The sequence below is a fragment of the Pseudomonas rhizophila genome (assembly GCF_003033885.1).
Lineage (GTDB): Bacteria > Pseudomonadota > Gammaproteobacteria > Pseudomonadales > Pseudomonadaceae > Aquipseudomonas > Aquipseudomonas rhizophila.
Map to the genome: position 1 here is coordinate 4,815,719 of NZ_CP024081.1, position 57,671 is coordinate 4,873,389.

Below are 57,671 nucleotides of genomic sequence, written 5' to 3' on the forward strand. Positions count from 1 at the left end.
TTTGGCTTCGGGTGTCGGATAGACCTGCTTCTGCGCAGCAGACAACTGCTGTTGCTGTTCTCTGAGCTGCTGTTGCAGCTCTTGCATGCGTTTGAGCAACACCTGCACGGCAATGCTCTGGGTGCTCCCGCTCTTTTCGGTCTTGCCTTCGGACGCAGGGCTCATGCTCGTACGAACCTGGCCTGGCGCCTGCGTCTGGCCAAGGGTCTCATCGGCTGCCTCGGCGCTCGCTTGGCTCAAGGCCTTGAGCGTGGCCGGGGACTGGCCGCCGATGGTGACGGCAGCTGCATTTGGAAAGCCGACGGAAAACGACATAACAAAACTCCATGGATAAGATTCCTACGAAGGCCATCGACTGCTTGAGCGGCTTCTTTAGCTTAATTTTTCCTACACCAAAACGGAAAAAGCGTTGTCAGAGGATTTTCTTGAATTTTAAGCAGTTGCGTAAATGCCTACGGTTAAATACTGTACGCACGTACAGCTCAATAAGGATAATCCTGTGGCAACGCCGTCCGCTGCAACTACCCCCTTAGATTCCTATACCCGCCTCGGCCTGCGGGTCTCGAAAATCATCAACTCCCCCACCGCACAAAAAGCCAAGGCGGCCCTGATCTTCCGGCTTCCCGAGGAGCCGGTGGATGAGTGGGAGCGCCTGCTGGAAGAAATCGACGAGAACGACAATGTGACCCTCGCCTATCGCGACGATGGCGGTGTGCAGGTGTTCTGGGTTGTGCCGAAGGAAGATTGAGCCTGATGAGTGTTCGTTGTTTTGCTTTATTGCTTGCGATTGTCGCCATGGGCGCGCAGGCCGATGCGCCCCGCACGTTCAGCGAGGCCAAGAAAGTCGCCTGGAAACTCTATGCCCCCCAATCCACCGAGTTCTACTGTGGCTGCAAATACTCAGGCAATCGCGTGAACCTGGCAGCCTGCGGTTATGTGCCGCGCAAAAACGCCAATCGCGCCGCGCGTATCGAGTGGGAGCATATCGTCCCGGCGTGGCAGATCGGGCATCAGCGTCAATGCTGGCAACAAGGCGGGCGGAAGAATTGCACCCGCCACGACCCGGTCTATCAACGGGCCGAGGCCGATCTTCATAACCTGGTGCCCAGCATCGGGGAAGTGAACGGCGACCGCAGCAACTTCAGCTTTGGCTGGCTGCCGGCGCAGACGGGCCAGTACGGCTCATGCCTGACCCAGGTGGATTTCAAGGCCAAGAAAGTCATGCCCCGCCCTTCCATTCGTGGAATGATCGCCCGGACGTATTTCTACATGAGCAAACAATACGGCCTGCGCCTTTCGAAACAGGACCGGCGCCTGTATGAAGCCTGGGACAAGACATACCCGGTACAGAGCTGGGAGCGCCAGCGCAACCAGAGCGTGGCGTGCGTGATGGGGCGTGGCAACGAGTTCGTGGGCCCGGTGAATTTGAAGGCCTGCGGTTGATCTCGCATGGGTAAACAGCGCCAATCAACCGTGGGAGCTTGTTTGCTCGCGATAGGGGCATGCCCGTCAACGTCAACGTTGGCTGAGCCACTGCTATCGCGAGCAGGCTCGCTCCCACAGGTGTTGTGGCTTACCTGACTGTTCTGCTCTGCGGGGTTTATTGAGCGCTTGGGTAATCCACCACCAGCGACTCGATGTTGCGCTTTTTCGCTCGAACCAGGGCGGCGTTCAATTGCTCCTGCTTCGCCTCGGCTTCAGCCTTTGAATTGAAAGGCCCGACCAGAACCCGGTCCTTGCCATTGTCTTTCACCACACTCGATACAAAACTGTGCTCGATGAGCCAGGCGGTCAGGTCGCTGACCGCTTGCGGGATTTCGCCCCGGACCTCGACGCCCCATTGCGGCGCAGCGGCGGCGCTCGGTGCAGTGGTTGCCGCCACCTTTGGCTTCGGTGTGTCGACGTCACGCCCTTCACCGCATCCTGCCAGCGCCAATACCGCGATTACCCAAGCCAATTTGCGCACAACGTTTTACCCCGGAAGACATGGAGCGGGGATTTTAACACTCAAGCCCGTCAATAACGCCGTAAACAGCGCTCAAAACACGAGAAACCTGCACGGCGTCTCTGTATAGTCGCACCCTGGGAATTAATGCTGCGTCTGCGCGTCAGAAAGAGGCACCCACATTGTGACACTTGGCACTAATCTATAAGCAGTACCGACATCTGCACTGCCTGAATCAGGTGCCCTATAAAGCAATCAAGGAGAACACCATGCTGATACTCACCCGCAAAGTCGGTGAAAGCATAAACATTGGTGACGACATCACGATCACCATTCTGGGCGTTAGCGGCCAACAAGTCCGTATCGGCATCAACGCTCCGAAAAACGTTGCGGTGCATCGCGAAGAGATTTATCAGCGCATTCAGGCGGGCCTTACCGCCCCTGACAAGCCGCAAACGCCCTGAGCCCTGCAGCAGTCCGTAGCCAGCCCTTCTGCATCGTCGCAAGGCTGGCTAAAGATTCATGCCGACTGTCCCTCATCATCCCCGCTCCATCTCGCCTTTGATTTTTTCGTTCATCCCGTCAAACCGATACTAATGACATGGCTCATAGCATGGCTGTCAGACGTTTCGTTTTAATGGCGATGAAGCAGGTATTCGTGACGGCTCAACCCAGCCCCACGCCGCGAGCCATTCCTGTGGCAGCGACCACCATCAGCACCAGTAACAAAGCTTCAATGTGACTGATCCGCGCAAACCGGCCGGCTTTCGAAGGATCGATCGCACGCCCTTTGCCCAGTGCCATCCGCCATTTGATCAGCGCGATCATCGGCGCGATTTCAAGCAACAGGATCAGCACGAACAACGTCATCTTCAGGTGAAACAGCGGTTGGTGCAGGTAATAGTCCGTGCCTTTTTCAAACCCACCAAAAGCACGCATCCCGCCGGTCACCAGCAGGACCACCGCCGATAGCCCCCATAGGTTGTCCGCCATCAAGACATTTCGAACCGCGTCCGTACCGCCCGCCAGACGTCGCAACGCCGTGCCACGGGTAAGTACCGCCCAGAACCCCAGGGCGAAAGCCAGAAGATGAATTGCCGCAAGAGACCAATGAGCCAACATGGAAGATTCCTGTCAGAGGATGTCGAATCGACCTGACAGTACTAGCTCATAACAGGATGATTGCCAGGATAGGCATACAAAAAACTGTGGGAGCGAGCCTGCTCGCGATGACGGAGTGTCAGACAACATTGTTGTTGGCTGATACACCGCTATCGCGAGCAGGCTCGCTCCCACAGGGGTATTGCGTAAGGACTCAGTCAGCCAAACGCCAGGTCGTCCCGCCCTTGCCGTCTTCCAGCACCACGCCCATGGCGGTGAGCTGGTCGCGGATGCGGTCGGATTCTGCCCAGTCCTTGTTGGCCCGCGCAGTCAGGCGCGCCTGGATCAACGCTTCGACCTCGGCGGCGTCCACGCGACCTTCGGCACCGGCCTGAAGGAAATCATCCGCCTCGAGCTGCAACACACCCAGGACGCCGGCCAGTTCTTTCAGACGCGCCGCCAGACCCGCCGCCGCGTTGAGATCACTCTCCCGCAGACGATTGATCTCGCGCACCATCTCGAACAGCACCGCGCAGGCTTCCGGCGTGCCGAAGTCGTCGTTCATCACTTCAGTGAAGCGCGCGACGAAGGCTTCGCCACCGGCGGCCGGGACCTTCGGCAGGCCCTTCAACGCATGGTAGAACCGCTCCAGGGCGCCCTTGGCGTCCTTGAGGTTGTCTTCCGAATAGTTGATGGCGCTGCGATAGTGACTGGACACCAGCAGGTAACGCACGACTTCGGGGTGGTACTTGTCGAGCACGTCGCGGATGGTGAAGAAGTTGTTCAAGGACTTGGACATCTTCTCGCCGTTGATCCGGATCATGCCGCAATGCATCCACGCATTGGCGTAGGTCTTGCCGGTGGCCGCTTCGCTCTGGGCGATTTCGTTTTCGTGGTGCGGGAATTCCAGGTCGCTGCCGCCGCCATGAATGTCGAAGGTCTCGCCCAGGCAGCAGGTCGACATCACCGAGCATTCGATGTGCCACCCCGGACGCCCGGCGCCCCACGGCGACTCCCAGCTCGGCTCACCCGGCTTGGCGGCTTTCCACAGCACGAAGTCCAGCGGGTCCTGTTTCGACTCGTCGACTTCGATGCGCGCGCCGATGCGCAGGTCTTCGATTTTCTTGCGCGACAGCTTGCCGTAGCCCATGAACTTGGCGACGCGGTAATACACGTCGCCATTGCCCGGTGCGTAGGCATAACCCTTGTCGATCAAGGTCTGGATCATCGCCAGCATGCCTGGGATGTGGTCCGTGGCACGGGGCTCCAGGTCGGGCTTGAGGATATTGAGGCGCGCCTCGTCCTCGTGCATGGCCTTGATCATGCGCTCGGTCAGCGCATCGTAAGGCTCGCCGTTTTCCCGGGCACGGTTGATGATCTTGTCTTCGATGTCGGTGATGTTGCGCACGTAGGTCAGGTCATAACCGCTGAAACGCAACCAGCGGGTCACCAGGTCGAACGCAACCATGCTGCGACCATGGCCGATGTGGCAATAGTCGTACACGGTCATCCCGCAGACGTACATGCGGACCTTGTTACCGTCCAGCGGCTTGAAGACTTCTTTGCTCTTGGTGAGCGTGTTGTAGATCGTAAGCACAGGGTTTCCCTTAAGACTTGATCACTGACCCCAGGAATCGCGCAAGGTCACGGTACGGTTGAACACCGGAGCACCGGGTTTCGAGTCCTTGATATCCGCGCAGAAGTAACCTTCGCGCTCGAACTGGAAACGGTCTTCCGGCTGTGCGTTGCCCAGCGAAGGCTCGGCACGACAACCAGTGAGTACTTGCAGGGAGTCAGGGTTGATGTTGTCCAGGAAGCTGGCGCTGTCCTCGGCCTTTTCAGGGTTCGGCGAACGGAACAGGCGATCGTACAAGCGCACTTCGCACTCGACGCTGGCAGCGGCCGGCACCCAGTGGATCACGCCCTTGACCTTGCGACCTTCCGGGTTCTTGCCCAGGGTCTCGGGATCGTACGAGCAATGCAGTTCGACGATGTTGCCGTCGGCGTCCTTGATCGCTTCGTCGGCGCGGATCACGTAGCTGCCGCGCAGGCGCACTTCACCGGCAGGCTCCAGGCGCTTATAGCCTTTTGGCGGCTCTTCCATGAAGTCTTCACGGTCGATGTAGATTTCCCGGGCGAACGGCAGGACGCGCACGCCCATGTCTTCTTTCGGGTGGCAAGGCAGTTCGAGGTTCTCGACTTTGTCTTGCGGGTAGTTGGTGATCACCACTTTCAACGGACGCAGCACGCACATGGCGCGTGGGGCGCTGTGGTCCAGGTCGTCGCGGATACTGAATTCCAGCATGCCGAAGTCCACCACGCCGTCGGAACGGTTGGTGCCGACCATCTCGCAGAAGTTGCGGATCGATTTTGGCGTGTAGCCACGACGACGGAAGCCCGACAGCGTCGACATGCGCGGGTCATCCCAGCCGTTGACGTGCTTTTCGTCCACCAGTTGCTTGAGCTTGCGCTTGCTGGTGATGGTGTAGTTCAGGTTCAGGCGGCTGAATTCGTACTGGCGCGGCTGAGCCGGCACCGGCAGGTGCTCCAGGAACCACTCGTACAAAGGACGATGGCTTTCGAACTCCAGGGTGCAGATCGAGTGGGTGATGCCTTCGATGGCGTCCGACTGGCCGTGGGTGAAGTCATAGTTGGGGTAGATGCACCATTTGTCGCCAGTCTGGTGGTGATGGGCGTGACGGATGCGGTACATGATCGGGTCGCGCAGGTTCATGTTCGGCGAGGCCATGTCGATCTTCGCACGCAGCACCCGTGCGCCGTCCGGGAACTCGCCGCCGCGCATGCGGGCGAACAGGTCCAGGTTCTCCTCGACGCTGCGATCACGGAACGGGCTGTTCTTGCCCGGCTCGGTCAGGCTGCCACGGTATTCCTTGGCCTGCTCGGGGGTCAGGTCGCACACGTAGGCCTTGCCGGCCTTGATCAGCTCCACCGCCCAGTCGTGCAACTGGTCGAAATACTGCGAGGCATAGCGCACCTCACCGGCCCATTCAAAACCCAGCCATTTAACGTCGCTTTCGATCGCGTCGATGTACTCCTGGTCTTCCTTGGCCGGGTTGGTGTCGTCGAAACGCAAGTGCGTGACGCCGCCAAACTCCTGGGCCAGACCGAAGTTCACGCAAATCGACTTGGCGTGACCGATGTGCAGGTAGCCATTGGGCTCCGGCGGAAAACGGGTGACGATCTGCGTGTGCTTACCCGAATCCAGGTCCGCCTGGATGATCGGGCGCAGGAAATTGACCGGCACGGCCGGGCCGGTCTTGGAATTCGAGGTAGGGTCGACAGTGGGCTTGCTCATAGGATCCTTGAACGTACAAGTGCGCGGCCGGGTGCGGCCTGATAAATCAAAGCCCGTATCATAGCCGATGCTGTCAAGCACCTGACAGGCCAGGTCGGTAAACGATTGAATTTAATCGACGACCCGATGAAAAACAGCCTCGAAAAACCCGCTCGGCGCGCTAAACTGCCCAGCCTGGCCGATTACAGCCAGACCGGTTGCGGGCAGCAAAGCCCCGAAACCCACGAATTCCTTGAAAGAGTAGCGATCATGACTCAAGTCAAACTGACCACCAACCACGGCGACATCGTCCTGGAACTGAACGCCGAGAAGGCACCGATCACCGTTGCCAACTTCGTTGAATACGTCAAGGCCGGCCACTACGAAAACACCGTTTTCCACCGTGTCATCGGCAACTTCATGATCCAGGGCGGCGGTTTCGAGCCAGGCATGAAAGAAAAGAAAGACAAGCGCCCAAGCATCCAGAACGAAGCCGACAACGGTCTGGCGAACGAGAAGTACAGCGTCGCCATGGCCCGCACCATGGAACCGCATTCGGCTTCCGCGCAGTTCTTCATCAACGTGGCCGACAACAGCTTCCTGAACCACAGCAGCAAGACCACCCAGGGCTGGGGTTACGCGGTGTTCGGCAAAGTGGTTGAAGGCACCGACGTGGTCGACAAGATCAAAGGCGTTTCCACCACGTCCAAGGCCGGCCACCAGGACGTGCCAGCAGAAGACGTGATCATCGAGAAAGCCGAGATCATTGAGTGATACTGCTGATTTCAGATTTGCATCTGGAAGAGGAGCGCCCGGACATTACCCGGGCGTTTCTGGATTTGATCGCCACACGCGCCCGCTCGGCGCAAGCGTTGTACATCCTGGGCGACTTTTTTGAAGCCTGGATCGGCGACGACGCCATGACGCCGTTCCAGCGTTCCATCTGCCAGGCCCTGCGCGAATTGAGCGACAGCGGCACGGCCATTTTCCTGATGCACGGCAATCGTGACTTCATGCTCGGGCAAGCCTTCTGCAAAGCGGCCGGCTGCACCCTGCTCAAGGACCCTAGTGTCGTGCAGTTCAACGGCGAACCGGTGCTGCTGATGCACGGCGACAGCCTCTGCACCCGCGACGAAGGCTACATGAAGTTGCGGCGCTGGCTGCGCAACCCGGTCACGCTGTTCATCCTGCGTCACCTGCCGCTGGGCAGTCGCCAGAAACTGGCGCGCAAACTGCGCAGCGAAAGCCGCACGCAGACGCGAATGAAAGCCAATGACATCGTCGACATCACGCCCGAAGAGATCCCGCGGATCATGCAGGAATACGGCGTGAAGACCTTGATCCACGGCCACACCCACCGCCCCGCTATCCATAAGCTGCAACTGGGCGAACACGCTGCCCGGCGCATTGTGCTGGGGGATTGGGACAAGCAAGGCTGGGCGTTGCAGGTGGATGAACAGGGGTTTGCCTTGGCGCCGTTTGGTTTTGGCAATGCGCAGTTGGCGTTGCCAAGCAACTGAAGAACGCAGATATCCCTTGTGGGAGCAAAGCTTGCTCGCGATGCAGGCGACACGGTTCCACTGCAAGACCCTGTCATCGTTCATCGCGAGCAAGCTTTGCTCCCACAGGCTCGCTCCCACATTGGATTGCATTTCACTTCTGAATCAATGCCCCGCCGACGCAGGCCCCGCCTTCGCCGCAAACGGCGGTTTCGCCAGCCACACCAACACGATCAAGCCCATGAACGCCCAACCCAGCAGCGTGAAGTAATCCACGGTGGAGAGCATGTACGCCTGGCTGTTGAGGATCTGGTCGAGCTGGGCATAAGCCGGTGTGCTCGCGCCACCGAGATGGTTAAGCGCCTCGCGGGTGGCCGGCTCATAGGTGCTGATGCTTTCACTCAGGTAGGCATGGTGCTGGTCGGCCCGGCGTATCCAGATCCAGGTGGTCAGCGATGCGGCGAAGCTGCCGCCCAGGGTGCGCAGGAACGTCGCCAGTCCGGCACCATCCGCGATCTGTTGTGGCGGCAGGTCCGACATCAGGATGCTCAAGGTCGGCATGAAGAACAGCGCCACGCCGATCCCCATGAACAACTGCACCAAAGCGATGTGCTGGAAATCCACTTCGTTGGTGAACCCGGCGCGCATGAAGCAGCTCAGGCCGATGGCCAGAAACGCCAGCCCGGCCAGCAGGCGCAGGTCGAACTTGTGGGCGTATTTGCCAACGAAGGGCGACATCAATACCGGCAGGATGCCAATGGGCGCCACCGCCAGCCCGGCCCAGGTGGCGGTGTAGCCCATCTGGGTCTGCAACCACTGCGGCAGGATCAGGTTGATGCCGAAGAACCCGGCGTAGCCCCCCACCAGCACAATGGTGCCGATGCGAAAGTTGCGGTAGGCGAACAGCCGCAGATTGACCACCGGATGGCGGTCGGTCATTTCCCAGATCACAAACACGGCCAGGGCAATGACCGAGATCAGCGCACCGATAATGATGAAGTTCGACTCGAACCAATCCAGGTCGTTGCCTTTGTCGAGGATCACCTGCAGCGCACCGACACCGATGATCAGCGTGATCAACCCCACGTAATCCATTGGCTGGTGGCTGGTGACCACCGGCCGCGCCTTCAGTTGCTGGCGCACCACCATCACGGCGAAGATCCCGATGGGCACGTTGATGAAGAAGATCCACGGCCAGCTGTAGCTGTCAGTGATCCAGCCGCCGAGGATCGGCCCGGCAATCGGCGCCACCACCGTGACCATCGCCAGCAACGCCAGGGCCATGCCGCGCCTGGCCGGCGGATACACGGCAATCAGCAAGGTCTGGGTCATCGGGTACAACGGCCCGGCCACCAGCCCCTGAAGGACACGAAAGCCAATCAGCTCCGGCATCGAAGTCGAGATACCGCACAGAAACGAGGCGAGCACGAACAGCAGGGTTGCCCACAAAAACAGCTTCACCTCGCCAAACCGACGGCTGAGCCAGCCGGTCAGCGGCAGCGCGATGGCATTGCTCACCGCGAACGAGGTGATCACCCAGGTGCCCTGCTCCGAACTGACACCCAGGTTGCCGGAAATGGTCGGCAAAGCGACGTTGGCAATGGTGGTGTCGAGCACTTGCATGAACGTCGCCAACGACAGCCCGATGGTGCTGAGCAACAGGCTGGGCGGCGTGAAGGACGCGTTATTGCTCATTGCGAAATCCTATGAAGCGAAACGGACATGACAAAGTCGCGCAAAAGTCCCGGTTGAAATGGGGGACAAAACTGTGGGAGCGAGCCTGCTCGCGATGGCGGTTTGTCAGTCGCCATCAACCCTGGCTGATCCACCGCTATCGCGAGCAGGCTCGCTCCCACAGGTTCAGGTCATTACCCAAGTCGCCAGGCATGGCTACCTCAGCGCTGCGCGGTCTTGCTGGCAGCGGCACTGTTTTCGTGAATCAACCGGGTGATCATCGCGTCGGCGTCGACCAGTTGCCGGTCATAGACCTGGGTGCTGAAAGAGGCTTGTTTCGGTGGTTGCTGGGCCAGCACCGGACCACTCTGGTCGCGCAGGTTGACATCGACCTGGGTCGACAGGCCGACCCGCAGCGGATGCTTGGCCAATTCCTGGGCGTTGATATGAATACGCACCGGCACCCGCTGCACGATCTTGATCCAGTTGCCGGTGGCGTTCTGCGCTGGCAACAACGCGAACGCGCTGCCGGTGCCCGCACCGAGACTGTCGACGGTGCCGCTGTACTTCACGTCGCTGCCATAGAGGTCGGTTTCGATGTCCACCGGCTGGCCGATGCGCATGTCCCGCAGCTGGGTTTCCTTGAAGTTGGCGTCAATCCATAACTGATCCAGCGGAATCACCGCCATCAGCGCCGTGCCCGGCTGCACCCGCTGGCCCAACTGCACCGTGCGCTTGGCGACGTATCCGGTGACCGGCGCGATCAAGGTGCTGCGGGCGTTGGTCAGGTAGGCCTGACGCAATTGCGCGGCGGCCGATTGCACGTCTGGATGGGAAGCCACCACGGTGTCATCCACCAAGGCACTGGAGGTCTTGAGTTGCTGTCTGGCGTTGGCCAACGCATTCTGCGCCGAGGTCAAATCGTCACGGGCGTGGGACAGTTCCTCCCGGGAAATCGCCCCACCGGCCGCCAGGTTCTTGCGTCGGTTGTAGTTCTCCTGGGCCTTCTGGACCTCGGCCTCCTGGGCTTTGACCTGGGCGCGCATGCCATCGACGTTGCTGTACAAGCCACGCACCTGGCGCACGGTACGGGCCAGGTTGGCCTGGGCACTTTGCAGCCCGACCTCGGCGTCGTTCGGGTCGAACTGCACCAGCACCTGGCCTTCGCGCACCAGGTCACCGTCGTCGGCACCGATGCTCACCACGGTGCCGGTGACCTGCGGCGTGATTTCCACCACGTTGCCGTTCACATAGGCATCGTCGGTGCTCTCACTCCAGCGGCCATACAGTTCGTGCCAGGCCCAGACGCCCAGGCCACCCAGGACGACAATCAGTGCCAGTCCCAGCAGCATCAGCTTGCGCTTGCGCGGGTTGCTGCTGTCCTGGGCAGTTTCAGAGGGTTGGGTAGTTTCGGCAGTAGCCATGACAAGTACCTCGAATCAGTTGTGCGGCGTGGTGGAGGCTGGCGTGGCCGAAGCCAGGGTGTCGGCCTCGAAGCCACCGCCCAGGGCCTGCATCAGTTGGATCGACAGGTCGATCTGCTCGGCATTCAGGTTCGCCAGTTGGCGCTGCGCCTGGAGCAATTGCTGCTCGATGCTCAGCACGTCCAGGTAATTTCCGATGCCGGAGCCATAGCGCTGGACCACGGTGTCGTAAGAGTTCTGTGCGATATCGGTAGCGTGTTGCTGCGCGGCGATCTGCCGTGCGATGTCGCGCAACTGGTTGATGGTGTCGCTGACATCTCCAAGGGCCTTGACCAGGCTCTTGTTGTACTGCGCCACCGCCATGTCGTAATCGGCATCTCTGGCATCCAGGTCCGCCCGCAGTCGCCCACCGTCGAAGATCGGCAGCGACACCGTCGGCGCCACGTTGAAAAAGCGGCTGGCCGAACCGAACATCGCGTCTCCCAACAACGACTGCACCCCCGCCGCCGCGCTCAGGTTGAGGTTGGGGTAGAACTGAGTCTTGCCGGCTTCAATGTCCTTGCCCGCAGCCTCGACTCGCCAACGACCGGCGACCAGATCCGGACGACGGCCCAGCAATTCGGCTGGCAGGTTCGACGGCAGGGCAACGGCGCTGGCTTGCAGCACGTGAGGGCGAGCAATTTCATTGCCGCGGTCCGGCCCCTTGCCCAACAGCACCGCCAAGGCGATTTTTGCGCTTTGCAGGCGTTTTTCTGCGTCGATCCGGCTCGCATCGGCGCTGGCTTCCAGGCTTTCTGTCTGCTGGAACTGATATTCGCTGTCGATCCCGGCGCTGAGGCGGCGCTTGCCCAGATCGAGCATTTGCCGGGTGCGCTTGAGGTCCTCGGAGGCCAGGTCATAAATGATATGGGCCTGCCCCAGATCGCTGTAGGCCCTCGCCACGTCAGCGGCGAGCGTCAGGCGTGCGGCCTGCCGGTCGATCTCGGCGGCGCGGGCCTGGCCCAGGGCCGCTTCCCAGGCCGCACGCTGGCCGCCCCAGAGATCGAAGTTGTAATTGAAATCCACGCCCAGCGAACGCAGGGTGCTGTACGCCCCGCCCTGCCCTTGCGGGTCCTGGTCACGGGCCAGCCGCGAACGGCTGACACTGGCGCTGGCGTCCAGGGTCGGCATGCGCGCCGCATTGGCGGCGTAGGCAGCGGCACTGGCCTGATGCACCCGGGCGCTGGCGATCTGCATGTCCGGGCTGTCGCGCAACGCTTCGTGGATCAGACCGTCGAGTTGTGGATCGCCGAGGCTTTTCCACCAATCGCTTTTCGGCCAGGACGCGGGTGACAGCATGACGCCGTTGAGAGACTGCCCGGCCTTGAGATTTTGAGCCTCAAGGCGGACGCCTTCGGTATTCAGGCCGCTGTAACTGGCACAACCGGCCAGGCTCATGGCCAGCAACACCAGGCTGATGCGGGTACGCAAGGTTTTACGACTCATTTGTCCCCCAACCGCAACACGGTGATGGGATCACCGGCGGCAAGCAGAATTTTCTTGAGGATTTGTTCGAGGATTTGCAACTCCTCGCGGCTGATGGCGCCCGCCAACTGGTTCATGGCATCGGCGCCGATAACAGGCAGGCGATCGGCCAGGGCCTGGCCGGCTTCGGTCAGCACCAGTCGCACCTGCCGCCGGTCATCCGCCGAGCGCTGGCGGATCAGAAAACCTTTCTGCTCCAGACGATCGACCATTCGCGTCATTGAGCCGCTGTCCAGGGACAGGTACCGACACAGCTCGACCGGCGTGTCGATGCCGTGCTGGGCCATGATGATCAACACCTTGAACTGCGCGGCGGTGATGCCGACGGGTTCCATGTGGGTATCGATGATTCGGTCTTTGAGCAGCGCGGCACGACCGAGCAGCATGCCGAGGTGGCAATTGTGGAAATCGTCCGGGGTGAAATGTTTCATCTGACCACCTTTTACTGCCTAGGCAGTGAATGTATGTCGAGATGTTACTGCCTAGGCAGCAAATGTCAAACAAATAGTTAGCTTGCTATGCACAACCCGACAAACGCAGATAAAAAATGTGGGAGCGAGCCTGCTCGCGATAGCGTCGTGACAGTCAACATTGAGTCGGCTGATACATCGCTATCGCGAGCAGGCTCGCTCCCACAGGAGGTGGCGCGAAGGCTTAGAAATCGCGCTTGTAGAAGATATCCAGGGAGCTGGCGACGCCGCTGGCGGCTTCCAGGTACACCCGCTTGCTGAGTTTGTAGCGCAGGGCGATGGTGTTGGCCGGTTCGAACACGCCGACGCCGTAACGCAGGCTGAGTTTTTCCGTCAGATTGCCGCTGGCCACGACACTGGTGGCATCGCCGCTGCCCTGGGTGTCGAGCTGGAAATCCTCGATGCCCAGATTGTTGGCGAGGCTGGTGGTCACCCCCGCACTGCCCATCAGCCCCAGGCCCAGTGCCGCCTGGGCGAGCATGTTGTTGTCCTCGCCCGTGGTGCTCAGCGGCCGGCCGAGTACCAGATAAGACAACGCCTGTTCCTGGCTCATGGCCGGTTCAGAGAAGATTTGCGTGGTCGGCTGTTCGGCGCTGCCGCTCAAACGAATGCCGGCGATCACGTCGTCGGTCTGGCGAATCGCTTCGATATCCAGGTAAGGCTGGTCGATGGGCCCGGCGAACAACAGCCGCGCCCGACGCACCGTCAGCCGTTGCCCATAGGCCCGGTAGCGACCGTCGTTGAGCCAGAGCTCACCGCGAGTGTCCATGTTGTCGCCGATGTGCACCTGGCCTTTTACGTTGGCCGTCAGGCCGAAGCCCGAAAACGCGAGCTTTTCCTGGCCCACGATCACATCGATGTCCATCGCCATGGCCATCGGTGTCTTGCCCTCCTCGGTCTGGTGGCCAACGATCACCGTATCATCCGACACCTTGACGGTAGACGGCGGCAGTTCGCGCACGGTGATTTCGCCTTTGGGCACCAGGACCTTGCCGGCGATGGAAAGCCGCTCGCCCTGCAACGTGATGGTCAGGTCCGGCGCCACCTCCAGCACCGCGTAAGGTTCGACGGTGACCGGCAATTGCGAACCCTTGAGCGCCAGGTTCATGCTCAGGGCTTCGCCCCAGCCGATGTCCCCGGTCAAGCTGCCTCGGCCGACCTTGCCACTTTTCCAGTCACCGTTGAGGCGCACCGTTTCACCGGCAATCGTTGCGCGCATCTGCAAGTCTTCGAGGCTGACCGGCAGTTCCGGACCGGACACTTCGCCATCGCTGATCAACAGGTTGCCGTTGACCTGGGGCGCCAACAAACCACCCGACAGCGTGCCGCTGCCATTCAGGTGACCGGTGAGGGTTTCCACCATCGGCAGGAATGGCCGCGCCACGGACAAGTCCAGGCCGCTCAGGCGGAATGAGCCGCTCAGCGGTTTGCTGGCCGGCAACGGGTTGATCTGCGCCTGGAGCATCAGTTCGCCCAGCTTGGCCCCAACGAAATTCAGGCTGGTGTCGATCCGTTTGGGCGTCAGGCGACTGTCGAGGGTCAAGGTCTGGTAGGGGAAGTCCAGCCATTGCTCAGCGTCGCGGTCCTTGTCCCGGATCCGCAAAGTGCCGCCGCTGGCGTCCACCAGAATACGCCCGTTCGGGCCGCTGGCCGGCAGGTCCAGTTGCAGGTCGGCGTTGAGTCGGCCCTGCCAGGCAAAATCCTTGGGCATCCACTGGGCCAGGCTTTCGATGGGGAATTGCTTGAGGTGATAGCGCAGCTTCGGCTCCGGCATCAGGCGCTGATCCTCACCACACAGGCTGGCCTCGCCGGAACGCCAACAGTGGGCCCCCAGGTTGAGCGTGCCATTGGCCAGGCGCTCCAGCTTGGCCGGGGCTTGCAGCCGCCAGGCCTGGCCGCCGGCCTGCACATTGCCACTGCTGAGGCGCCCTCGCCAGTTGCCTTGGTCGTGCACGCCATCGAGCGCCAGGGCCGTTTCCAGCTGTGGCCCTTGCAGGTCGAGGGTCAGTTTTTGCTGCCTGATGTCGCCCTGCCCGCTCACCGTCAGGACACCGAGCGACGTGTCACCCGCCCGAATGCCGCTGGCCTTGAGGTCAACCTTGCCGCGCTGCGCGCTGTCGAGGGTCGCATCCAGGTTCAGGCTTTGCAGGCGGTTGTCCTGCAACGCCAGTTGCGTGCCTTGCAGGTCGAGCTTGCCTTGGGGGGCCTTGAGTGTCCCGGCCACGTTGAGGCGACCGACCAGTTGGCCGCGCAATTGCGGCCAGAGTTGGGCCAGGCGCGAGAGTTTGATATCGATCTGACCGCTGAGTTTTTCTTGCAGGCTGCCCGTGCCGTTGATGCGGTTGTCACCCAGGCGAATGTCCAGCGCGCTGAGGTTCCACTGCTCGCCAACACCGTTGGCCTTGGCCTGGAACAGCGCCGGTTGGCCGCGCAACTTGCCCTTGAGGTCCAGGTCCGCATCAAGCTCCAGGCGGTCGTTTTTCATCGAACCCTTGCTGCGCAACGGCCCGGCCAGGGTGCCGGGCAGCTCCCCCAGCCAGTACGCCGGGTTGATGGCCGACAGTTCCAGCGCCGTGTCCCAGGCGATGCCGTCGGCAAACTCAAGGTTCAGATGGCCTTCGGCCTTGCCCTGCCCGGCGGCGAGTTTGAGTTCCGGCAAATGGATTGTCGTCAGGTCGCCGCTGAATGGGCTGTCCAGGCTGAACGCTCCGGCGGGACCGTCCAGCGCCGCCTGGAAATTGCCCAGGTACTTGCCATCGGTATACGACACCTCACCGTTGAAACTGCGCAGCGTCACTTGCGGCTCGTCGATCAGCGGATAGAGGCGATGCCAAGGGAAGTCCAGCCAGGCGATTTTCGCCTCGGCGCTCAGGCCTTCGCGCCAGTCCAACTGGCCGGTGAGCTTGAGGTATTGCTGATCACTGGCGTTGAGGTCCAGGCCGGCGATCTGCGCACCGTTGGCGTCCACTTTGCCTTGCAGCAGCAAGGCCACCGGGCCTTTTTCGGCGGGCAACGTTGCCTTGCCAAGCAACTGGTAGCCGCTGTTCAGATCGCCTTCGCCCGTCAGCTCCAACTGATTGAGCATCAGGGTATCCGGCAGATCGGCGCCGGCCCTGAAGCCGTCAGCGGTAATGCGTACCTTGGCCGGCAGGTTGTCCGCCAGCGGTTGCAGCTCACCGACCAACCGGCCTTGCAGATAGCCGCTGCTGTCGGCGTTGATGTTGAGGGTTTTGAGCAGATTGCCATCGATGTTCAGGTCCAGCGTCCAAGGCGTGGCGCCTGGCGCTGGCAAGGTCAACCGGCCCAGGGCCTTCAGCGGCCAGTCGCCGCCGGGTTGCAGCAAACCGGACAGCTTCAGGCTCAGTTCGTCGCGCTGCAGCTGCACCGAGTCGATCTGCAGACCCTGGGCGGTCCAATGCGCGGCCAGTTGCAAGCCCTTGAGCTGTTCGCTGCCATTGAACAACAGGCTGCCGACTTGCACGTCGCCCAGTTCCAGGGCAAGCGGCAGGTTCAGGTCCGGCAAGGTGATCGGACCGCTGCTCGGTTCGTCAGCGGGCGGAGGAAATTGCAGGCTGACCTTATCGGCCTTGAGCTGATCGATGCACAGGGTCATGCGCGCCAGGCATAGCGGCGACCAGGCGAAAATCACCTGATCGAGTTCCACTCGGCTGCTGTCCTGCTGCCACAACAGGTGGTCGGCACTCCACTGGCCGCCCAACCGTCCCTGAAAATTATCCGAACTCAAACCCGGCACAACACCAAGCGCCCAACGGCTGCCCCATTGCGTGCCGAGCACGATGCTCAGGGTCAGCAAGACCATCAGCAGCAACGTGCCAAGCGCCAGCAGCGCTATTTTCAAACCACGATTCACAACTCGGGCCCCATGGAAAAGTGCAAGCGAATGCCGCCGTCGTCGTCCAGCGCATGGGCGAGGTCGAGGCGGATCGGCCCCACCGGCGACACCCAACGCACACCGACGCCGACACCCGTCTTGAGGCTCGGCAGCTCAAGGCTGTTAAAAGAGTTGCCTTGGTCGACGAAGGTCGCCACCCGCCATTTTTGCGCAATCGAGTACTGATACTCGAGGCTGCCGGCGACCATGTAGCGACCACCGATACGATCACCTTCGGAGTTTTCCGGTGACAGGCTCTGATAATCGTAACCGCGCACGCTCTGGTCGCCACCGGCGAAGAAGCGCAGGGATGGCGGGATGGATTTGTAGCCATTGGTGGCGCTGCCACCGACCTGGGCCCGGGCCAGCAGACGATGCTTGTCGAACACGGTGGTCAGGCCCTTGACCATGGCCGTGCCATATAAAAGGTTGTTGTCCGAGCCAAGCCCTTCCTTGGCGACCTTGGTGTCGAATTGAATGCGATAGCCGTTGCGCGGATCGATGCGGTTGTCACTGCGCAAGTAGGAATAGCTCACGCCCGGCATCAGCAAGGTGCTCAGGCCCGAATCGTCGCCGAGCCGATATTCCTCACGCTGCCACTTGAGCGACACCACCCGTTGCCAGCCACTGGGCAACTTGCTATGCCATTCCGGGCCCACGGTCAGCAGCTTGCTGAGGCTATCGGTGCCGGAAAGCTCTTCATATTGATAGCCACCGGCGTAGCGCATCTTGTCGGTCAACGGCGGGTCCAGCGGTACGTCGTACCACAGGCCAACGTTCTGCCGGGGCGCCGACACTTCCGCTTCCCAGCCATAACTGTGGCCCTGGGGATTGACCCAGTGGCGCGTCCAATTGGCCTTGGCCCGCGGGCCGACGTCGGTGGAGAACCCCAGGCCCAGGCCCATGGTGCGCGGCTTGCGGGTCTCGAGCTTGACCGCCACCGGGATCACGTTATCGGTGGCGGCGGTGGGTGCCGCGTCCACCCGAACACCTTCGAAATATCCGCTCGATTGCAGGGCCTGGTTGAGTTCTGCGATGAGTTCCGAGTCGTACGCCTCGCCCGCCTTGAACGGCACCATGCGCTGCAACAACTCTTCATCAAAGGGTGTGTCACCCTCGAAACTCACCGGGCCCAGGGCGTAGCGCGGGCCGCTGTCGTAGACCAGCTCGATGTCGGCCACGCCGGCCTGGGGGTCCACCAACAGCTTCTGGCTGACAAATCGCCCGCTGAAAAATCCGTAGCGCGAGGCCTGGTTCTGGATGATCCGTTTGGCGTCTTCATAGCGCCCATGATTAAGCACCGCGCCAGGTTTGAGCGCGGCGTTGTCCGGTACGCGAAAAGCCTTGAGGGAAGCCGCCGGGCCTTCGATGCGCACGGTGACATTGCGCAGGTGCACGGGCTCGCCAGGGTCGATGGTCAGGATCAGGCGCGGGGTCTTGCCGCCCTCGACCTCGCTGTCGATCTGCGGCTGGTAGTAACCCAACGCCTGGGCGGCTTTGCGCGCCTGTTCTTCGGCACCCCGACTGAAACGCAGCAAGGCCTCTTCGTCACGATCGCCCACGCCGCCGATATAGCCTTCTACGTTAGCCTTGAGCTGGTCGTTGGACGGCTTGACCCGTACATCCAATTCACTTTGTGCCAGTGCCGCGCAGCTGAGGGACAGCAAGAGCGCACCACTGGTCATTCGTCCTGGGAAATTCATGGCGCGGATGCTATCACGAGCTTGGAAGCCTGATAGAGCCGGACATGTCTCAAAAGTTTCCCCGGATTACGCCGTCGCGCTCTGCAATACCTGCGGGTTGGCGTGAAAGAAGACATGTTCGCGGACGGGTCCTACCGCAATCTCGCCGATTTCCTCATAACCCTGACGTTTATAGAACTCCAGGTAACGTGGGTTGCCGGTGTCTAGCACCACGCCCTGGGAGTTCTCGTCCACCGCACACCAGTTATGCACCGCCGCCAGTAACTGTTCGCCGAAGTGTTGGCCTTGGAACTGTGGATGAACTCCCAGCAGGGGCAATACATGGACAGAATCCGACGGCAGGCAGGCCGTCACTGCGGCATGGTAGTCCAGGTAGCGCCGGGTGCAGCGAAAGCCGGTGCTCAACACCATGCGCAGGCGCCAGGCCCAACTTTCAGTGATACCCAGGCGGCGCTGCGGTGGAGCAATCAAGGCAATGCCGATCAGGCGGTCGTTGACCAGCAAGCCGATGGCCGGCAGATCCTGGAGAAAATGCTGTTTGACCAACTCACGCACCGTGGCCCGTACCCGATGTTCATAACCGGGCCGCTCGGATTCGAACAGGAAGCTGAAGGTCGGCTCATGACGATAGGCCTGATACAGCAATGAACGTGCCTCGCGGGAATAACCGCTGTCGAGCATATGGATGTCGGCGATGGCGGTGGCGGTTTCTGGCATGACGGTCAATCTCCTGGGCGAGGCTCGGTGAGGCCCCGCTCTTATTGAGTACGAACCCGATTGGGCTCTGATCGTTCCTACATGCACAGGACATTAGCAGCGCATTTGTCCTACTGCCACGCTGGCCGTGCTCCTACATGTCAGCTAGCATCGCAGTTTTGCCAGGACAGCCGACCATGAAGATCGTCTCCTTCAACATCAACGGGCTGCGCGCCCGCCCCCATCAGCTGGCGGCGCTGATCGAGAAGCATCAGCCGGACGTGATCGGCCTGCAGGAAACCAAGGTCCACGACGAGCAATTCCCCCTGGCCGAGGTGCAGGCCCTGGGTTATCACGTGCATTACCATGGGCAGAAGGGTCACTACGGCGTCGCCCTGCTCTCCCGCCAGGCTCCACTGACGTTGCACAAAGGCTTCGAGAGCGACGATGAAGACGCCCAACGGCGTTTCATCTGGGGCACCTTCGCCGATGCCAACGGTGTGCCGGTGACCATCATGAACGGTTACTTCCCCCAAGGCGAAAGCCGCGATCACCCGACCAAGTTCCCGGCCAAGGAGCGTTTCTACAACGACCTGCAGCAACTTCTGGAAAGCCGTTTCAGCAACGACCAGCCCGTAGTGGTGATGGGCGACGTGAACATTTCCCCGGAAGACAGCGACATCGGCATCGGCCCGGACAACATGAAACGCTGGCTGAAAACCGGCAAATGCAGCTTCCTGCCGGAAGAGCGCGAGTGGATGGCCCGCCTGAAGAACTGGGGCCTGGTGGACAGCTTCCGGCACCTGAACCCGGACGTCACCGACCGCTTCAGCTGGTTCGACTACCGCAGCCGCGGGTTCGAAGACGAGCCCAAGCGTGGCCTGCGCATCGACCTGATCCTCACCTCCCATGGGCTGCTGCCACGGGTCAAGGATGCCGGGGTGGATTATGAACTGCGCGGCATGGAGAAACCTTCGGACCATGCGCCGATCTGGCTGCAGTTGAGCTAAATCCAGGGCATACACAAACCTTGTGGGAGCGAGCCTGCTCGCGATGACGGCGGCACATTCAAAATCAATGTGGCAGTTGCACCGCTATCGCGAGCAGGCTCGCTCCCACAAGGGATCTTCGGCGAACTGCGGCTGACAAGTCGCACGCCTGTCACTTTTCAGTAACCTGACTGACTTAATCTTCCGGCACGTTCTTAGGTTCAGAAGGTGTCGGCATGCGGCTGCGCGTTGTTTTTTTCATGGGCCTCTGGCTGCCGCTTACGGCATGGGCCAGCGGCCTGCCGATTCCCGAACACGGCCCCGCGCTGCGCCTGCAAGGCTCGAACACCATCGGCGCCACGCTGGGGCCGGCGCTGGTCAAGGCGCTGATGGTGGATCAGGGGCTGCTCAAGGTCCGCACCGAAATCACCGACCGTGAGAACGAGCAGCGTATCGTCGGCCAGGCCGCCGATGGTCGACGGGTGGAAATCGACATTGCCGCCCATGGCTCCAGCACCGGGTTTTCCGCCCTCAAGCACGCCAGCGCCGAACTGGCGGCCTCTTCGCGACCGATCAAGGACAGCGAGCTCAAGGAACTGGCACATCTGGGGGACCTGAAAAATCCCAGCGCCGAACAGGTCATCGCCATCGATGGCCTGGCGATCATTCTTCATCCACAAAACCCGCTGCGCCAGCTCGACACCCGGCAACTGGCGAAGATATTCAGCGGCGAGGTGAACACCTGGGAATCGGTGGGCGGCGCCGGCGGCCCGATTCATCTCTACGCGCGGGATGAGCAGTCCGGCACCTACGACACCTTCAAGGAACTGGTGCTCAACCGACAGGGAAAACGCCTGGCCCCTTCTGCCCGGCGCTTCGAATCCAGCGAACAGCTTTCCGACGCTGTCAGCCAGGACCGGCAAGGCATCGGTTTCATCGGTTTGCCCTACGTGCGCCAGGCCAAGGCGCTGGCGATTGTCGACGGCGACTCCCAGCCCATGATGCCGCTGACCCACCTGATCGCCACCGAAGACTACCCTTTGTCGCGCAGGCTGTTCTTTTACCTGCCACCGCAAGAAACCAACCCGTGGGCCGAGGCACTGGTTGAGTTCACCCAAAGCGAAAAGGGCCAGGCCATCGTCGCGGCCAACGGATTCATCGCGCAAACCGTCCAGGCCATGGCCGTCACCCCCAATGCGCTGATGCCTGAGGGTTATCAGGCCCTGAGCCGCCATGCCCAACGGCTGTCGGTCAACTTCCGCTTCGAAGAAGGCAGCGCCAGCCTCGACAACAAGGCCCAGCAGGACCTGGGGCGTGTGCTCGCCTATATAAAGCAGCACGACAAGCTCGACCGCCGAGTGACGCTGGTTGGGTTTGGCGACGCCAAGGACGACCCGGCACGCGCCGACCTTCTATCCCGGTTGCGGGCCATGGCAGTGCGGCGCGAATTGGTCAAACACGGTGTGGCGCTGCGCGAAGTACGCGGCTTCGGCGCCCTGATGCCGGTGGCGGCCAACAGCGAGGATGAAGGCCGGGTGAGGAATCGGCGGGTGGAGGTCTGGGTTTACTGACACCGAAAGGCCAAATGTTTATCCCGCCAGCCACGGCGTAGGACCTGACCGCCTCGCCTTGCGCCGTTGCCTACAACTACGCCAGAATCCGCCGGCTTGTGCGCCTTGGGGTCGGGCTTTATCGTTTTCCGGTCGCTGACGAATCAGCGATCGGGTTTGGTAGCCCGGTTTTCCTGGTGCACGTGCAACCTGACGCAGGGGATTTCTATGCCCTCTGTTTTATGGTGGTCATGCGCAGGGCGTCCTCGGACGCGCCGGGTTGCCAGGTAACCGGTCTACCAACCTTCGTATGGCCACCTCCCTTCGTTTGGTAGCGAAAGGGATGGCTCCAATTTCTTACCTGGAGTTTCATCTATGTTCAAACCAACACCTAATCCGCCAGACACCGATCCAACCACCCTCAACACCAAAGAATTCGACAAAGCCGCCGACCGCGCCCTCGACTTCTACCTCAAGCCCAAACCCACCAAGCCCGAGCCTGCTCCAAGCCAAGTCTTCACCGTCGTCAACGGCATCGACACCGAAGCCCTGCTCGCCAACCTCAGCGAAACCCTGGCCTCGGCCAATGCCATGGTCAGCGACCTGGCCTTCGATCTGGAAGGTTCCCGGCGCCACGTCGCCCTGGGCATTCAGCAACTGATCGAACTGAGCGGCTTGCTGGCGAACCGAGCGCTGGATAACGTCGACCCACGCTAGCCGCTACCACACTCCCACTGTGGGAGCGGGCTTGCTCGCGAAAGCGGTCTGCCAGTCAGCACTTGGTTGGCAGGCAGATCGCCTTCGTGAGCTAATCCATACAGAGAGCTCGACGCACTCCCCGGTGTTTAAGCAACCAATATCTTGTTCAACCTGCTGCTATGCTTAGGTCTTCTCGAAAAGAGTCGAAGCGACTTTCAAGTCAAAACTATTAGCGCTAAATTAACCCCATCAACACCGCTAATGCTAACTATGAATAGCCTTTCGGCTAAACCCGGCAAAGTTAATAATCATATGAGCAAGGCTCGACCAACTTAACGTACGGCCCCGCCAAGGAAAAGCGATCATGCCACTGAAGGTCAACGGGAAAAGCGTCTCTGATGGCTCCGCCAGTTCTAGTAGTTCAAGCACACCGCCTGCGGGGGAAACAATCGAACTCTCCGACCTCATTGCCGAGACGGAACCGGCGCTTGTGTCACTCGGAATAACCAGCCCCGCACAGCTAAAAACAGCGGAGTCATTACTAAAAAATCTACTAGTCACTGACAAATCTTTTGCCTCCGCTAGCGAACTGGCAAAATACTTATTCAGCATCCTCCACTCTCAGGAACCGTTACTACATCAGCAATCCGAGGACATTACCTATAAGCTCATCCTTGAAAGTATCGAGAACGAAAGCTGCCTTTCATCGTTCAAGACGGGCGGGCAAAAAACGGTGTCAATTATTCTACCCCACCCTCGATATTTACTCTCTCAGGCGAAGGATTCGTCGAAGGATAAGGTACTGATCCAACAAGTCAGTGATATGCAAGCGCTTAACAAACTCGGAATTAATGCCCTAAAAACGTCCGGAATATTTACATTCATGGACAAAAAATCATTTATCTCGGAGAAAGTAGAAGGCGCAGAAAACGCTCGAATCCTAGACAACGTTGTGGTAGACAACCTAAGCCTGACGCTCTCACGCTCAACATTGATTACTGCACTAAGGAAGGCCAAAATTTTTGACAAACTTCCTAAGTTGGAGCAGGCGACCAGCGACCTGGCGAAAATAGCAAAACATTGTGAAAACCACCCAAGATTCTTGAACGATTTGCAATGTCTAGTTCAAGCAAGTACTGGCAACCTCATCATACATGATCCATCTGCAACGCTTCCCGACCAACCACAGAACCCAATGCAAGAAAAAGTACAAGCGACCCGTCTGAAAGGTTACGAGAAGAAGCTAACTTTCTTATTGAGCACGCTCAAGTCGCAGTGCAGAATTTTAGGTGGTGAAAGCCAGTAAAATCATAGCGTTAAAGCCTTTCGCCAGCTGGCGATTCTCTTCAGCTAGCCGAATGTGTGCTCGAAGATGTTGCGCTGTTGATATTTTGGGTTGTCGAACGGCTTGATTCTCCGGCTGAAAATGAACTTTATCCAGCACCTGGGTATCACGGGCAGCATCAGGTAGCATTCGCGTGGCATTGCAACAGATGGCATTGCAACAGATGGGACTGCAACAGATGGGACAGATTTATTTAACTCTGGCCCAACCGATTGGCGCATCCCCATCCTCGCCATCCCATTCCTGTTAAACTGCGCTCCCGTCGCATTCGTCATTTCAGATCTCATGCCCTCACATACAGCATCATCCCAAGTCCTCTCCCGCCGGTTCAGCGTTGCGCCGATGATGGATCGAAGCTACTGGAACTAAAAAACCTTATTTTTCAGTAGCATAGAGACAATTTAATCCTTGCTGTAGCAAAAATTAAGCAGGGAATTGGAAATATCCCCTCAGAAGGGCCATTTTTCACGCAAGAGTCTGTCCACCGGATTATTGTCACGGCGCCGCTCTATGACCTACCAGCAAAAGCATTGTAAATTCGCTATACGTGAGCGCCCTGCCTTACAGTCCATTCGACATCTCGACAGTTACTACCATTGCCCTGCAACAACTCATTCGTCTACTGCTGGTAAATCTTCGGACTCCCCGGCGGGGCTATAATCGTATCCAGATATCTTTCGTTGGTATTGAATAATAATACTGGTTATATCTGGATCACCAACGCGCTCTTCCGCAAGCTTCAACCTATCCATCGCGTCGTCGAATGCAGACATATCTTTAGCTCGCCTAAAAATCTCAACACCGACATCACAATATGTGCGCAAAAAATCTTTGTTATCTTTATACCTATCTATAGCGTTAGTTGCATAGGCTCTGGCCTTTTCAAGGATTGCAATTCTATCCTCTTCTAAAATGCCAGGGGTTCGCTCTGCGCGAGCTAACAAAAGCATGATTTTAAAGCGGTGAACTGGGCCATCTGCTTTAAAATCATTTTCAAAAAGACGAATCTCTGTATCTGCCTTCTCAATCTCATTTATATCGATAAGATTGCGAATCAACCTATGGCGCGGAACTCTTTCGCCCGGTGCCTTCGAGATCATTTTTCGTAGAAGTTTATTCCTCACATGTTTATCTGCAATTCTACCGATTCCTTTTTCATAACCACATAGCTGGCGGATGGTGCGAATTTCAACATCGTAGGTCGGAACGATGCCATCTATCACACGCTCAAACAGACTTATATACTCCTTAACATCAGGCATTTTATATTGCGCTATTATATCAGTAATTACCGGATGCCTACCTTTCCAGCCGTAAGTCCCATCCTTACTACTTATAGTAAACTCATGAACAATATCAACCAAATTCTCCAAAGACGCAGTAACTTGGCCAGCGGGAATTCCTAGTAGCCGCATAACGAGCTGACGATGAACTATGATACCTGAGCTTTCCATTGCAGCGACTAAGCGGTATATTTCTTGATAGTTTTCGTTTAGTGACGCGAACTCCCTCAAGACAATATCGTCGAATTTATCCGAAGCAAAAATATTTTTCAAACATACAAACGTGTCTGACTCACATCGTACGGTTAACCTACGCTTTCTCTCCGATCTTGAAAACCCAGAAAAGCTGTTCTCCACGAGAGGTTTAAGATCTGCGTTCGTGTCTACTAAAGTCAGTAAGTCCTCTACTTCTGTCGGGTCGAGCCCTTTTAAAATCTTCTGGGAAGCATGTTTAAAAAAATTGGGGGTTTTAACTCTCGGATTCCATAAGTTCCTAGATGAAATCAATAATATTTTCAGACTCTGAACATTGTCGGCCACCAACAAATCGATTAGCGAGCTAATATCTCCTACATGCTTATGAGCATCATCAACCAACAACACTCCAGTCTTGTTTTTCTCCTTAAGATAATTAGCAACCGCCCTCCAAGCGGAGGGAAGCAATGTATGCTCTGCTTTATGTTCCCACGCGTAGATGGAAACCTGAGACTTCATGTATAAGACTTGCTTGGCCAATGTAGACTTACCTGTCCCACTAGCACCCAGGACGATCGTTATAAACTTCTCATTACTTTCCAACTGAGGCATAAGATGAGCGGAAAGAGTTCGCCGGAAAGTTAAATTTGCCGCAATGTCGGCATACGAAGCTGGCCAACCATTAAACATAGAGCTAGCATCTTTAATGCTACTAGTAATATCATGCGCAACATCCCTAGTTACGGGACGCAGCACAGAAAATGCATCAAGCGGGTCATCATTGACCTTATTTGTTAGAGCTTCACTTTTGGTGTTCTTCTGGAGCTCGACAAAAAAATCGTCAAGACTACCAAATGAAACCCTAACACCTCGCCGCTCATGCAACAGAGCCCGGTTCTCGTCCGGCGTATACAAAATCAAATTTATTGTAGCCGGCATATGACTTCTTGCATTGATGTCTAACGACTTAGATATCAAATCTTTAATGTGAGCATCTGCCAATGAATACCCTATAATAACCAAATCAGTCCCCGCCAAATCCATTTTCAGCGAGTCATACAGGTACTCCCTATACTCCATAGTTAGATCATAGTCATTTTCAGAAATAATGATACGACTATGAACACCATCGACCTCGTCTTTCTCTATACTTCCATGCAATTTAAATAACTTAGTAGCTTCAGGAATACGCTGAGTTGTGAAATCAAAATTTGAAGAAATTACTGATAGTGGCTGATCGCGCCTAGCATAAGACTGTTCAATCAACGAGTCATAGTTAGTAGTGTAGATGTTTCGCCAACCGTACAGTGGTAAATTCAGTAAACTACCCGTTGGCACAAGCTTCTCAAAGGATCTCCTCAACGTCTTTATCATTTCACGACGACAATCTTTCTGCTCAGCCAAGCTCGCAACTTCGCTCAGCGAATATCCATAGGAATCTATGTCGAACCGTTCTGAGAGGCGATCAATTAAAAGCTTTACAGATGGTGCGCCGGAAGGAAGCGACGAGCCCGCTCCGAAAAAAAGGACTGTGTTTTCTGGCTTTATTCTTCTGGCCAGTTCGGCTAACGGGATGCTCATCACAAATCCTTATGCGTTTGTAATAGCAATTTAATACCGCTTACCGTAGCTGCTGTCTACCCGGTTGGGAACGGAATGAAGAAAAGTCTAGAAATGACAGCGTATGGCGACATCGGCCTTACAGCCCACGGAAATAACGGTTAGACGCGGGTTCAACCCCCCATATCCAAAAAATAAGCTATAAAAATCATGCAATTAGCGTTTATTTCAAGTGCTTTTTTTGCCTGAATGAGTGGTTTTGGCTCGGTTATACCAGCTTTAGGACAGCCTGCCTGCCCGCGAAGCCCATCCGTGGCTGTCGCTTTTACCTCAACAATCGACAACACGTTTTTCGTCGCTTTTCCGGTTTGAAAACGCGCCAAAACGATCTGTCTGGGGTATTAAATCTGTGTCGGCTTACACACAGAGGCCCATACATGCCGACACATACCCCCAAGAAATACTTGATCAGTCATATCTCTCTGCAGCACCGCTTTGATAAAAGCCGCTCCGGCCTTGAAAAGCTGCTCAAAACCGATCCCAGCTTCCCTCGCCCCATCAAGTTTGGCTTGAGCAAACAGGCTGGCGTTTACTTCCTCGTCGCGGAGGTGGAAGCCTGGTTGGAGAGCAAGATCAGCGAACGCGATAGCGTCGTTCAGGATCTCTCCAAAAGAGACAAGCAATGACCACATGCGAGCAGACACTGCCGTTCTTGGCAGAGATGCGCGAACCGGACGTGCCTCATATCTGAGCCCAGGAGTTGCGCCAAAGCCGCTCCCATGCAAGAAAAAGGGGGACAGATCTATTTACCGGCCGGCCCTCCGACTGCGTGCAATCCCAACATAGCAACCAGCGCCCTAAGACTCCCGATTAGAACTGGGAATCTCTGACCCTGCCGGGAGATTCAACTCTCTCACCAATCTAGCCCGCCAGCCTTACCCTATCCCATTCCTGATAAACTCCCCGTCTCTGCCCTACCCATTCAGATTCCCCAATGCCCTTAATCACAACCGCCCCCCAATCACTGTCCCGCCGCTTCAGCGTGGCCCCCATGATGGACTGGACTGACCCCCACTGCAGGTTCTTCCTACGCATCCTCTCCAAACACGCCCTGCTCTACACCGAGATGGTCACCACTGGCGCGTTGCTCAACGGCGATCACGAGCGTTTCCTGCGCCACCACGAAGCCGAGCATCCCCTGGCGCTTCAACTCGGCGGTAGCGTCCCGGCCGATTTGGCTGCGTGCGCGCGGATGGCTCAGGAGCATGGCTATGATGAGGTCAATCTCAACGTCGGCTGCCCAAGCGATCGCGTGCAGAACAACATGATCGGTGCATGTCTGATGGGGCATCCTGAGCTGGTGGCCGATTGTGTGAAGGCGATGCGTGATGCTGTGTCGATTCCGGTGACGGTCAAGCATCGGATCGGGATCAATGGGCGGGACAGTTACGAGCAGTTGTGTGAGTTCGTCGGGACGGTGCGTGACGCCGGTTGTACGAGTTTTACCGTGCATGCGCGGATTGCGATTCTGGAAGGGCTGTCGCCCAAGGAGAACCGTGAGATCCCGCCGCTGCGGTATGACGTGGCGGCACAGCTGAAGAAGGATTTCCCGGAGCTGGAGATTGTGCTAAACGGCGGGATCAAGACGCTGGAAGCCTGCCACGAGCATTTGCAGACATTCGACGGTGTGATGCTGGGGCGCGAGGCGTATCACAACCCGTATCTGCTGGCCGAGGTGGATCAACAACTGTTTGGCAGCAGCGCGCCTGTCATCAGTCGGGCTGAGGCGTTGGCGCAGTTGCGGCCTTATATCGCCAAGCACCTGGACGCCGGCGGGGCGATGCATCACATCACTCGCCATGTACTGGGGCTGGGTACCGGGTTTCCTGGGGCGCGCCGTTTTCGGCAGTTGTTGTCGGTGGACATCCACAAAACCAAAGACCCGTTGGCGCTGCTGGATCAGGCGGCGGGCATGCTGGAAGGACGCTAACTGTCACTTGCTTTGAACCTGAGTCCTGTTTTGGCATCGTATCTACCGATACCCGCCCCGGCCTTTCAAACATCCGTTTTCAGGTTGTTGCCGCTGGGGCCATCGATCCCCCTTCACGCCCTTGAGTGGCTGCCGGCCCTCGGGTAATGTCAACAGACCCATAGGACAGAGCACGCTCATGACTTCCAAGCTGGAACAACTCAAACAATTCACTACCGTAGTGGCCGATACCGGCGACTTCGAAGCCATCGCCCGCGTTAAACCCGTGGATGCCACCACCAACCCTTCCCTGCTGCTCAAGGCCTCGGCCATTCAAGGCTACGCCGAGCTGCTGAACGCCTGTGTGGCCGATTGCAAGGGCGATGTGGGCCTGGCCAGCGACCGTTTTGGCGTGGCGGTCGGGCAAGAGATTCTCAAGGTGATTCCGGGGCGTATTTCCACTGAGGTGGATGCGCGTCTGTCGTTCGACACCGAGGCCATGCTGAAACGTGCGCATCGCCTGATCGACCTGTACGAAAAGGCCGGCGTTGGCCGCGATCGCGTGCTGATCAAGATCGCGTCCACCTGGGAAGGTATTCGCGCCGCCGAGCAGCTGGAGCGTGAAGGCATCCAGTGCAACCTGACGCTGCTGTTCTCCTTCGCCCAGGCTGCGGCTTGCGCCGATGCCGGCGTGTTCCTGATTTCGCCTTTTGTCGGCCGCATCTACGACTGGTACAAGAAGGCCAACGGCAACGACTACACCGGTGCCGATGATCCGGGCGTGCAGTCGGTGACGCGCATCTACAACTACTACAAGGCCAATGACTACAAAACCGTGGTCATGGGCGCAAGCTTCCGCAACCTCAACCAGATCGAGCAACTGGCCGGCTGCGACCGCTTGACGGTCAGCCCGGATCTGCTGGAGAAACTGGCCGCCGACGAGGGCAAGCTGGAACGCAAACTGGCGCCTGGGCAAGCCGGCGAGGCGCGCTTGAGCCTCAATGAAGCGCAGTTCCGCTGGTTGTCCAACGAGGACGCCATGGCGACTGAGAAACTGGCTGAAGGCATTCGTCAGTTCGCCCGGGACCAGGAGAAGCTTGAGGCGTTGCTGCAAGCCAAGCTTTGAGGTGATTTCGAAGTCATAAAGAAGGGCGAACCTGGGTGGGTTCGCCCTTTTTTATAGGCTTGGGAAGGTGGCGGCTGGCCGGCCGCCATCGCGAGCAAGCTCGCTCCCACAGGGGGATTTGTGCAGATTCGGAGATCGTGGTCGATGCGAGACCTTGTGGGAGCGAGCTTGCTCGCGATGAGGCCCGCTCAGTCTACGCAAACCTATGAATCAGGGCCGCTCCAGCGCACTCACCAAGTCATGGAACGCTTCACGATTGGAGTCGTTCAGCCCCATGAGGATCTTATGGGCTTCAAGCACCTTGATCCGCACTTCCTCTTCCGATTGATCCTGATCGGGCAGATCGTCCAGGCACTCCGGGCATGGCACGGGATCGCCGACGATATTGAATACCTGGTCGAAGCCCATGGATTGCAGCAACCGGGTGATGTCGTTGTGGGTGGTGACCACGGTCGGCAGCAGGCCGACCTTTTGCCGCGACAGGATCGACAGCTTGGCCAGCAGGCCCAGGGTGGTGCTGTCGATGCTGCGGGTTTCGGTCAGGTCGATCACGATGGCGTTGAAGTTCAACGCGGTGAAGATCCGCTCAATAGTCGCATCCAGCGCCGAACAGAGGGTCAGGCGCACTTCACCGACAAACTTCAGGACAAAGGTGCCGTCCTGCTCGGCGAACTGGATTCTACCGGTACTCATCAAAGATTCCTGCTCAACACTAACAGGGCGATATCATCCGGCATCTCCCCTAGCGTGGCTAATCCAAACACTTGACGCAAGCCTTCCAGGCTGCCGCCCGCTGCGCTTACCCGTTCAGGCAAGGCCGCTTCTTTCTCTTTGAGTGTAGGTTCTGACAAAAGGTCCAGAATGCCATCAGACATCAGCGTCAAACTGAAGGTCGGTGGCAGTTCCAGTACGTGGTCTTCGTAGGTGGCCTCGTTGAACAGGCCCACCGGCAAACCACGCCCTTCCAGGTAACGAACACTGTCAGGCGTATACAACACAGGCAACGGCAGATGACCGCCGATGCTATAGGTCAACAAACCCGTCTCCTCGTCGATGACCCCACCGACCATTGTCACGTGTTTGCCCAGCTTACAACTGATCAGGCCCCGGTTGATATGACCAAGGACTTCTGATGGCTTGAACTCAGGCAACGTGCCGTTGCGCTTGGATTCGAACAGCAGGCGCGTGGTCATGAACTTCAACAGTACCGTCACGAACGCTGACGAAGCGCCATGGCCGGAAACGTCCGCCAGATAGAACGCCACTCGACGTTCATCGACCCGGAAATAGTCGACGAAATCCCCCGACAGATACAAAGACGGGATGATCTGGTGGGCAAAACGGAAATCGTCGGCGGTCCAGGGACTGACCGGCAACATGTTCATCTGCACCTGGCGGCCGGCGTTCTGGTCTTCCTGCAACAGGTTCAGGCTGGCTTCCAGCTCGCGGTTGGCAGTTTCCAGCTTTTCGCGATAACGCTGGTTCTCCACCAACAGGCGCGAACGGTCCAGGGCCCGGCGCACCGAGTGCTCGAGCACGGCCAGGTCTTCAAGGGGCTTGATCAGGTAATCGGCCGCGCCCAGGCGCAACGCCTCGACCGCGTCGTTCATCACGCCCGCACCCGAAACCACGATGACCGGAGTCTGCGAGGAAAGCTCGGTGACTTGGCGAATGAGTTCGAGTCCGCCCATCTGCGGCATGCGCAGGTCGCAGATGACCAGGTCGGGCTTGTCTTGCTCGAATACCTGAAGACCCTGTTGACCGTTGCTGGCCTGCAGGACGCTGAAACCACTGTCTTCCAAGTAGGCTGCGAGGCTGGCTCGCACCACTTCGTCATCATCGATTATCAGCAGCGTGGCACTGGTTTTTGGCATGTGGGCAAACGGCGCCAGAATTAGGTTGGCGTAGCGGGCTGGGCAACTGGGCCTGGCGCTCACTACTGGATTCGCTTTCTAGCCTCTCTGTCGTACCGGATGTAGGCCCTTGTCCTACACACAGTTACATCAGAGGTGCCCTTCTAAGGCGCAGACGGTACTCCCATCCGCGGGGCGTTTCAAGCTCATGCAGATAGCCGCTTGCCGTCTTGGTTTGTCAAAGTACAGAGAGTTATAAGAACCGAGCGAAGCGTAACTCAATGGAAGGTTCGATCCCTGCTTAAACAGTGCCTCAAAACAAAGAAGGCGGCCCTGAGGCCGCCTTCCTGGGGTTACCGGGCGAAATTAAAAATCATCTTCGACCTGGCCATCCTTGACCTTGAATTCACGGTTCTGCAGGAAGGCGTTGCGGATAAACACATACTTGTCGCCACTCACCAGTTTTTCGGCGGACAACAGGCTGGCGCGGGTATCAACGATGTTCAGGCCGAAGATCGAGTTACGCACCGAGACGTTGTCGATGTAACGATAAGGGGCCGTGTAGTCATCGACAAGCTTGGCCGGCGCGTCACGCAAGGTGCTTGGTCCCAACAACGGCAGCATCACGTACGGGCCACTGCCGACTCCCCAATAGCCCAGGGTCTGGCCGAAATCTTCATCGCTGCGTTGCAGGCCCATATGGGTGCCCACATCGAAGAACCCCAACAGACCGAAGGTGGTGTTGAAGATCAACCGGGCCGTGTCGACCCCGGCTGCAGCCGGCTTGGCCTGCAATACATTGTTGGCCAGATTGCCCACGTCGCCGATATTGCGGAACATGTTATGGATGCCGTCTTCGAGAAATTGCGGCGTCACGTACTGATAACCCTGGGCCAGCGGCTTGAGTGCGTAGGTATCAACGGTGTCGTTGAAGGTAAAGATCGGGCGGTTGATGCTTTCCCAAGGATCGTCTTCCGTTGCGGCCTGGGCGGCGAAGGGGACTAGCAGGACGCAGGCAGACAAACACAGCTGAGCTAGACAATGGCTCCAGCGCATAGGGAAAACTCCTTGGATTATTCAGGCAAGGGCGCCGAGCCCAGGCGGTAAGGGCGCTAGTATAAAGCGGAACGCTTGGATAGACAGCACTGAAAGAGAAGCTGCTCGTAGGATTTTTCCGCACCCGGCGCCTTCATTTCACTGTCATTGGACTGTCATTGAGGCACGTTAGGCTGCGGAATATTTCAAGGACGTTCCCATGCCCCGCGCCGAAACCCTGCCCCTGCCCGCCCCCAGCCTGACCGCCGTACTGTTTGGCTTGAGCGGTTGTCTGGTGGATTTCGGGGCAAGGGCGCGACAGTCAGGCGCAGTGCCCACCGAGCATTCGCAGCCAACCCCCGGCGCCCTCGAAAGCCTGCGCCTTTTGCAGCTTCAGGAGATTCCCTGCGCCTGGCTCGACGAACTGCCACCTGCCATCAGTCATAGCCTGGCTGCTTCGTTACCGGCGTGGATCAAATCGCCGCAACTTCCCGCAACAAATTATGCGTGGCCGGCCCCGCATGCCTGCTGGCAGGCCTTGATGGCGTTGAACGTCCAGCAATTGGACGGTTGCGTGCTGGTCAGCGGCGAGCCGCGCTTGTTGCAGTCGGGGCTCAATGCCGGCTTGTGGACCATCGGCCTGGCGTCCTGCGGCTCGCTGTGTGGCCTGGCGCCGAACGAATGGCAGCTCCTGAGCCAACAGGAACGAGAGACCAAGCGCGCCAAAGCCACCGTGCAGTTGTTCGGCCTGGGCGTGCATTCGGTGATCGATCACCTGGGTGAACTCGACACCTGCCTGGCGGATATCAGCCTGCGTCGGCTCAAAGGTGAAAAGCCCTGACCGAGATCATGCAGGGTGCACGAGGGTGGATTACTCTTAAAGCAAGCCACGGACTTTTGACGCACCGTCGCGGTCCATGGCTGTGCCTATCAATAAAGGGAGTACGCCAATGCCTGCCCGCGAATTGCAGAAACAACTTGATGAACTGCGCGAGCAATTGGAACAGAACCCGCCGCTTTCCGAACCGGAGCGCGAGAATCTGCATCAACTGATGATTCAGCTCGAAGCCGAGATCGAACTGGATAATTCGCTTCAGAATGCCGACCTGGTCGATGGTGTGAACCTGGCCGTCGAGCGCTTCGAACTGGATCACCCCACTATTGCCGGGACGTTACGCAACATCGTACAAGCCTTGGGCAACATGGGAATCTAAACCCACCAGATGCAAAAAAGCCCCGCTATTGATAGCGGGGCTTTTCATTTTTCACGATATGAAATGCAATCCCCTGTGGGAGCGAGCCCGCTCGCGATAGGTGGCTCAGCCAACATCAATGCTGAATGTGCCTGACTCATCGCGAGCAGGCTCGCTCCCACAGGATTATTTATTGCCGGACCAGGCGATGGTTCGGCAGCGGCACCTCTTCGGTACTGCGATACGGGTTGATGTCCAGCCCACCCCGCCGCACATAGCGCGCATACACCGTCAATTTTTCCGGTTTGAGCAAGCGTTGCAGGTCGAGAAAGATCCGCTCCACGCACTGTTCGTGGAAATCCGAATGCTGGCGGAAGCTGACGATGTAGGCCAGCAAGCTGGCAGGGTCCAGCGCTGCACCGCGATATTGCACTGCAACGCTGCCCCAGTCCGGCTGGCTCGTCACCGGGCAATTGGATTTGAGCAGATGGCTGTGCAGGCTTTGCTCCACGATGCGCGAATCATCGCAGCGCAGCAGCTCCGGGCGCGGATGCTCGTAGGAGTCGACGGTGATGTCCAAGTCATCGATGCACACGCCGGGTAATGCCACGACCCCTTCACTTTCCACGTCCTTCAGGCTGCGGATGCGCACGCCCACCGGTGTACCGGCGGCCGCCGACAGGTCCTGACGCAGGGTCGCTTCCAGGCTCGCGGTATCAGCGAAGGGCGTCTGGTTCAGCGAGTTAAGGTACAGCTTGAAGGATTTGGATTCGATGATGTTTGGTGAATCCGCCGCGATTGCGAATTCACCAATGGCCACCACCGGTTTGCCGGACGGCAGCAGCCATGACAGCTCGAAACAGTTCCAGAAATCCACGCCCTTGTACGGCAGGGTCTCGGCCGTCAGGCCCAGTTCCGCCCATTTCGCGGTGCGCGGGATCGGAAACAGCAGTGACGGCGTGTACGTGGCGATGTATTCGCTGGATTTGCCCAGCGGCGAATGTTCGGCTGCGGGATGCATGACGGAAACCTGACTGAAGAATCAGCCAATTCTATCAGCCTTTGCCCCAGCCTTTGAGTGCTTACTGACTGACTGTCAGCTTGCCTTTCATCCCGGCCTGGTAGTGGCCGGGCACATTACAGGCGAACTCCAGCCGCATGGCCTTGTTGAAGGTCCAGGTCAGCTCGGCGGTTTTGCCCGGCTCCACCAGCACACTGTTGGGGTCTTCATGGCGCATGCCGGCCTGCCCGTGCCCCATGGAGCCATGGGCCATCCCTTGCTTCATTGCGGTCGGGGTCAGTTGTCCGCTCTGTTGCATCTTGAGCATTTCCTGCTGATGCTGGGCGTGCATCGCGGCATTGCCCAGGTTGAACTCATGCAGCAACTGACCTTTATTGATCAGCACGAACCGAACGGTCTCCCCAGCCTTGATATCAAGTGCACCGGGGTCGAAGGTCATGTCCCCCATCACCACATCGATACTGCGACTGGCCTTGGCCGCCGAGGCAGGCTGGCCGAAATCAAAATGGCCCGGTGACGCCCACGTGGGCGTACTGAGCACCAGTGCAAAGGCGGTCAGGATCAAGCGGTTTGCCATTAACATGTCCATACTCCTGTCAGATTCAGCGTGTGAGAACTCTATCTCTGCACACCTGCCAATCGGCTTACGGATCGATTACAACTTTGTCAGGTAGAGCCACGGCTACGTCCGACGCGGTATAACGCCCTCGTTCCAACAACGCCTTGAGCTGCCTATGAAACTGCTGATCGTCGAAGACCAAACCAAAACCGGCCAATACCTGCGCCAGGGCCTGACCGAAGCCGGGTTCAACGCCGACCTGGTGGCCGATGGCATTACCGGCCAGCAATTGGCCTTGAGCGGTGAATATGCCTTGCTGATCCTCGATGTGATGCTGCCCGGCCGCGATGGCTGGCAGATTTTGCAGGCCGTGCGCGGGGCCGGCCTGGATACGCCGGTGCTGTTTCTCACCGCGCGGGATGCGGTCCAGGATCGCGTGCATGGCCTGGAGTTGGGCGCCGACGATTACCTGGTCAAACCCTTTGCCTTTTCCGAACTGCTGGCGCGAGTCCGCAGCCTGTTGCGCCGCGGCAGCTCGACGCCCCAGGAAACCAGCCTGCGACTGGCGGACCTGCGCCTGGACCTGATCCGCCGCCGCGTCGAACGCAGCGGCCAGCGCATCGACCTCACGGCCAAGGAGTTCGCGTTGCTGGAAATGCTCCTGCGTCGCCAGGGCGAGGTCCTGCCCAAATCCCTGATTGCTTCCCAGGTCTGGGATATGAATTTCGACAGCGACACCAACGTCATCGAAGTCGCGATACGGCGCCTGCGAATCAAGATCGACGACGATTTCCCCAGCAAGCTGATCCACACCGTGCGGGGCATGGGGTATGTCCTTGAAGAGCGCAACCTGTGAGGGGGCGTTGGTCGCTGAGCAGCCGGCTGGCGCTGCTGTTCGCCGCCTGCACCGCCGTGGTCTCCCTGTTTGCCGGCGTGCTGTTCAGCCGTGGCAGCGAGGCGCACTTCATCGAGCTGGATCAGCAACTGCTCGAAGGCAAACTGATCGGCCTGCGTCGCGCCCTGCAGGGGCTGGATGCCGAACAAACCCAAAGCCGTCTGGCAGATGAACTCAGTCGCCAGGCCGACCTGGCCTTGCGCATCAAGGATAGCGATGGCGTGCGCTGGTACGACAGTTCGCTGCGGATTCCGGCTCAGTTGCCGGAGCGTCCCGGCCTGTCCACCCTCAGCGATGCCGACACTGACTACCGGGTATTGAATGCGCCGCTGTACCCCGACCGCACCGACTCGCCGCAACTGACGCTGCTGCTGGACATCACCCACCACCAGCACTTCCTGCAACGCATGCAGCGCCTGATCTGGCTGACGGTCGGCCTCTCAGCCCTGGCTACCGCCCTGCTCGGGGCCTGGGCCGCCCGGCGCGGCTTGCGACCGTTGCGGCGTATGGGGGCCATCGCCGGCAGCGTCTCGGCCCGCTCTCTCAATGCCCGACTGCCGGAAGAACACATGCCCGCCGAACTGGCGGAACTGGCCCACAGCATCAATGACATGCTCCGACGTCTCGATGATGCGTTTCAACGGCTCTCGGCGTTCTCTGCCGACATCGCCCATGAACTGCGCACCCCTTTATCGAACCTGTTGACCCACACTCAGGTCACCCTCACCCGCGAACGCTCGCTGGAGGATTATCGCGAAGCATTGCACAGCAATCTTGAAGAGCTGCAATGGATGGCGCAGTTGGTCAACGACATGCTTTACCTGGCCAAGGCTGACCACGGCTTGCTGGCACCCAGCCGCGAACCGCTGGAACTGGCTCAGGAAGTGGATCTGCTGCTGGAGTTTTTCGCCCCGCTGGCCGAAGACGCCCACGTCCGCTTGAGCCGTGAAGGCAACGGCCGCATCGACGGAGACCGCAGCATGTTGCGCCGGGCCCTGTCCAATTTGCTGGACAATGCTTTGCGCTTCACGCCTGACGGTGGCGAAGTACGGGTACATATTGTCGAGGGCGTTGGGCAGATGCATGTAAACGTGGAGAACAGCGGTGACGGGATTTCAGCGCACTTGCTGCCGCGTCTGTTCGACCGTTTCTATCGCGCCGACCCGGCCCGCCAGGAAGGCAGCAGTGAACACGCCGGGCTGGGGCTGGCCATCACCCGCTCCATCGTCCGCGCCCATGGCGGGCAGATCCGCTGCGAATCGGCCGATGGCTGGACGCGGTTTTTGATTGAGTTGCCGAAGGAAGATTAAGCCCAACGCAAACCCTGGTGGCAAAGAGACTTATCTGTGGGAGCAAGGCTTGCCCGCGATGCAGGCGCCTTGTTTCCCCCGCAGACCGCGTCGTCTGCATCGCGGGCAAGCCTTGCTCCCACAGACACCTCGCTAAATCCCGTCGCCACCAGAGTCTTCAACAAGCCCTTCTGCCACAGAGGTCTGTGCAGTATCAGGAATAGCGCAACGCCTGCGCCGGCTCGACCTTCGCCGCACGCCAGGCCGGGTAAACCGTGGCGAGGAAGCTCAGGATGAACCCGGCCGAGCAGATCAGCACTACATCACCGCGTTGAAGCTCCGAAGGCAGGTTGCTGACGAAATACACGTCGGAACTGAAAATATGCTGGCCAGTGACCCTTTCCACCCAACCCACTAAATCACTGACGTTCAGCGCCGCAATCACCCCCAGCACACCGCCGATCAGCGTGCCGACCACACCAATCACCGTACCCTGGACCATGAAAATCGCCATGATCTGCCGCGGCGTGGCGCCGATGGTGCGCAGGATCGCGATATCCGCGCCCTTATCGTTCACCACCATGATCAGGGTCGCGATGATGTTGAAGGCCGCCACTGCGACAATCATCAACAACAGCAGGCCGATCATGGTTTTTTCCATCTTCATGGCACTGAACAGGCTGCCCTGAGTGTGGGTCCAGTCGTCGGCCTTGTAGTCCGCGCCGAGACCCGCGGCGATGTCGCCGGAAACTCGCGGCGCGGCGTACAGGTCCTTGACCGCCAGGCGCACGCTTTGCACCTGGTTGGGCTGCCAATGCTGCATTTGCGCGGCGTCGGCCACGTGGATCAGCGCCATGGAGCCATCCAGTTCGGCGCCTACCTTGAACACGCCGACCACATTCAAGCGCTGCATCCGCGGGGTGATGCCACCCGGCGCGGTGCTGATTTCCGGCACAATCAGGGTCAGTTTGTCCCCGACGTTCAAACGAAAGCGCCGGGCGGTGATTTCGCCGATCACCACGCCAAACTCGCCCGACTTCAAGGCATCGAGACGCCCCTGGACAATATGCTGGGCGACAATGGATACCTTGCCTTCCTGGGCAGGGTCGATGCCGCTGATCTGGATCGGTTGCATCGCGCCTTTATGGCTGAGCATGCCTTCCATTTCAGTGAACGGCACGGCAGCGATCACCTCAGGATTTTTCAGCGCCGCGGCAGCCACCGGCTGCCAGTCGTCGATCGGCTTGACGCCGACGATGGTGGCGTGGGGCACCATGCCCAGGATGCGCGAGCTCATTTCGCGCTGGAAGCCATTCATCACCGACAGCACCACGATCATCGCCAGCACCCCCAGGGCGAGACCGATCATCGAGGTCATGGAAATGAACGAAACAAAGCGATTGCGGCGCTTGGCGCGGGTATAGCGCGTGCCGATGAAGATCGATAACGGTCTGAACATTCGCGGGGCACCGTATGAAAATAAAAGACCCGGCGCTTGCAGCAAGCGCCGGGTTTCGGTCGGTCAAATGGGCGTCAGGCAACCTTCCTGCAAGTGCAGGACGCGGTCCATCTGCCGGGCCAGGTTCATGTCGTGGGTCACCACCAGGAACGCGGTACGCATCGAGGTACTGAGTTCCAGCATCAGGTCCTGAATGCCTTGGGCGGTGTGGGAGTCGAGGTTGCCGGTCGGCTCGTCGAGCATCACCAGCCCCGGCTTGTTGACCAGGGCCCGGGCAATCGCCACGCGCTGGCGCTCGCCACCGGACAACTCCGCCGGCTTGTGCTCCAGACGATGGCCCAACCCGACCCGCTCCAACAACGCCGTGGCCCGCTGGCGGGCTTCAGGGATCGCGGTGCGACCGATCAGCAGCGGCATGCAGACGTTCTCCAGCGCGGTGAACTCGGGCAGCAAATGGTGGAACTGGTAAACGAAGCCCAGGGAACGGTTACGCAGCAGGCCACGGGCCTTCTCGTTCAGCGCCGAGAGTTCTTCGCCGGCCAGCCAGACACTGCCGGCAGTCGGTGTATCGAGGCCGCCCAACAGATTGAGCAAGGTACTTTTGCCCGACCCGGACGTACCGACAATCGCCACACGCTCGCCTGGATGCAGCTCCAGCTGCAAGCCCGACAACACCACCACCGATTCCGGCCCCTCCTCGTAGGATTTGCCCAGGTTACGGCAGCTCAAGATTGCTTTTTCACTCATACCCGACTCACTCATAACGTAACGCCTCCGCAGGCTGGGTGCGCGCGGCACGCCAGGCTGGATACAGGGTGGCGAGGAAACTCAGGACCAACGCGGCGCCGCAGACCATCAACACATCATCTGTCTGCAACTGCGACGGCAGGTAGTCGATGAAGTACACGTCGGCGTTGAGAAACTTGTGCCCGATCAGGCCTTCGAGAGCGGCAATCGCGGCGCTGACGTTCAGCGCGGCAAACATCCCGACCAAGGCGCCGACCACCGTACCGATCACGCCAATGACCGTGCCCTGGACCATGAAGATCCGCATGATCTGCCCCGGCGTGGCGCCAAGGGTGCGCAGGATGGCGATGTCGCCTTTCTTGTCATTCACCACCATCACCAGAGTGGAGATGATGTTGAACGCGGCAACGGCGACGATCAGCAGCAATAGCAGGCCGATCATGGCTTTTTCCATGCGGATCGCCTGGTACAGGTTGCCGTGGGTGCGGGTCCAGTCGCGAGCGTAGTAGCGGTCTTCGCCGAGCTGCTGGGCGATGGTCCACGCGACGCGCGGCGCCTGGAACAGATCATCGAACTTCAGCCGCAGGCCCTGGACCTGATCCGGCTTCCAGCGATGCAGGCGCGCCAGGTCCTGAAGGTTGGTGACGCCCAGGTAACCGTCCAGCTCGCCGGCGCCGACATGGAAAATGCCGACCACGGTAAAGCGCTTCATGCGCGGGAACATGCCGCCCGGGGTCACGGTGACTTCCGGTGCCACGAAGGTCAGCTTGTCGCCGATGGCGGCGCCGAGCTTGGCAGCGGCCTTGTCACCGATGACGATGCCAAAGCTGCCTGGCGCCAGGTCGTCGAGTTTGCCCTGCTGCATGAAGTTGTCGATGATCGACACCTGCCGCTCAAGCCCAGGGTCAATGCCATTGAGCAAGACCTTGGAAACCTTGCCATTGTGGGTCAGCAGCCCCTGCATCTGGGTGAACGGCGCAACCGCCAGCACCTGCGGGTTCTGCTTGACCTTGGCGGCCAGGCTCGGCCAGTCGCTGATGGCTTCGCCGGTTTCGAGGGTGGCGTGGGGCACCATGCCCAGCACGCGAGTGCGCATCTCATGGTCGAACCCGTTCATCACCGACAGCACGACGATCATCACGACCACGCCAAGGGCCAGCCCGATGATTGAAGTCAGGGAAATGAACGATACGAAATGATTGCGACGTTTTGCACGGGTATAACGCGTGCCGATAAATACGAAGAGAGGTCTGAACATGTCGGGGCTTGTTCGGAGGGAAAAGGAACGTCCTTGTGGCGGGGGTCACAAACCAGCTTTACACTCAGACCACCGCCGCTACCATGGGTTCGCCATGTCGACATTAGATGAAGAAGATCGCCGCGAATACTACCGTATCGAGGACACGATCGCACTGGAAATTCGGCCCCTCTCCATTCCTGAAGCTGCTGGCCAGGAAGTGTTGCAGGATGCTTCTCCACTGTTCAATCTGCTCAGCGAATTGCACCTGAGCGAATTCGAATCGCAACACCTGCTGCGCCAGATCAGCGAGCGCGAGCGTAGCATCGCGGCTTACCTCAAGGCGATGAACAAACGCATCGACCTGCTCAGTCAGGTCATTGCCCTGACGGCGCTCGGCGAAATCGGCGAACCGCAGCCGGTGATCATCTCCGAGGGCGGCATCGACTTTCAGCACGCCACGCCTGTCGGCGTTGGCACGCACCTGTCGATCAAGATGGTGCTGATGCCCCAGGCCCTGGGGCTGTTGCTCCGGGCCCGGGTCACTCATTGCGACCCCAAGGGCGACGGCTATGACGTGGGCACCGAGTTCGAACGCCCCACCGACGCCCAGCGCCAGTTGCTGGCCCGCTACATCCTGCAGAAACAGGCGCAAGAACGACGCCTGGCGCGGGAACTGAACGAATCCGGCATCAATAAGGAAGAACCGTGACCCTCATTTATGGCCACCGTGGCGCCAAGGGCGAAGCGCCAGAAAATACCCTGACCGGTTTTCAGGAGTGCCTCAAGCACGGCGTGCGCCGATGCGAGCTGGATCTGCACCTTTCAATGGACGGCGAGTTGATGGTGATCCACGACCCGACCCTCAAGCGCACCACTGATCGCCGGGGCAAGGTGGTGGAGCATTCGGCCGCCGAGCTGGTGACCTACGATGCGCGCAAGGGTGGCCCGGGCTGGATCAAGCCGTGCCCGATCCCACGCCTGGAGGAGCTGTTCGAAAAATGTGATTTCGAGCATTGGCAACTGGAGGTCAAGAGTGCCTCACGCACCCGTGCCGCCGCCACCGTGCTGGGGATCCGCGAAATGGCCCAGCGTTTCGGGTTGCTGGACAAAATCACCATCACCTCCAGCTCTCGGGAAGTGCTCAAGGCTGCCCTGGACCTGACCCCGGACATCTCCCGCGGGCTGGTGGCCGAATACGCCTGGCTCGACCCGCTGAAGGTCGCCCAGAGTTACGGCTGCGAGATTCTGGCGCTCAACTGGACGCTGTGTACGCCGGAACGCCTGATCAAGGCCCAGCGGCAGGGGTTGCATGTATCAGTGTGGACCGTCAACGAACCCGCGCTGATGCGCAGGCTCGCCGACTTCGGCGTTGACAGCCTGATTACAGACTTTCCCGGTTTGGCCACTGCCACCCTCGAGAATTGCTGAAATCGGTCTCCCCGGCCGGCTCAGGCCACCGGCCGGAGCCGCTCAAAAAAGCCGGTTGAGCCCGTCATAGGCCGCTACCCGATAGGCTTCGGCCATGGTCGGGTAGTTGAAGGTCGTGTTGACGAAGTATTTCAGCGTGTTCAGCTCGCCCGGCTGGTTCATGATCGCCTGGCCGATGTGAACGATCTCCGACGCCTGGTAACCGAAACAGTGCACGCCCAGCACTTCCAGCGTCTCGCGGTGGAACAGGATCTTCAGCATGCCCTGCGGCTCTCCGGCGATCTGCGCCCGCGCCATGCTCTTGAAGAAGGCCTTGCCCACTTCGTACGGCACCTTGGCCTGGGTCAGCTCCTGCTCGTTCTTGCCGATCGAGCTGATCTCCGGAATGGTGTAGATGCCGGTCGGTACGTCGTTGACGAAGCGCCAGCTCCCGTTGTCGACAATGCTGCCGGCCGCTGAACGGCCCTGGTCATGGGCGGCGCTGGCCAGGCTCGGCCAACCGATCACGTCACCGGCGCCGTAGATGTTCGTCACACAGGTGCGGTAGTTCTCGTCAACTTCGATCTGGCCACGGCTGTTGACCTTCACGCCGATGTTTTCCAGGCCCAGGGTGTCGGTGTTGCCGGTACGGCCGTTGCACCAGAGCAAGGCGTCGGCCTTGATTTTCTTGCCGGACTTGAGGTGCAGGATCACGCCGTTGTCCACGCCTTCGACGCGGTCGTAGTCCTCGTTGTGCCGCACGGTGATGTTGTTGTTGCTGAAGTGATAGCTCAGGGCCTGGGAGATTTCCGAGTCCAGGAAGCTCAGCAACTGGCCACGGTTATCCACCAGCTCCACCAGCACACCCAGGCCGCTGAAGATCGAGGCGTATTCGCAACCGATCACCCCGGCGCCGTAGACAATCAGCTTACGCGGGGTGTGGCCCAGGCTCAGGATCGTGTCGCTATCGTAGATACGTGCGTGGTTGAAATCGATATCGGCCGGACGATACGGGCGCGAGCCGGTGGCGATGATGATGTGCTTGGCCACCAGCTTTTCGACCACGCCATTGCCGCAGACCACTTCAACGGTCTGCTCATCGGCAAAGCTGCCGGTGCCAAAGAACACGTCGACCCGGTTGCGGGCGTAGTAACCGGTGCGCGAGGCGACTTGCTTGGAGATCACCTTCTCGGCGCTCTTGAGCACGTCCGGGAAGGAGAACCAGCGCGGCTCGCCGATGGCGCGAAACATCGGGTTGGTGTTGAACTGCATGATCTGCCGGACCGAGTGACGCAAGGCCTTGGACGGGATGGTGCCCAAGTGGGTGCAGTTGCCACCGACCTGCCGACGGCTGTCGACCATCGCGACCTTGCGCCCTGCCTTGGCGGCGTTCATTGCCGCGCCCTCTCCCGCCGGGCCGGAACCCAATACCACCACGTCGTAGTTGTAGACAGCCATGCGTACTCCTCAGAACAGGCCGCGGCGCTACATTTGGCACCACGGCTAAATCATGCCGGCCAGCGACATGAAGGAACAATTTGGGGCCGGTTCATGAGCCCGGCCACAGTCTATAGAAGCGTCAACGCCGCGCACATTACCCCTTGGTCGCGTCGTAGGCTAGTTTTGCCTGCGCTATTTCGCCACAGGTGCGCTTTCAGCGCGCTGTCATCATTGGGTTTTTCCGCCAGTCATCCGTTCAAATGCTTCATTGGTGCGAACGATGAAACGGTCATTGTCCCGCAATACGAAAAATACCCCGATGCCATGCTTCTGGGCATAGTCCCAACCCCGTTCAGGACCGAGAATGAGCAACAGCGTCGATAGTCCATCGGCCATCAACGCCGAAGGATGAATCACCGTGACTGACGCGAGGTTGTGTAGGACCGGTGCACCGGTGCGCGCATCAAAGGTGTGGGAATAACGCCTGCCGCCCTGTTCGAAATATTTGCGGTAGTCGCCCGAGGTGGAAACCCCGTAGCCGTTGACCTCGATGACGCGCTCAGCCACCCGCCGGTCGTCCCGGGGTTCTTCCAGGGCGATACGCCAGGCGGCACCATCGGGTTTGCGTCCGGCGGCCTTGAGTTCGCCAGTGACCTCGGCCAGATAGCTGTCGATGCCCAAGGCCTTGAACCGGCTGGCGATCCGGTCGACGGCATAACCGGCGGCGATACTGTTGAAGTCGACTTCCACCGCGGCGTCTTTGCACAAGCGGTCGCCGTCGATGCGCAGATGAGCATGCCCGACGCGTTGGCGCACCTGGGCCAGGGCTTCTGCGGTCGGTACTTTCTCTGCTCGGGACTGGGGACCGAAGCCCCACAGGTTGAGCAGCGGCTCCACCGTCAGATCGAAAGAACCGTCGCTTTGGGAGGACAACTGCTCACCCACGCGGATCAACTCCAGGACAGGGCCAAGCATGATCTGGCAGCTATTGGCCGGCAACGCATTGAACCGTTCGATGTCCGAATCGCTGCGATAGGTCGAGAACAGTCGATCCACTTCGGCGAGGATGCTTTCCACCTCGGCCCGCACCGCTTTCGGTCCAGGTGCGGCGGAATGCCTGACGTACTGAATCGAATAGTGGCTGCCCATGGTCGGGCCGTCGAAGCGCTCCAGGGTGTCGCCGTTGCCGCAACCGGACAACACGCCGAGCAGCACCACAAGCCCCATCCATCGTCCAGTTAACAAATCTTCATCCCCCCTCGAAACCGCGCCGGCCATTATGGGCTTCAGCGCCCTTCAGTCCAGATGCAAAAAACTGTGGGAGCGAGCCTGCTCGCGATAGCGTCGGATCAAACGACATTGATGTGACTGACACACCGCTATCGCGAGCGGGCTCGCTCCCACAGTGGGTGCAGCGCTTTCATACAAGATTGTCAGAGTGAGTACCTACCCATGCCTTCCAACACCAGCAACGGCAAGGCGATCTTTCGCGTTGTCAGCGGCAACTTCCTGGAGATGTTCGACTTCATGGTCTATGGCTTCTACGCCACGGCCATTGCCAAGACGTTCTTCCCGACCGACAGTGCTTTCGCCTCGCTGATGCTGTCCCTGGCCACATTTGGCGCCGGGTTCTTGATGCGCCCGCTGGGGGCGATTTTTCTCGGGGCCTACATCGACCGGCACGGCCGCCGCAAAGGCTTGATCATCACCTTGGCGATGATGGCCGCCGGCACCGTCTGATCGCTTGTGTGCCGGGTTACACCACCCTCGGCGTGGCGGCACCGCTGCTGGTGCTGCTGGGGCGATTGCTGCAGGGCTTTTCCGCCGGTGTTGAGCTGGGCGGCGTATCGGTGTATCTGGCGGAAATTTCCACACCGGGGCGCAAGGGTTTCTTTGTCAGTTGGCAATCCGCCAGTCAACAGGCCGCCGTCGTGTTTGCCGGCCTGCTGGGCGTTGGCCTCAATCACTGGCTGAGTCCCCAGGAGATGGGCGAATGGGGCTGGCGCGTGCCGTTTCTGGTGGGTTGCATGATCGTGCCGGTGATATTCGTGATCCGTCGCTCCTTGGAAGAAACACCTGAATTCCAGGCGAGAAAACATCGCCCTACCCTGTCGCAAATCATCCGTTCCATCGGTCAGAACTTCGGCATCGTCCTGGCGGGCATGGCGTTGGTGGTGATGACCACGGTGTCGTTTTACCTGATCACGGCGTACACGCCGACCTTCGGTAAAGCCGAACTGAACCTGTCGGACCTGGATGCGTTGCTGGTGACGGTATGCATCGGGCTGTCGAACTTCTTCTGGCTGCCGGTGATGGGCGCATTTTCCGACAAGATCGGACGCAAGCCCTTGCTGCTGGGTGCGACGATTCTGGCGATCCTCACGGCATATCCGGCGCTGTCCTGGCTGGTGGCGAACCCCAGCTTCAGCCATCTGCTGATCGTGGAGTTGTGGTTGTCGTTCCTGTATGGATCGTACAACGGTGCCATGGTAGTCGCCTTGACGGAAATCATGCCGTTGGAAGTGCGCACCACCGGCTTCTCCCTGGCCTACAGCCTGGCAACAGCGACCTTCGGCGGGTTTACGCCAGCGGCCTGTACTTATCTGATTCATGTGCTGGGCAACAAGGCCGCGCCGGGGATATGGCTCAGTGGCGCGGCGGTGTTGGGGCTGATTGCTACCTTGGTGTTGTTCAGGGGCAATCGCCATGAACTGCGGACTGCACAGGCCTTGGCGGCGAGCGGCGCCTGACAGATTGCTATCGCGAGCAGGCTCGCTCCCACAGGATTTACTCGGTCCATTGTGGGAGCGAGCCTGCTCGCGATGAGGCCAGCCCGGGCGACAAAAAACCCAGACAAAAAAACGCCCCGACAAGTCGGGGCGTTTTCATGTGCAGCTAAGGCTTAGCGCGGGAATGCTGGCGGGTTTACACCGGCCATGTCTTCCATCACGCGAACGACCTGGCAGCTATAACCGAACTCGTTGTCGTACCAGACGTACAGCACAACGCGGTTGTCCTGAACGATGGTCGCTTCAGCGTCGACCACGCCGGCATGGCGCGAGCCAACGAAGTCGGTGGACACCACTTCCTGGGAATTGACGAAATCGATCTGCTTGTGCAGGTCGGAGTGCAGCGCCATATAGCGCAGGTACTCGTTCATCTCTTCACGGGTGGCGGCTTTCTCAAGGTTCAGGTTGAGGATGGCCATCGACACGTTCGGCGTCGGTACACGGATCGCGTTGCCGGTCAGCTTGCCGGCCAGCTCAGGCAAAGCCTTGGCAGCAGCGGTGGCGGCACCGGTCTCGGTGATCACCATGTTCAGCGCGGCGCTGCGGCCACGACGGTCGCCTTTGTGGAAGTTGTCGATCAGGTTCTGGTCGTTGGTGTACGAGTGAACGGTTTCAACGTGACCGTTGATGATGCCGAACTTGTCGTTCACAGCCTTGAGCACCGGCACGATGGCGTTGGTGGTGCACGAAGCGGCGGAGACGATCTTGTCGTCAGCGGTGATTTCGTTGTGGTTGATGCCGTGAACGATGTTCTTGAGCTTGCCCTTGCCAGGTGCGGTCAGAACAACGCGGTCGACACCCGGGCATGCCAGGTGCTGGCCCAGGCCATCGGCGTCACGCCATACACCGGTGTTGTCCACCAGCAGTGCGTCCTTGATGCCGTACTGGGTGTAATCCACCTCGGTCGGGTTCTTCGCGTAGATCACCTGGATCAGGTTACCGTTGGCCGTGATGGTGTTGTTTTCTTCGTCGATGGTAATGGTGCCGTTGAACGAACCATGGACCGAATCGCGACGCAGCAGGCTGGCGCGCTTGGTCAGGTCGTTCTCCGCGCCTTTGCGCACCACGATGGCACGCAGGCGCAAACCATCGCCACCACCGGTTTTCTCGATCAGGATGCGCGCCAGCAGACGACCGATACGACCGAAGCCGTAGAGCACGACGTCGGTGCCTTTGCGTGCCGAAACGTTTTGCTGGCCAACCACATCAGCCATCTCTTCGCGAACGAACTGCTCGGCGCTACGGCCGTTGCCTTCGTTACGGAATTTGAACGCCAGCTTGCCCAGGTCCACCGAAGCCGCGCCGAGCTTGAGCTCGCTCATGGCCTTGAGCAGAGGGAATGTTTCGTGGACGGAGAGTTCGCTGTCGTCGGAAGAACGGTGGCGAGCAAAGCGGTGAGCCTTGAGAATCGCGATGACAGACTGGTTGATCAGGCTGCGGCCATAGATCGAGCTCACCACGTTGTTATTGCGGTAGAGCTGACCGATGAGAGGGATCATCGCTTCTGCGAGTGCTTCACGATCGATCCATTCACCAAGACACTGGTCGGGCTTCTGAGTCACGGGAACCTTCCACATGTAGGGGCTGAAAAAAGGGGCTACATTATGCCGCCGACTCTTCGGCGGAGCAATGCGCGCCTGTCGCACCGTGGTTTTCCTGTTCGCCAGGGTAGTCTGCGACTGACAGCCGCCCCCTTCCCCCGCTACAATTGCCGACTTTGTCGCAACGCTGGAGCTCAACCTTCCGTGCCCGTTCTGCGTCTCCCGCTTCTCCCTGCCGCGGCAGGTAAACAGCACTGGGGCAACCTGCCCGGTGCCGCCCTGAGCCTGGCCATTGCCGAGGCTGCCAGCGCTGCAAAGCGCTTTACCCTGCTGCTGACCGCCGACAGCCAAAGCGCCGAGCGGCTCGAACAGGAACTGAGTTTCTTCGCCCCGGATTTGCCTGTGCTGCATTTCCCGGACTGGGAAACCCTGCCCTACGATCTGTTTTCGCCCCACCAGGACATCATTTCCCAGCGAATCGCCAGCCTTTATCGATTGCCGGAGCTCAGTCATGGCGTTTTGGTAGTGCCGATCACCACGGCCCTACATCGTCTGGCACCGACCCAGTTTTTGCTCGGCAGCAGCCTGGTGCTGGACATCGGCCAGAAGCTCGACGTCGAGCAAATGCGCAGCCGTCTTGAAGCCAGTGGCTATCGTTGCGTCGACACGGTGTACGAGCACGGCGAGTTCGCGGTACGCGGCGCGCTGATCGATCTGTTCCCGATGGGCAGCAAGTTGCCTTACCGCATCGACCTGTTCGATGACGAAATCGAAACCCTGCGCACTTTCGACCCGGAAAACCAACGCTCCATCGACAAAGTACAGTCGGTGCGCCTGCTGCCGGCCAAGGAATTCCCGCTGCAAAAAGACGCCGTGACCCGCTTCAAGGCGCGCTTTCGCGAACGCTTCGATGTGGATTTCCGTCGCTGCCCGATCTTCCAGGACCTGAGCAGCGGGATCACTCCCGCCGGTATCGAGTACTACCTGCCGCTGTTTTTCGAAGAAACCTCCACCCTGTTCGATTACCTGCCCCAGGACACCCAGGTGTTTTCCCTGCCCGGCATCGAGCAGGCGGCGGAAAACTTCTGGAACGATGTGCGCAATCGCTACGAAGAGCGCCGCGTCGATCCTTCCCGGCCTTTATTGCCACCGGCCGAGCTGTTCCTGCCGGTGGAAGACTGCTTTGCCCGGCTCAAGAACTGGCCACGCGTGGTGGCAAGCCAGCAGGACGTGGAAACGGGCGTCGGCCGCGAACGCTTCCCGGCCAAGGCCTTGCCGGACCTGGCGATCGAAGCCAAGGCCACGCAGCCACTGGCGGCCCTGGCCGGTTTTCTCGACGGTTTCCCCGGCCGCGTGCTGTTCACCGCCGAATCCGCCGGTCGTCGTGAAGTGCTGCTGGAACTGCTTGAACGCCTGAAACTGAGGCCGAAAACCGTCGATAGCTGGCCAGACTTCGTCGCCGGCAAAGATCGCCTGGCGATTACCATCGCGCCGCTGAACGATGGCCTTGTCCTGGAAGACCCGGCCCTAGCGCTGGTGGCCGAAAGCCCGTTGTTTGGTCAGCGCGTCATGCAGCGTCGGCGTCGCGAGAAACGCGCCGACGCCGCCAACGACGCGGTCATCAAGAACCTCACCGAGCTGCGCGAAGGCGCGCCAGTGGTGCACATCGACCACGGCGTAGGCCGCTACCTGGGTCTGGCGACCCTGGAAATCGACAACCAGGCCGCCGAATTCCTCACCCTGGAATACGCCGAGGGTGCCAAGCTCTACGTGCCGGTGGCGAACCTGCACCTGATCGCCCGCTACACCGGGAGCGACGACGCCCTGGCGCCGCTGCATCGCCTGGGTTCGGAAACCTGGCAGAAAGCCAAGCGCAAGGCCGCCGAACAGGTGCGCGACGTGGCCGCCGAGTTGCTGGACATCTATGCCCGGCGCGCCGCCCGCGAGGGGTATGCCTTCGCCGACCCGAAAGCCGACTACGAGACCTTCAGCGCCGGGTTCCCCTTCGAGGAAACCGTCGACCAGCAAACCACCATCGAGGCCGTGCGCGCTGACATGCTCGCGCCCAAACCGATGGACCGGCTGGTGTGCGGCGATGTCGGTTTCGGCAAGACCGAAGTGGCGATGCGCGCCGCATTCATTGCCGTGCACGGCGGCAAGCAGGTGGCAATCCTGGTGCCCACCACCCTGCTTGCCCAGCAGCACTACAACAGTTTCCGCGACCGCTTCGCCGACTGGCCGGTGACCGTGGAGGTGATGAGCCGCTTCAAGTCCACCAAGGAAGTGAACGCGGCGGTGGCCGATCTGGCCGAGGGCAAGATCGACATCGTCATCGGCACGCACAAACTGCTGCAGGACGATGTGAAGATCAAAAACCTGGGGCTGGTGATCATCGACGAAGAGCACCGCTTTGGCGTGCGCCAGAAAGAACAGCTCAAGGCCCTGCGCAGCGAGGTCGACATCCTGACCCTGACGGCCACGCCGATCCCGCGCACGCTGAACATGGCGGTGTCGGGCATGCGTGACCTGTCGATCATCGCCACGCCGCCGGCCCGTCGCCTGTCGGTGCGCACCTTCGTCATGGAGCAGAACAAAAGCACGATCAAGGAAGCCCTGCTGCGCGAGCTGCTGCGGGGCGGCCAGGTCTATTACCTGCACAACGACGTCAAGACCATCGAGAAATGCGCCGCCGACCTGGCCGAGCTGGTGCCGGAAGCCCGCATCGGCATCGGCCACGGGCAGATGCGCGAACGTGAACTCGAACAGGTGATGAGCGATTTCTACCACAAGCGCTTCAACGTGCTGATCGCCTCGACCATCATCGAGACCGGCATCGATGTGCCGAGCGCCAACACCATCATCATCGAGCGCGCCGACAAATTCGGCCTGGCCCAGTTGCACCAGTTGCGCGGTCGGGTCGGGCGCAGTCACCACCAGGCCTACGCCTACCTGTTGACGCCACCGCGCCAGCAGATCACCCCGGACGCGGAAAAGCGCCTGGAAGCCATCGCCAACACCCAGGACCTGGGCGCCGGTTTCGTGCTGGCCACCAACGACCTGGAAATCCGCGGTGCAGGCGAGTTGCTGGGCGACGGCCAGAGCGGCCAGATCCAGGCCGTGGGTTTCACCCTGTACATGGAAATGCTCGAACGGGCGGTCAAGTCGATCCGCAAGGGTGAGCAACCGAACCTCGACCAACCGTTGGGCGGCGGGCCGGAAATCAATCTGCGGGTGCCGGCGCTGATCCCGGAAGACTACCTGCCGGATGTCCACGCACGGCTGATCCTCTACAAACGCATCGCCTCGGCCACTGACGAAGAAGGCCTCAAGGACCTGCAAGTGGAGATGATCGACCGCTTCGGCCTGCTGCCGGAGCCAACCAAGAACCTGGTGCGTACCACCTGGCTCAAGCTCAAGGCCGAGCAACTGGGCATCAAGAAAGTCGACGGCGGCCCCAATGGTGGTCGTATCGAGTTCGAAGCCCAGACGCCGGTCGATCCGCTGGTACTGATCAAGCTGATCCAGGGCCAGCCCAAACGCTACAAGTTTGAAGGTGCCACGATGTTCAAATTCATGGTGCCCATGGAACGCCCGGAAGAGCGTTTCAATACCGTAGAAGCGCTGTTCGAGCGCCTCACTCCGACCCCTGCTTGAAGGACGCCCCATGCGCCTGTTTCGCTCACTGACCTTGTTGATGACCCTGGTCGCTCCCCTGGCGTTTGCCGATGACCTGTATCAGGTTGAAATGATCCTGATGCGCCAGAACGCCGAACCGGCGATTGTCAGCCGCGCCGCACCGGAGGACTGGGACGCGGGCGCGCAACGCCTGGACGCGAAGAGCCAGCGCACGCCTGCATTGGGTCACATCGTGGAAAAACTCAACGCCAGCGGCCAGTACACGGTGCTGATGCACAAAGCCTGGCAGCAGAACCTGGGCGAACAGGGCAGCCGAATCGCCGTCAGTGATGGCGCAGAACAGTTCGGCCAGTTTCCCATCGAAGGAACCCTGGAACTGAAACTGGGGCGGTTTACCGACGTGGACGCCGACTTCTGGATCAACCAGATCGACACCAATGGCCTGGTCACTTCCAGCGAACGCCTCAAACAGCAGAGCCATACCAAAAATGGCCAGTTGAATTTCCTCGACAACGGCCACCTCGGCCTGCTGATCAAAATCACCTCGCTGACTGCGCCTGCGCCACGGCAGGCGCCTGACGTCATTCCGGACTGATCGGCGCGCCTATGCCCTCGCCCCTGAGCAAACCCCTGGCACCCTCCTGGGTCAATCGATTCAAGGAACAGAGCCTGGAGCGCGGGCGCCGTTACGCGCTGGAAAACCGCGTCAGGATCGTCGAGGCCGGCGACAGCACCATCACCGCCAGTTGTGAAGGCTCTGGGGGTAACGTTTACCGCCAGACGATTCGCCTGAAAGAGTCAGCCAAAGGCACGTTGATTCTGCTTGAAGCCGCCTGTACCTGCCCGGTGCGCATCAACTGCAAGCACTGCGCGGCGGTGCTGCTGCAAGTCCAGGAAACCCTGGCCTACCCGGCCGCCGAGAAAGACGCGCAGTTGCTGGAGAAACTCCAGGCCGTGCTGGAAAACCGCAGCCCCAAGGCCCCGCCGCAAGTGCTGGTGGACAACGTCCAACCAATGCCGCGGCTGTGGCTGGCGAGCATCGAGTTCAGCGCTTTCGAGCCGCGCAATGGCAAGATGCAGCGCTACATCCAGCACCGCGCCGCCCTGTCTTTCAGCTACCTGGACGAATACGTCAGCGGCCAGCGCAACACTGACGTACTGATTCGCCAGGACACACAGACGCTGCGGATAAAACGCCAGACAGAAGTGGAGCAGTCCTACCGCGAACAGCTTCGAATCCTCGGCTTCAAAATCGCAACCCGCCAAAGCAAGGCCCTGCCCGAAAGCGCCGGTGAACTGTACGAGATGGTCAACGACAGTGCGTGGCTGACGTTCACCCTCAACGATCTGCCGAAACTGCGTAGCCAGGGCTGGGAGTTGCAGATCGACGAGGATTTCGGTTTCGACCTGACGGCGGTGGACGAATGGTACGCCACGGTCGAAGAAACGCCGGAACGGGACTGGTTCGATCTGGAACTGGGGATCATCGTCAACGGTGAGCGATTGAGCCTGCTGCCGATTCTGCTGAACCTGATGCGTTCGCACATCGAGCTGTTCAACCCGGAACGCCTGGCCAGGCGCCGCGATGACGAACTCATTCTGGTCAACTTGCCTAACCGCCCGAACTCCGAGTTCGGCCCGCAGCAAGTGGCCCTGCCCTATGGCCGGCTGAAACCGGTGCTGGCCACCCTGGGCGAGTTTTACCTGCAAGAACCGGGCACCACCAAACTGCGCTTGAACAGCGCGGATGCCCTGCGCCTGAACCCGCTGCAAGACATGCCCTTGCGCTGGGAAGGCGGCGAACACATTCGTGGCCTGGCCCAGCGCCTGCGGGACATCAAGGACTACACCAGCACGGCGCCAGACGGTCTGAACGCCACGCTGCGGCCTTATCAGCTCGAAGGTTTAAGCTGGATGCAATCGCTCAGGCAACTGGAAGTCGGCGGCATCCTCGCGGACGACATGGGCCTGGGCAAAACCCTGCAAACCCTGGCGCACATCCTCAGCGAAAAAAACGCCGGGCGCCTCGACCGCCCTTGCATGGTGGTCATGCCCACCAGCCTGATCCCCAACTGGCTCGACGAGGCCGCCCACTTCACCCCGCAACTCAAGGTATTGGCCTTGTACGGCGCCGGGCGCAAGAAGCACTTTGACCGGCTGAACGATTACGACCTGGTCCTCACCACCTATGCGCTATTGCCCAAAGATGTCGAGCGCCTGGCGGCGCAGCCGTTGCATGTGCTGATCCTCGATGAAGCCCAGTACATCAAGAACCCGAACAGCAAAGCCGCCGAGGCGGCCCGCGAACTCAACGCCCGCCAGCGGCTGTGCCTGTCCGGTACGCCGCTGGAAAACCACCTGGGTGAATTGTGGTCGTTGTTCCACTTCCTGCTGCCGGGATGGCTCGGGGACGTCAAGAGCTTCAACCGCGACTACCGCGTGCCGATTGAAAAGCGCGGCAGCGATGTGCGACTGCAGCACCTCAACGGTCGGATAAAACCTTTTCTGCTGCGCCGGACCAAGGAGCAAGTGGCGACAGAACTGCCACCCAAGACCGAGATCATTCATTGGGTCGAGCTCAGCGATGCCCAGCGGGACGTCTACGAAACCATGCGCCTGGCCATGGACAAGAAGGTACGCGACGAGATCACCCGCAAAGGCGTGGCTCGCAGCCAGATCATCATTCTCGAGGCGCTGCTCAAGCTGCGCCAGGTCTGTTGTGACCTGCGCCTGCTCAACGATGCCGCCCTGCCCGCCCGCGGCAGCACCTCGGGCAAGCTCGACAGCCTGATGGAGATGCTCGAAGAGCTGTTTGAAGAAGGTCGCCGGGTGCTGCTGTTTTCTCAGTTCACCTCGATGCTGTCGCTGATCGAAGACGAACTGAAGAAACGCGGCGTCGATTACGCCATCCTGACCGGCCAGACCCGGGACCGACGTACGCCGGTCAAGGAATTCCAGAGCGGCAAGCGTCAGATCTTTCTGATCAGCCTGAAGGCCGGCGGCGTAGGCCTGAACCTCACCGAGGCGGACACCGTGATCCACTACGATCCATGGTGGAACCCCGCCACCGAAAACCAGGCGACCGACCGCGCCTATCGCATCGGCCAGGAGAAGCCGGTGTTCGTCTACAAAATGATTGCCCGAGGCACGGTGGAAGAAAAGATTCAGTTACTGCAGAAGGAAAAATCCGACCTCGCAGCCGGCGTATTGGACGGGCGCGTGGCCGGAGACTGGAAACTGCAAAGCGACGATATCGAGGCGCTATTCGCGCCACTGCCGGACAAGCTGGAAAAACGCTGATTCACAGCAATCCCTGTGGGAGCCGAGCTTGCTCGCGATAGCGGTGATTCAGTTGTTGGAGATCTTGGCTGTGCCGCCGTCATCGCGAGCAGGCTCGCTCCACATTGCCCTGAGGTGAGCGCCGGATAGGTCTGCACCCCGAATCTCCTGTGGGAGCGAGCTTGCTCGCGATAGCGGTGGTTCAGTTGTTGGAGATCTTGGCTGTGCCGCCGTCATCGCGAGCAAGCTCGCTCCCACATTGCCCTGAGGTGAGCGCTGGATAGGTCTGCACCCCGAATCTCCTGTGGGAGCGAGCTTGCTCGCGATAGCGGTGGTTCAGTTGTTGGAGGTCTTGGCTGTGCCGCCGTCATCGCGAGCAGGCTCGCTCCCACATTGCCCTGAGGTGAGCGCAGCATAGGTCTGCACCCCGAATCTCCTGTGGGAGCGAGCTTGCTCGCGATAGCGGTGATTCAGATGTTGAAGATGTTGGCTGTGCCGCCGTCATCGCGAGCAGGCTCGCTCCCACATGGCCCTGAGGTGAGTGCTGGATAGGTCTGCACCCCGAATCTCCTGTGGGAGCGAGCCTGCTCGCGATAGCGGTGATTCAGATGTTGAAGAGGTTGGCTGTGCCGCCGTCATCGCGAGCAAGCTCGCTCCCACATTGCCCTGAGGTGAGCGCCGGATAGGTCTGCACCCCGAATCTCCTGTGGGAGCGAGCCTGCTCGCGATAGCGGTGGTTCAGTTGTTGGAGATCTTGGCTGTGCCGCCGTCATCACGAGCAGGCTCGCTCCCACATGGTCCTGAGGTAAGCGCCGGATAGGTCTGCACCCCGAATCTCCTGTGGGAGCGAGCCTGCTCGCGATAGCGGTGGTTCAGTTGTTGGAGATCTTGGCTGTGCCGCCGTCATCGCGAGCAGGCTCGCTCCCACATTGCCCTGAGGTGAGCGCAGCATAGGTCTGCACCCCGAATCTCCTGTGGAAGCGAGCTTGCTCGCGATAGCTGACTAACCGGTAGACACCTTGTCACTTTGAAAATCCCTCACCGGCGTGCGCCGATCCGTGGTGCTGCCGGTCAACAACGAATAGTCAAGGCTGCGCTTTTGCAGCTCCTCCTCAATCAAGGCCAGCATTGAGGTGAACTGGGAAAACAACAGAATCTTGCCCGAATAGCCCTTGCTGACAGCAGGAAACCTTTGTGCCCGTTTTCACTGCCTGTTCCGCTAGCCAGCCATCAATACCCGCGCCAACGTCGACTTCACCTTCCCCATCCCGTCATGCAGCGCCTGCTCGATTTCCGCCATGGTGATCACAGCCGTGGACTTGCCCGCCGCCGGATTCACCACCAGCGCCAGGCAGGCGTAATCGAGCTCCAGCTCACGGGCCAGCGCCGCTTCCGGCATGCCGGTCATGCCGACGATGTCGCAACCGTCGCGCTCCAGGCGGGCGATTTCGGCCACGGTTTCCAAGCGCGGGCCCTGGGTGCAGGCGTAGACGCCATGGCTGCTGTAGCCACAGCCTTCGGCGGCCAGGGCGGCGATCAGTTGCTGGCGCAGCGCCTCGCTGTAGGGGTAGCTGAAATCAATGTGGGTAACCGCCTCCAGGTCATCGGCAAAATAGGTGTGCTGACGGCCGCTGGTGTAATCGATCAATTGGTGAGGCACGCAGAAATGCCCGGTCCCCATCGCGGCGTGAATCCCGCCCACGGCGTTGACCGCCAGGATCGCCTCGGCGCCGGCCTGCTTCAGGGCCCAGAGATTGGCGCGATAGTTCACTTGATGAGGTGGAAAGCGATGAGGATGGCCGTGACGGGCCAGAAACAGCACTTCGCGCCCGGCGTAGTCACCGATCTGCACCTCGGCCGATGGCGCACCATAGGGCGTTTCTACTGCCAGGGACTGGCGAATGGTCAGACCTTCGAGTTGGGTCAGGCCAGTGCCGCCGATAATTGCGTAAACGGTCATGACAAATGTCCTTAATCGATCAGTTGGGCGGCTTTCAGCGCGCCGATTGCCGTCAGCCAGCGTGGGTCCTGGCGGTACTCGGTGGAGGCGAAGGCCTGCCCGCGCATGCGTGCGATGCGCGCCGATGGTTTGACCTTCAACCGCTGGGCGGCGCTCAAGGCCAGTTCGGCGGCGGCGCGGTCGTTGCACACCAGCCCCATGTCGCAACCGGCCGACAACGCCGCCTCGATACGACTGGCGGCATCACCCACCACATGAGCACCCGCCATCGACAGATCATCGCTGAAAATCACACCATCGAACTGCAATTCGCCACGCAGAATGTCCTGCAGCCAGCGCCGGGAAAAACCGGCCGGATTGGCATCGACCTGCGGATAAATGACATGGGC

The 57,671-nt window shown here is 59.6% G+C and carries 49 protein-coding genes and 1 pseudogene (2 of these 50 running past the window's edge); 22 read left to right on the top strand and 28 right to left on the bottom strand.

What is annotated here, in order from left to right; all coding sequences use genetic code 11:
• Nucleotides 1-315 carry the 5' portion of a hypothetical protein gene (locus tag CRX69_RS22330; RefSeq protein WP_107322882.1) on the bottom strand. The gene continues 132 nt to the left of window position 1, outside the view, so 315 of the gene's 447 nt are visible here — the first part of the coding sequence; the start codon lies at nt 313-315; its stop codon lies off the left edge, out of view.
• A 133-nt stretch (nt 316-448) separates the two neighbouring features.
• On the opposite strand from CRX69_RS22330, the gene CRX69_RS22335 reads away from it, so the two are divergent.
• On the top strand, nt 449-748 hold the full coding sequence (locus CRX69_RS22335) for a DUF1654 domain-containing protein (RefSeq protein ID WP_076385536.1): 300 nt from the start codon (nt 449-451) through the stop codon (nt 746-748).
• A gap of 5 nt (nt 749-753) precedes the next feature.
• Nucleotides 754-1,443, top strand: a complete 690-nt coding sequence (locus CRX69_RS22340) for an endonuclease (protein ID WP_047229317.1) — start codon at nt 754-756, stop codon at nt 1,441-1,443.
• A gap of 157 nt (nt 1,444-1,600) precedes the next feature.
• On the opposite strand, the gene CRX69_RS22345 is transcribed toward CRX69_RS22340, so the two are convergent.
• On the bottom strand, nt 1,601-1,966 hold the full coding sequence (locus tag CRX69_RS22345) for an SPOR domain-containing protein (RefSeq protein WP_047229316.1): 366 nt from the start codon (nt 1,964-1,966) through the stop codon (nt 1,601-1,603).
• A gap of 248 nt (nt 1,967-2,214) precedes the next feature.
• Here CRX69_RS22345 and csrA point away from each other — a divergent pair, with 248 nt between their 5' ends.
• Nucleotides 2,215-2,409, top strand: a complete 195-nt coding sequence (gene csrA, locus CRX69_RS22350) for a carbon storage regulator CsrA (protein WP_003179932.1) — start codon at nt 2,215-2,217, stop codon at nt 2,407-2,409.
• A 202-nt stretch (nt 2,410-2,611) separates the two neighbouring features.
• On the opposite strand, the gene CRX69_RS22355 is transcribed toward csrA, so the two are convergent.
• The 3 genes from CRX69_RS22355 to CRX69_RS22365 form a co-directional block, all read right to left on the bottom strand.
• Complete coding sequence (locus CRX69_RS22355; protein WP_076385538.1) at nt 2,612-3,067, bottom strand: DUF2214 family protein; 456 nt, start codon at nt 3,065-3,067, stop codon at nt 2,612-2,614.
• Nucleotides 3,068-3,260: 193 nt separating this feature from the next.
• On the bottom strand, nt 3,261-4,643 hold the full coding sequence (gene cysS / locus CRX69_RS22360; RefSeq protein WP_047229314.1) for a cysteine--tRNA ligase: 1,383 nt from the start codon (nt 4,641-4,643) through the stop codon (nt 3,261-3,263).
• Nucleotides 4,644-4,664: 21 nt separating this feature from the next.
• Entirely contained in the window at nt 4,665-6,362 is a 1,698-nt protein-coding gene (locus CRX69_RS22365) for a glutamine--tRNA ligase/YqeY domain fusion protein (RefSeq protein ID WP_076385540.1), read from the bottom strand.
• Between the two features lie 249 nt (nt 6,363-6,611).
• Between CRX69_RS22365 and CRX69_RS22370 the strand changes: the two genes are divergently transcribed.
• Together CRX69_RS22370 and CRX69_RS22375 are read left to right on the top strand one after the other, a co-directional pair.
• Nucleotides 6,612-7,115, top strand: coding sequence for a peptidylprolyl isomerase (locus tag CRX69_RS22370; protein WP_047229369.1), 504 nt, complete (start codon nt 6,612-6,614; stop codon nt 7,113-7,115).
• Entirely contained in the window at nt 7,112-7,861 is a 750-nt protein-coding gene (locus CRX69_RS22375) for a UDP-2,3-diacylglucosamine diphosphatase (protein WP_107322883.1), read from the top strand. The genes CRX69_RS22370 and CRX69_RS22375 overlap by 4 nt, the downstream gene beginning before the upstream one ends.
• Nucleotides 7,862-8,005: 144 nt before the next feature.
• On the opposite strand, the gene CRX69_RS22385 is transcribed toward CRX69_RS22375, so the two are convergent.
• The 7 genes from CRX69_RS22385 to CRX69_RS22420 form a co-directional block, all read right to left on the bottom strand.
• Nucleotides 8,006-9,535 carry a DHA2 family efflux MFS transporter permease subunit gene (locus CRX69_RS22385; protein WP_107322885.1) on the bottom strand — a complete coding sequence of 510 codons (1,530 nt, stop codon included), beginning with the start codon at nt 9,533-9,535 and terminating at the stop codon, nt 8,006-8,008.
• Nucleotides 9,536-9,735: 200 nt separating this feature from the next.
• Nucleotides 9,736-10,938, bottom strand: coding sequence for an HlyD/EmrA/EmrK family protein (locus CRX69_RS22395; protein WP_107322887.1), 1,203 nt, complete (start codon nt 10,936-10,938; stop codon nt 9,736-9,738).
• Between the two features lie 15 nt (nt 10,939-10,953).
• Nucleotides 10,954-12,423, bottom strand: coding sequence for an efflux transporter outer membrane subunit (locus CRX69_RS22400; protein WP_107322888.1), 1,470 nt, complete (start codon nt 12,421-12,423; stop codon nt 10,954-10,956).
• On the bottom strand, nt 12,420-12,893 hold the full coding sequence (locus tag CRX69_RS22405; RefSeq protein ID WP_047229308.1) for a MarR family winged helix-turn-helix transcriptional regulator: 474 nt from the start codon (nt 12,891-12,893) through the stop codon (nt 12,420-12,422). Before CRX69_RS22405 ends, CRX69_RS22400 begins: the two co-directional genes overlap by 4 nt.
• A gap of 223 nt (nt 12,894-13,116) precedes the next feature.
• Complete coding sequence (locus CRX69_RS22410) at nt 13,117-16,803, bottom strand: translocation/assembly module TamB domain-containing protein (protein WP_107322889.1); 3,687 nt, start codon at nt 16,801-16,803, stop codon at nt 13,117-13,119.
• A complete protein-coding gene (locus tag CRX69_RS22415; RefSeq protein ID WP_107322890.1) occupies nt 16,800-18,527 on the bottom strand; it encodes an autotransporter assembly complex protein TamA in 1,728 nt (575 codons plus the stop codon). The genes CRX69_RS22410 and CRX69_RS22415 overlap by 4 nt, the downstream gene beginning before the upstream one ends.
• A gap of 66 nt (nt 18,528-18,593) precedes the next feature.
• On the bottom strand, nt 18,594-19,244 hold the full coding sequence (locus CRX69_RS22420) for a GNAT family N-acetyltransferase (RefSeq protein ID WP_047229305.1): 651 nt from the start codon (nt 19,242-19,244) through the stop codon (nt 18,594-18,596).
• 176 nt (nt 19,245-19,420) lie between these two features.
• Between CRX69_RS22420 and xthA the strand changes: the two genes are divergently transcribed.
• From xthA to CRX69_RS22440, 4 genes are all read left to right on the top strand, one after another.
• Nucleotides 19,421-20,233: an exodeoxyribonuclease III gene (xthA, locus tag CRX69_RS22425; RefSeq protein ID WP_107322891.1), complete on the top strand. Its 813-nt coding sequence runs from the start codon at nt 19,421-19,423 to the stop codon at nt 20,231-20,233.
• Nucleotides 20,234-20,448: 215 nt separating this feature from the next.
• A complete protein-coding gene (locus CRX69_RS22430) occupies nt 20,449-21,783 on the top strand; it encodes a substrate-binding domain-containing protein (RefSeq protein WP_107322892.1) in 1,335 nt (444 codons plus the stop codon).
• Between the two features lie 354 nt (nt 21,784-22,137).
• Nucleotides 22,138-22,479: a DUF6124 family protein gene (locus tag CRX69_RS22435; RefSeq protein ID WP_107322893.1), complete on the top strand. Its 342-nt coding sequence runs from the start codon at nt 22,138-22,140 to the stop codon at nt 22,477-22,479.
• A gap of 346 nt (nt 22,480-22,825) precedes the next feature.
• A complete protein-coding gene (locus tag CRX69_RS22440) occupies nt 22,826-23,767 on the top strand; it encodes a hypothetical protein (RefSeq protein ID WP_107322894.1) in 942 nt (313 codons plus the stop codon).
• Nucleotides 23,768-24,417: 650 nt separating this feature from the next.
• On the opposite strand, the gene CRX69_RS22450 is transcribed toward CRX69_RS22440, so the two are convergent.
• Nucleotides 24,418-26,865, bottom strand: a complete 2,448-nt coding sequence (locus CRX69_RS22450) for an SIR2 family protein (RefSeq protein WP_107322896.1) — start codon at nt 26,863-26,865, stop codon at nt 24,418-24,420.
• A 152-nt stretch (nt 26,866-27,017) separates the two neighbouring features.
• Nucleotides 27,018-27,227: a hypothetical protein gene (locus CRX69_RS27615; protein ID WP_157952140.1), complete on the bottom strand. Its 210-nt coding sequence runs from the start codon at nt 27,225-27,227 to the stop codon at nt 27,018-27,020.
• A gap of 54 nt (nt 27,228-27,281) precedes the next feature.
• Here CRX69_RS27615 and CRX69_RS22455 point away from each other — a divergent pair, with 54 nt between their 5' ends.
• The 3 genes from CRX69_RS22455 to tal all read left to right on the top strand — a co-directional run bounded on the left by CRX69_RS22455 (nt 27,282) and on the right by tal (nt 29,939).
• Nucleotides 27,282-27,530, top strand: a complete 249-nt coding sequence (locus CRX69_RS22455; RefSeq protein ID WP_107322897.1) for a helix-turn-helix transcriptional regulator — start codon at nt 27,282-27,284, stop codon at nt 27,528-27,530.
• A 308-nt stretch (nt 27,531-27,838) separates the two neighbouring features.
• Nucleotides 27,839-28,834, top strand: a complete 996-nt coding sequence (gene dusA / locus CRX69_RS22460) for a tRNA dihydrouridine(20/20a) synthase DusA (RefSeq protein WP_107322898.1) — start codon at nt 27,839-27,841, stop codon at nt 28,832-28,834.
• Between the two features lie 178 nt (nt 28,835-29,012).
• Nucleotides 29,013-29,939 (top strand): transaldolase, encoded by a 927-nt coding sequence (tal, locus tag CRX69_RS22465; RefSeq protein WP_047227233.1) that lies wholly within the window; start codon nt 29,013-29,015, stop codon nt 29,937-29,939.
• A gap of 210 nt (nt 29,940-30,149) precedes the next feature.
• Here tal and rssC read toward each other — a convergent pair whose 3' ends face one another.
• From rssC to CRX69_RS22480, 3 genes are all read right to left on the bottom strand, one after another.
• Nucleotides 30,150-30,632, bottom strand: coding sequence for an anti-sigma factor antagonist RssC (gene rssC, locus CRX69_RS22470; RefSeq protein WP_047227232.1), 483 nt, complete (start codon nt 30,630-30,632; stop codon nt 30,150-30,152).
• Nucleotides 30,632-31,813, bottom strand: a complete 1,182-nt coding sequence (rssB, locus tag CRX69_RS22475) for a two-component system response regulator RssB (protein WP_076385574.1) — start codon at nt 31,811-31,813, stop codon at nt 30,632-30,634. The genes rssC and rssB overlap by 1 nt, the downstream gene beginning before the upstream one ends.
• Before the next feature lie 345 nt (nt 31,814-32,158).
• Nucleotides 32,159-32,848 (bottom strand): MlaA family lipoprotein, encoded by a 690-nt coding sequence (locus CRX69_RS22480; RefSeq protein ID WP_047227230.1) that lies wholly within the window; start codon nt 32,846-32,848, stop codon nt 32,159-32,161.
• 199 nt (nt 32,849-33,047) lie between these two features.
• On the opposite strand from CRX69_RS22480, the gene CRX69_RS22485 reads away from it, so the two are divergent.
• Both CRX69_RS22485 and CRX69_RS22490 read left to right on the top strand, forming a co-directional pair.
• Nucleotides 33,048-33,668 carry an HAD superfamily inactivated hydrolase PcrP gene (locus CRX69_RS22485; protein ID WP_107322899.1) on the top strand — a complete coding sequence of 207 codons (621 nt, stop codon included), beginning with the start codon at nt 33,048-33,050 and terminating at the stop codon, nt 33,666-33,668.
• 109 nt (nt 33,669-33,777) lie between these two features.
• A complete protein-coding gene (locus tag CRX69_RS22490; protein ID WP_047227228.1) occupies nt 33,778-34,041 on the top strand; it encodes a DUF4404 family protein in 264 nt (87 codons plus the stop codon).
• A 169-nt stretch (nt 34,042-34,210) separates the two neighbouring features.
• Here CRX69_RS22490 and queF read toward each other — a convergent pair whose 3' ends face one another.
• The gene (gene queF / locus CRX69_RS22495) at nt 34,211-35,041 is read right to left on the bottom strand and encodes an NADPH-dependent 7-cyano-7-deazaguanine reductase QueF (protein ID WP_107322900.1); all 831 of its coding nucleotides are present in this window, start codon (nt 35,039-35,041) and stop codon (nt 34,211-34,213) included.
• Between the two features lie 61 nt (nt 35,042-35,102).
• Complete coding sequence (copI, locus tag CRX69_RS22500) at nt 35,103-35,624, bottom strand: copper-resistant cuproprotein CopI (RefSeq protein ID WP_107322901.1); 522 nt, start codon at nt 35,622-35,624, stop codon at nt 35,103-35,105.
• Between the two features lie 151 nt (nt 35,625-35,775).
• Between copI and CRX69_RS22505 the strand changes: the two genes are divergently transcribed.
• Together CRX69_RS22505 and CRX69_RS22510 are read left to right on the top strand one after the other, a co-directional pair.
• Complete coding sequence (locus tag CRX69_RS22505) at nt 35,776-36,456, top strand: heavy metal response regulator transcription factor (protein WP_047227225.1); 681 nt, start codon at nt 35,776-35,778, stop codon at nt 36,454-36,456.
• Nucleotides 36,453-37,805, top strand: a complete 1,353-nt coding sequence (locus CRX69_RS22510) for a heavy metal sensor histidine kinase (protein WP_107322902.1) — start codon at nt 36,453-36,455, stop codon at nt 37,803-37,805. Before CRX69_RS22505 ends, CRX69_RS22510 begins: the two co-directional genes overlap by 4 nt.
• 193 nt (nt 37,806-37,998) lie before the next feature.
• On the opposite strand, the gene CRX69_RS22515 is transcribed toward CRX69_RS22510, so the two are convergent.
• The 3 genes from CRX69_RS22515 to CRX69_RS22525 form a co-directional block, all read right to left on the bottom strand.
• Nucleotides 37,999-39,243, bottom strand: a complete 1,245-nt coding sequence (locus tag CRX69_RS22515; protein ID WP_107322903.1) for a lipoprotein-releasing ABC transporter permease subunit — start codon at nt 39,241-39,243, stop codon at nt 37,999-38,001.
• 63 nt (nt 39,244-39,306) lie between these two features.
• Nucleotides 39,307-39,990: a lipoprotein-releasing ABC transporter ATP-binding protein LolD gene (lolD, locus tag CRX69_RS22520; protein WP_162843734.1), complete on the bottom strand. Its 684-nt coding sequence runs from the start codon at nt 39,988-39,990 to the stop codon at nt 39,307-39,309.
• Nucleotides 39,991-39,997: 7 nt separating this feature from the next.
• Nucleotides 39,998-41,248, bottom strand: a complete 1,251-nt coding sequence (locus CRX69_RS22525) for a lipoprotein-releasing ABC transporter permease subunit (protein ID WP_107322904.1) — start codon at nt 41,246-41,248, stop codon at nt 39,998-40,000.
• 94 nt (nt 41,249-41,342) lie between these two features.
• Between CRX69_RS22525 and CRX69_RS22530 the strand changes: the two genes are divergently transcribed.
• Nucleotides 41,343-41,939 carry a PilZ domain-containing protein gene (locus CRX69_RS22530; RefSeq protein WP_076385586.1) on the top strand — a complete coding sequence of 199 codons (597 nt, stop codon included), beginning with the start codon at nt 41,343-41,345 and terminating at the stop codon, nt 41,937-41,939.
• On the top strand, nt 41,936-42,658 hold the full coding sequence (locus tag CRX69_RS22535) for a glycerophosphodiester phosphodiesterase (protein ID WP_047227220.1): 723 nt from the start codon (nt 41,936-41,938) through the stop codon (nt 42,656-42,658). The genes CRX69_RS22530 and CRX69_RS22535 overlap by 4 nt, the downstream gene beginning before the upstream one ends.
• 42 nt (nt 42,659-42,700) lie before the next feature.
• Here the strand turns inward: CRX69_RS22535 and sthA are convergent, their stop codons facing one another.
• A complete protein-coding gene (gene sthA, locus CRX69_RS22540) occupies nt 42,701-44,095 on the bottom strand; it encodes a Si-specific NAD(P)(+) transhydrogenase (RefSeq protein WP_047227219.1) in 1,395 nt (464 codons plus the stop codon).
• Nucleotides 44,096-44,305: 210 nt separating this feature from the next.
• On the bottom strand, nt 44,306-45,304 hold the full coding sequence (locus CRX69_RS22545) for an FAD:protein FMN transferase (protein WP_231990595.1): 999 nt from the start codon (nt 45,302-45,304) through the stop codon (nt 44,306-44,308).
• A gap of 225 nt (nt 45,305-45,529) precedes the next feature.
• On the opposite strand from CRX69_RS22545, the pseudogene tcuC reads away from it, so the two are divergent.
• Nucleotides 45,530-46,827, top strand: a pseudogene (gene tcuC / locus CRX69_RS22550) (tricarballylate/proton symporter TcuC).
• Nucleotides 46,828-46,979: 152 nt separating this feature from the next.
• On the opposite strand, the gene CRX69_RS22555 reads toward tcuC, so the two are convergent.
• Nucleotides 46,980-48,443, bottom strand: coding sequence for a glyceraldehyde-3-phosphate dehydrogenase (locus tag CRX69_RS22555; RefSeq protein ID WP_047227217.1), 1,464 nt, complete (start codon nt 48,441-48,443; stop codon nt 46,980-46,982).
• 168 nt (nt 48,444-48,611) lie between these two features.
• Here CRX69_RS22555 and mfd point away from each other — a divergent pair, with 168 nt between their 5' ends.
• Genes mfd through CRX69_RS22570 form a run of 3 tightly spaced genes read left to right on the top strand, consistent with a single transcriptional unit; the run spans nt 48,612 to nt 55,343 of the window.
• Nucleotides 48,612-52,061 carry a transcription-repair coupling factor gene (mfd, locus tag CRX69_RS22560; protein WP_047227216.1) on the top strand — a complete coding sequence of 1,150 codons (3,450 nt, stop codon included), beginning with the start codon at nt 48,612-48,614 and terminating at the stop codon, nt 52,059-52,061.
• A gap of 10 nt (nt 52,062-52,071) precedes the next feature.
• Nucleotides 52,072-52,638, top strand: coding sequence for a CsiV family protein (locus CRX69_RS22565; protein ID WP_047227215.1), 567 nt, complete (start codon nt 52,072-52,074; stop codon nt 52,636-52,638).
• Between the two features lie 11 nt (nt 52,639-52,649).
• Nucleotides 52,650-55,343, top strand: coding sequence for a DEAD/DEAH box helicase (locus CRX69_RS22570; RefSeq protein ID WP_047227214.1), 2,694 nt, complete (start codon nt 52,650-52,652; stop codon nt 55,341-55,343).
• A 982-nt stretch (nt 55,344-56,325) separates the two neighbouring features.
• Here the strand turns inward: CRX69_RS22570 and CRX69_RS28095 are convergent.
• The 3 genes from CRX69_RS28095 to nagZ all read right to left on the bottom strand — a co-directional run.
• Nucleotides 56,326-56,451, bottom strand: coding sequence for a hypothetical protein (locus tag CRX69_RS28095; RefSeq protein WP_268990178.1), 126 nt, complete (start codon nt 56,449-56,451; stop codon nt 56,326-56,328).
• Nucleotides 56,452-56,541: 90 nt separating this feature from the next.
• A complete protein-coding gene (locus tag CRX69_RS22580) occupies nt 56,542-57,282 on the bottom strand; it encodes an S-methyl-5'-thioinosine phosphorylase (RefSeq protein WP_047227213.1) in 741 nt (246 codons plus the stop codon).
• A gap of 11 nt (nt 57,283-57,293) precedes the next feature.
• On the bottom strand, nt 57,294-57,671 hold the end of the coding sequence (nagZ, locus tag CRX69_RS22585) for a beta-N-acetylhexosaminidase (protein ID WP_107322905.1). It continues 633 nt past the right edge of the window; only the last 378 of its 1,011 coding nucleotides appear in the window; the start codon falls outside the window, past its right edge; its stop codon occupies nt 57,294-57,296.

Coding starts and splice junctions, on each gene's coding strand:
- CRX69_RS22335 (WP_076385536.1), top strand. CDS start 449: ATGCCTACGGTTAAATACTGTACGCACGTACAGCTCAATAAGGATAAT.
- CRX69_RS22340 (WP_047229317.1), top strand. CDS start 754: ATGAGTGTTCGTTGTTTTGCTTTATTGCTTGCGATTGTCGCCATGGGC.
- csrA (WP_003179932.1), top strand. CDS start 2,215: ATGCTGATACTCACCCGCAAAGTCGGTGAAAGCATAAACATTGGTGAC.
- CRX69_RS22355 (WP_076385538.1), bottom strand. CDS start 3,067: ATGTTGGCTCATTGGTCTCTTGCGGCAATTCATCTTCTGGCTTTCGCC.
- CRX69_RS22365 (WP_076385540.1), bottom strand. CDS start 6,362: ATGAGCAAGCCCACTGTCGACCCTACCTCGAATTCCAAGACCGGCCCG.
- CRX69_RS22370 (WP_047229369.1), top strand. CDS start 6,612: ATGACTCAAGTCAAACTGACCACCAACCACGGCGACATCGTCCTGGAA.
- CRX69_RS22385 (WP_107322885.1), bottom strand. CDS start 9,535: ATGAGCAATAACGCGTCCTTCACGCCGCCCAGCCTGTTGCTCAGCACC.
- CRX69_RS22395 (WP_107322887.1), bottom strand. CDS start 10,938: ATGGCTACTGCCGAAACTACCCAACCCTCTGAAACTGCCCAGGACAGC.
- CRX69_RS22400 (WP_107322888.1), bottom strand. CDS start 12,423: ATGAGTCGTAAAACCTTGCGTACCCGCATCAGCCTGGTGTTGCTGGCC.
- CRX69_RS22405 (WP_047229308.1), bottom strand. CDS start 12,893: ATGAAACATTTCACCCCGGACGATTTCCACAATTGCCACCTCGGCATG.
- CRX69_RS22415 (WP_107322890.1), bottom strand. CDS start 18,527: ATGAATTTCCCAGGACGAATGACCAGTGGTGCGCTCTTGCTGTCCCTC.
- CRX69_RS22420 (WP_047229305.1), bottom strand. CDS start 19,244: ATGCCAGAAACCGCCACCGCCATCGCCGACATCCATATGCTCGACAGC.
- xthA (WP_107322891.1), top strand. CDS start 19,421: ATGAAGATCGTCTCCTTCAACATCAACGGGCTGCGCGCCCGCCCCCAT.
- CRX69_RS22430 (WP_107322892.1), top strand. CDS start 20,449: ATGCGGCTGCGCGTTGTTTTTTTCATGGGCCTCTGGCTGCCGCTTACG.
- CRX69_RS22435 (WP_107322893.1), top strand. CDS start 22,138: ATGTTCAAACCAACACCTAATCCGCCAGACACCGATCCAACCACCCTC.
- CRX69_RS22440 (WP_107322894.1), top strand. CDS start 22,826: ATGCCACTGAAGGTCAACGGGAAAAGCGTCTCTGATGGCTCCGCCAGT.
- CRX69_RS22450 (WP_107322896.1), bottom strand. CDS start 26,865: ATGAGCATCCCGTTAGCCGAACTGGCCAGAAGAATAAAGCCAGAAAAC.
- CRX69_RS22455 (WP_107322897.1), top strand. CDS start 27,282: ATGCCGACACATACCCCCAAGAAATACTTGATCAGTCATATCTCTCTG.
- dusA (WP_107322898.1), top strand. CDS start 27,839: ATGCCCTTAATCACAACCGCCCCCCAATCACTGTCCCGCCGCTTCAGC.
- tal (WP_047227233.1), top strand. CDS start 29,013: ATGACTTCCAAGCTGGAACAACTCAAACAATTCACTACCGTAGTGGCC.
- rssC (WP_047227232.1), bottom strand. CDS start 30,632: ATGAGTACCGGTAGAATCCAGTTCGCCGAGCAGGACGGCACCTTTGTC.
- rssB (WP_076385574.1), bottom strand. CDS start 31,813: ATGCCAAAAACCAGTGCCACGCTGCTGATAATCGATGATGACGAAGTG.
- CRX69_RS22480 (WP_047227230.1), bottom strand. CDS start 32,848: ATGCGCTGGAGCCATTGTCTAGCTCAGCTGTGTTTGTCTGCCTGCGTC.
- CRX69_RS22485 (WP_107322899.1), top strand. CDS start 33,048: ATGCCCCGCGCCGAAACCCTGCCCCTGCCCGCCCCCAGCCTGACCGCC.
- CRX69_RS22490 (WP_047227228.1), top strand. CDS start 33,778: ATGCCTGCCCGCGAATTGCAGAAACAACTTGATGAACTGCGCGAGCAA.
- queF (WP_107322900.1), bottom strand. CDS start 35,041: ATGCATCCCGCAGCCGAACATTCGCCGCTGGGCAAATCCAGCGAATAC.
- copI (WP_107322901.1), bottom strand. CDS start 35,624: ATGTTAATGGCAAACCGCTTGATCCTGACCGCCTTTGCACTGGTGCTC.
- CRX69_RS22505 (WP_047227225.1), top strand. CDS start 35,776: ATGAAACTGCTGATCGTCGAAGACCAAACCAAAACCGGCCAATACCTG.
- CRX69_RS22515 (WP_107322903.1), bottom strand. CDS start 39,243: ATGTTCAGACCGTTATCGATCTTCATCGGCACGCGCTATACCCGCGCC.
- lolD (WP_162843734.1), bottom strand. CDS start 39,990: ATGAGTGAAAAAGCAATCTTGAGCTGCCGTAACCTGGGCAAATCCTAC.
- CRX69_RS22525 (WP_107322904.1), bottom strand. CDS start 41,248: ATGTTCAGACCTCTCTTCGTATTTATCGGCACGCGTTATACCCGTGCA.
- CRX69_RS22530 (WP_076385586.1), top strand. CDS start 41,343: ATGTCGACATTAGATGAAGAAGATCGCCGCGAATACTACCGTATCGAG.
- sthA (WP_047227219.1), bottom strand. CDS start 44,095: ATGGCTGTCTACAACTACGACGTGGTGGTATTGGGTTCCGGCCCGGCG.
- CRX69_RS22545 (WP_231990595.1), bottom strand. CDS start 45,304: ATGGGGCTTGTGGTGCTGCTCGGCGTGTTGTCCGGTTGCGGCAACGGC.
- CRX69_RS22555 (WP_047227217.1), bottom strand. CDS start 48,443: ATGTGGAAGGTTCCCGTGACTCAGAAGCCCGACCAGTGTCTTGGTGAA.
- CRX69_RS22565 (WP_047227215.1), top strand. CDS start 52,072: ATGCGCCTGTTTCGCTCACTGACCTTGTTGATGACCCTGGTCGCTCCC.
- CRX69_RS22570 (WP_047227214.1), top strand. CDS start 52,650: ATGCCCTCGCCCCTGAGCAAACCCCTGGCACCCTCCTGGGTCAATCGA.
- CRX69_RS28095 (WP_268990178.1), bottom strand. CDS start 56,451: ATGCTGGCCTTGATTGAGGAGGAGCTGCAAAAGCGCAGCCTTGACTAT.
- CRX69_RS22580 (WP_047227213.1), bottom strand. CDS start 57,282: ATGACCGTTTACGCAATTATCGGCGGCACTGGCCTGACCCAACTCGAA.